The 55,155-nt window shown below is 73.8% G+C and carries 52 protein-coding genes, 3 tRNA genes, 1 rRNA gene, 1 other RNA gene and 1 pseudogene (1 of these 58 running past the window's edge); 25 read left to right on the top strand and 33 right to left on the bottom strand.

The annotated features are described in order from the left end of the window. Together RQM47_RS03070 and RQM47_RS03065 are read left to right on the top strand one after the other, a co-directional pair. Positions 1–1,785: the 3' portion of a PAS domain S-box protein gene (locus RQM47_RS03070; protein WP_314007311.1), read on the top strand. Its footprint begins 816 nt before the window's first position; the window shows 1,785 of its 2,601 coding nt (coding positions 817–2,601); its start codon lies off the left edge, out of view; the stop codon is at positions 1,783–1,785. A gap of 138 nt (positions 1,786–1,923) precedes the next feature. Then, entirely contained in the window at positions 1,924–3,006 is a 1,083-nt protein-coding gene (locus tag RQM47_RS03065; RefSeq protein ID WP_311662987.1) for an NAD(P)/FAD-dependent oxidoreductase, read from the top strand. Between the two features lie 53 nt (positions 3,007–3,059). Here the strand turns inward: RQM47_RS03065 and RQM47_RS03060 are convergent, their stop codons facing one another. Further along, positions 3,060–4,292, bottom strand: a complete 1,233-nt coding sequence (locus RQM47_RS03060) for an erythromycin esterase family protein (RefSeq protein ID WP_311662988.1) — start codon at positions 4,290–4,292, stop codon at positions 3,060–3,062. A 274-nt stretch (positions 4,293–4,566) separates the two neighbouring features. Then, positions 4,567–4,854 carry a hypothetical protein gene (locus RQM47_RS03055; RefSeq protein WP_311662989.1) on the bottom strand — a complete coding sequence of 96 codons (288 nt, stop codon included), beginning with the start codon at positions 4,852–4,854 and terminating at the stop codon, positions 4,567–4,569. Between the two features lie 99 nt (positions 4,855–4,953). Between RQM47_RS03055 and pdxH the strand changes: the two genes are divergently transcribed. After that, positions 4,954–5,622 (top strand): pyridoxamine 5'-phosphate oxidase, encoded by a 669-nt coding sequence (gene pdxH, locus RQM47_RS03050; protein WP_311662990.1) that lies wholly within the window; start codon positions 4,954–4,956, stop codon positions 5,620–5,622. A 102-nt stretch (positions 5,623–5,724) separates the two neighbouring features. Here the strand turns inward: pdxH and RQM47_RS03045 are convergent, their stop codons facing one another. From RQM47_RS03045 to RQM47_RS03025, 5 genes are all read right to left on the bottom strand, one after another. Then, positions 5,725–6,003, bottom strand: a complete 279-nt coding sequence (locus RQM47_RS03045; protein WP_311662991.1) for a hypothetical protein — start codon at positions 6,001–6,003, stop codon at positions 5,725–5,727. A gap of 152 nt (positions 6,004–6,155) precedes the next feature. Further along, positions 6,156–7,553 (bottom strand): inner membrane CreD family protein, encoded by a 1,398-nt coding sequence (locus RQM47_RS03040; protein WP_311662992.1) that lies wholly within the window; start codon positions 7,551–7,553, stop codon positions 6,156–6,158. Positions 7,554–7,666: 113 nt separating this feature from the next. Next, positions 7,667–8,443 carry a polyprenyl diphosphate synthase gene (gene uppS / locus RQM47_RS03035; protein ID WP_311662993.1) on the bottom strand — a complete coding sequence of 259 codons (777 nt, stop codon included), beginning with the start codon at positions 8,441–8,443 and terminating at the stop codon, positions 7,667–7,669. A 289-nt stretch (positions 8,444–8,732) separates the two neighbouring features. Beyond that, positions 8,733–9,071 carry a transcriptional regulator gene (locus RQM47_RS03030; RefSeq protein ID WP_311662994.1) on the bottom strand — a complete coding sequence of 113 codons (339 nt, stop codon included), beginning with the start codon at positions 9,069–9,071 and terminating at the stop codon, positions 8,733–8,735. After that, positions 9,064–9,720 (bottom strand): hypothetical protein, encoded by a 657-nt coding sequence (locus RQM47_RS03025; protein WP_311662995.1) that lies wholly within the window; start codon positions 9,718–9,720, stop codon positions 9,064–9,066. The genes RQM47_RS03030 and RQM47_RS03025 overlap by 8 nt, the downstream gene beginning before the upstream one ends. Before the next feature lie 331 nt (positions 9,721–10,051). Here RQM47_RS03025 and RQM47_RS03020 point away from each other — a divergent pair, with 331 nt between their 5' ends. Then, the gene (locus RQM47_RS03020) at positions 10,052–10,984 is read left to right on the top strand and encodes an MBL fold metallo-hydrolase (RefSeq protein ID WP_311662996.1); all 933 of its coding nucleotides are present in this window, start codon (positions 10,052–10,054) and stop codon (positions 10,982–10,984) included. Positions 10,985–11,166: 182 nt separating this feature from the next. Here the strand turns inward: RQM47_RS03020 and RQM47_RS03015 are convergent, their stop codons facing one another. The 6 genes from RQM47_RS03015 to RQM47_RS02990 form a co-directional block, all read right to left on the bottom strand. After that, complete coding sequence (locus RQM47_RS03015) at positions 11,167–11,460, bottom strand: hypothetical protein (RefSeq protein ID WP_311662997.1); 294 nt, start codon at positions 11,458–11,460, stop codon at positions 11,167–11,169. A gap of 86 nt (positions 11,461–11,546) precedes the next feature. After that, entirely contained in the window at positions 11,547–13,082 is a 1,536-nt protein-coding gene (locus tag RQM47_RS03010; RefSeq protein WP_314007308.1) for a DASH family cryptochrome, read from the bottom strand. 130 nt (positions 13,083–13,212) lie between these two features. Further along, positions 13,213–16,170, bottom strand: a complete 2,958-nt coding sequence (locus tag RQM47_RS03005; RefSeq protein WP_314007305.1) for a M36 family metallopeptidase — start codon at positions 16,168–16,170, stop codon at positions 13,213–13,215. 80 nt (positions 16,171–16,250) lie between these two features. Next, on the bottom strand, positions 16,251–16,523 hold the full coding sequence (locus tag RQM47_RS03000; RefSeq protein ID WP_311663000.1) for a hypothetical protein: 273 nt from the start codon (positions 16,521–16,523) through the stop codon (positions 16,251–16,253). A gap of 337 nt (positions 16,524–16,860) precedes the next feature. Then, the gene (recG, locus tag RQM47_RS02995) at positions 16,861–18,996 is read right to left on the bottom strand and encodes an ATP-dependent DNA helicase RecG (RefSeq protein WP_314007304.1); all 2,136 of its coding nucleotides are present in this window, start codon (positions 18,994–18,996) and stop codon (positions 16,861–16,863) included. Between the two features lie 173 nt (positions 18,997–19,169). Further along, a complete protein-coding gene (locus RQM47_RS02990) occupies positions 19,170–19,619 on the bottom strand; it encodes a hypothetical protein (protein ID WP_311663002.1) in 450 nt (149 codons plus the stop codon). 228 nt (positions 19,620–19,847) lie between these two features. Between RQM47_RS02990 and RQM47_RS02985 the strand changes: the two genes are divergently transcribed. Next, complete coding sequence (locus RQM47_RS02985) at positions 19,848–20,273, top strand: hypothetical protein (RefSeq protein WP_311663003.1); 426 nt, start codon at positions 19,848–19,850, stop codon at positions 20,271–20,273. 84 nt (positions 20,274–20,357) lie between these two features. Here the strand turns inward: RQM47_RS02985 and RQM47_RS02980 are convergent, their stop codons facing one another. The 3 genes from RQM47_RS02980 to RQM47_RS02970 form a co-directional block, all read right to left on the bottom strand. Beyond that, entirely contained in the window at positions 20,358–20,648 is a 291-nt protein-coding gene (locus RQM47_RS02980) for a helix-turn-helix transcriptional regulator (RefSeq protein WP_311663004.1), read from the bottom strand. Positions 20,649–20,685: 37 nt separating this feature from the next. Continuing rightward, positions 20,686–21,048 carry a type II toxin-antitoxin system RelE/ParE family toxin gene (locus RQM47_RS02975; protein WP_311663005.1) on the bottom strand — a complete coding sequence of 121 codons (363 nt, stop codon included), beginning with the start codon at positions 21,046–21,048 and terminating at the stop codon, positions 20,686–20,688. A gap of 207 nt (positions 21,049–21,255) precedes the next feature. Then, a tRNA-Ile gene (locus RQM47_RS02970) sits at positions 21,256–21,329 on the bottom strand. 235 nt (positions 21,330–21,564) lie between these two features. Between RQM47_RS02970 and RQM47_RS02965 the strand changes: the two genes are divergently transcribed. Together RQM47_RS02965 and RQM47_RS02960 are read left to right on the top strand one after the other, a co-directional pair. Continuing rightward, positions 21,565–22,050: an Lrp/AsnC family transcriptional regulator gene (locus RQM47_RS02965; protein WP_311663006.1), complete on the top strand. Its 486-nt coding sequence runs from the start codon at positions 21,565–21,567 to the stop codon at positions 22,048–22,050. A gap of 76 nt (positions 22,051–22,126) precedes the next feature. After that, on the top strand, positions 22,127–24,298 hold the full coding sequence (locus RQM47_RS02960) for a glutamine synthetase III (RefSeq protein WP_314007301.1): 2,172 nt from the start codon (positions 22,127–22,129) through the stop codon (positions 24,296–24,298). A 209-nt stretch (positions 24,299–24,507) separates the two neighbouring features. Here the strand turns inward: RQM47_RS02960 and RQM47_RS02955 are convergent, their stop codons facing one another. Continuing rightward, positions 24,508–25,356: a formate/nitrite transporter family protein gene (locus RQM47_RS02955; RefSeq protein WP_311663008.1), complete on the bottom strand. Its 849-nt coding sequence runs from the start codon at positions 25,354–25,356 to the stop codon at positions 24,508–24,510. A gap of 373 nt (positions 25,357–25,729) precedes the next feature. Beyond that, complete coding sequence (locus tag RQM47_RS02950; protein ID WP_311663009.1) at positions 25,730–27,178, bottom strand: L-serine ammonia-lyase; 1,449 nt, start codon at positions 27,176–27,178, stop codon at positions 25,730–25,732. A gap of 170 nt (positions 27,179–27,348) precedes the next feature. On the opposite strand from RQM47_RS02950, the gene RQM47_RS02945 reads away from it, so the two are divergent. From RQM47_RS02945 to RQM47_RS02940, 3 genes are all read left to right on the top strand, one after another. After that, positions 27,349–27,567 carry an addiction module protein gene (locus RQM47_RS02945; RefSeq protein WP_311663010.1) on the top strand — a complete coding sequence of 73 codons (219 nt, stop codon included), beginning with the start codon at positions 27,349–27,351 and terminating at the stop codon, positions 27,565–27,567. 86 nt (positions 27,568–27,653) lie between these two features. Continuing rightward, on the top strand, positions 27,654–27,863 hold the full coding sequence (locus RQM47_RS17400) for a type II toxin-antitoxin system RelE/ParE family toxin (protein WP_409945953.1): 210 nt from the start codon (positions 27,654–27,656) through the stop codon (positions 27,861–27,863). A gap of 214 nt (positions 27,864–28,077) precedes the next feature. After that, positions 28,078–28,773 (top strand): CPBP family intramembrane glutamic endopeptidase, encoded by a 696-nt coding sequence (locus tag RQM47_RS02940; RefSeq protein ID WP_314007298.1) that lies wholly within the window; start codon positions 28,078–28,080, stop codon positions 28,771–28,773. Between the two features lie 123 nt (positions 28,774–28,896). On the opposite strand, the gene RQM47_RS02935 is transcribed toward RQM47_RS02940, so the two are convergent. The 6 genes from RQM47_RS02935 to RQM47_RS02910 form a co-directional block, all read right to left on the bottom strand. After that, positions 28,897–29,604, bottom strand: a complete 708-nt coding sequence (locus tag RQM47_RS02935) for a lycopene cyclase domain-containing protein (protein WP_311663054.1) — start codon at positions 29,602–29,604, stop codon at positions 28,897–28,899. Positions 29,605–29,787: 183 nt separating this feature from the next. Further along, a complete protein-coding gene (locus tag RQM47_RS02930; RefSeq protein ID WP_311663012.1) occupies positions 29,788–31,377 on the bottom strand; it encodes a sodium:solute symporter in 1,590 nt (529 codons plus the stop codon). Positions 31,378–31,646: 269 nt separating this feature from the next. Continuing rightward, positions 31,647–31,841: a hypothetical protein gene (locus RQM47_RS02925; RefSeq protein WP_311663013.1), complete on the bottom strand. Its 195-nt coding sequence runs from the start codon at positions 31,839–31,841 to the stop codon at positions 31,647–31,649. Between the two features lie 27 nt (positions 31,842–31,868). After that, complete coding sequence (locus tag RQM47_RS02920) at positions 31,869–33,401, bottom strand: hypothetical protein (RefSeq protein WP_311663014.1); 1,533 nt, start codon at positions 33,399–33,401, stop codon at positions 31,869–31,871. 242 nt (positions 33,402–33,643) lie between these two features. Continuing rightward, complete coding sequence (gene folE, locus RQM47_RS02915; protein ID WP_311663015.1) at positions 33,644–34,339, bottom strand: GTP cyclohydrolase I FolE; 696 nt, start codon at positions 34,337–34,339, stop codon at positions 33,644–33,646. After that, positions 34,329–34,736 (bottom strand): 6-carboxytetrahydropterin synthase, encoded by a 408-nt coding sequence (locus RQM47_RS02910; protein ID WP_311663016.1) that lies wholly within the window; start codon positions 34,734–34,736, stop codon positions 34,329–34,331. Before RQM47_RS02910 ends, folE begins: the two co-directional genes overlap by 11 nt. Positions 34,737–34,966: 230 nt before the next feature. Between RQM47_RS02910 and RQM47_RS02905 the strand changes: the two genes are divergently transcribed. From RQM47_RS02905 to coaE, 4 genes are all read left to right on the top strand, one after another. After that, positions 34,967–35,317, top strand: a complete 351-nt coding sequence (locus RQM47_RS02905; protein ID WP_311663017.1) for a histidine triad nucleotide-binding protein — start codon at positions 34,967–34,969, stop codon at positions 35,315–35,317. A gap of 92 nt (positions 35,318–35,409) precedes the next feature. After that, on the top strand, positions 35,410–36,219 hold the full coding sequence (locus RQM47_RS02900; protein WP_311663018.1) for an ABC transporter ATP-binding protein: 810 nt from the start codon (positions 35,410–35,412) through the stop codon (positions 36,217–36,219). After that, positions 36,216–36,605 (top strand): four helix bundle protein, encoded by a 390-nt coding sequence (locus RQM47_RS02895; protein WP_311663019.1) that lies wholly within the window; start codon positions 36,216–36,218, stop codon positions 36,603–36,605. Before RQM47_RS02900 ends, RQM47_RS02895 begins: the two co-directional genes overlap by 4 nt. 48 nt (positions 36,606–36,653) lie before the next feature. Then, positions 36,654–37,247 (top strand): dephospho-CoA kinase, encoded by a 594-nt coding sequence (gene coaE, locus RQM47_RS02890; protein ID WP_311663020.1) that lies wholly within the window; start codon positions 36,654–36,656, stop codon positions 37,245–37,247. A gap of 116 nt (positions 37,248–37,363) precedes the next feature. Here coaE and RQM47_RS02885 read toward each other — a convergent pair whose 3' ends face one another. Beyond that, entirely contained in the window at positions 37,364–38,056 is a 693-nt protein-coding gene (locus RQM47_RS02885) for a hypothetical protein (RefSeq protein WP_311663021.1), read from the bottom strand. A gap of 243 nt (positions 38,057–38,299) precedes the next feature. On the opposite strand from RQM47_RS02885, the gene RQM47_RS02880 reads away from it, so the two are divergent. Continuing rightward, positions 38,300–39,244, top strand: coding sequence for a zinc-binding dehydrogenase (locus tag RQM47_RS02880; protein WP_311663022.1), 945 nt, complete (start codon positions 38,300–38,302; stop codon positions 39,242–39,244). A 131-nt stretch (positions 39,245–39,375) separates the two neighbouring features. Here the strand turns inward: RQM47_RS02880 and RQM47_RS02875 are convergent, their stop codons facing one another. From RQM47_RS02875 to ffs, 3 genes are all read right to left on the bottom strand, one after another. Beyond that, positions 39,376–40,647, bottom strand: a complete 1,272-nt coding sequence (locus RQM47_RS02875) for a bifunctional 3,4-dihydroxy-2-butanone-4-phosphate synthase/GTP cyclohydrolase II (protein WP_311663023.1) — start codon at positions 40,645–40,647, stop codon at positions 39,376–39,378. Positions 40,648–40,877: 230 nt separating this feature from the next. Next, complete coding sequence (gene yajC / locus RQM47_RS02870; RefSeq protein WP_311663024.1) at positions 40,878–41,174, bottom strand: preprotein translocase subunit YajC; 297 nt, start codon at positions 41,172–41,174, stop codon at positions 40,878–40,880. Positions 41,175–41,213: 39 nt separating this feature from the next. Continuing rightward, positions 41,214–41,313: signal recognition particle sRNA small type (ffs, locus tag RQM47_RS02865), an RNA gene on the bottom strand. Positions 41,314–41,462: 149 nt separating this feature from the next. On the opposite strand from ffs, the gene RQM47_RS02860 reads away from it, so the two are divergent. Then, a complete protein-coding gene (locus tag RQM47_RS02860) occupies positions 41,463–42,608 on the top strand; it encodes a serine hydrolase domain-containing protein (RefSeq protein WP_311663025.1) in 1,146 nt (381 codons plus the stop codon). 106 nt (positions 42,609–42,714) lie between these two features. Here the strand turns inward: RQM47_RS02860 and RQM47_RS17395 are convergent. Further along, positions 42,715–42,777: pseudogene (locus tag RQM47_RS17395) on the bottom strand (hypothetical protein); the annotation flags it as partial. Between the two features lie 316 nt (positions 42,778–43,093). Between RQM47_RS17395 and RQM47_RS02850 the strand changes: the two are divergent. After that, entirely contained in the window at positions 43,094–44,914 is a 1,821-nt protein-coding gene (locus tag RQM47_RS02850; protein WP_314007295.1) for a hypothetical protein, read from the top strand. A gap of 109 nt (positions 44,915–45,023) precedes the next feature. On the opposite strand, the gene RQM47_RS02845 is transcribed toward RQM47_RS02850, so the two are convergent. After that, on the bottom strand, positions 45,024–46,364 hold the full coding sequence (locus tag RQM47_RS02845) for a PQQ-dependent sugar dehydrogenase (protein ID WP_311663027.1): 1,341 nt from the start codon (positions 46,362–46,364) through the stop codon (positions 45,024–45,026). A gap of 153 nt (positions 46,365–46,517) precedes the next feature. Between RQM47_RS02845 and RQM47_RS02840 the strand changes: the two genes are divergently transcribed. Then, positions 46,518–46,811, top strand: coding sequence for a DUF721 domain-containing protein (locus tag RQM47_RS02840; protein ID WP_311663028.1), 294 nt, complete (start codon positions 46,518–46,520; stop codon positions 46,809–46,811). A gap of 74 nt (positions 46,812–46,885) precedes the next feature. Here RQM47_RS02840 and RQM47_RS02835 read toward each other — a convergent pair whose 3' ends face one another. Next, positions 46,886–47,239, bottom strand: a complete 354-nt coding sequence (locus RQM47_RS02835) for a hypothetical protein (RefSeq protein WP_311663029.1) — start codon at positions 47,237–47,239, stop codon at positions 46,886–46,888. 163 nt (positions 47,240–47,402) lie between these two features. Beyond that, positions 47,403–48,191 (bottom strand): DnaJ C-terminal domain-containing protein, encoded by a 789-nt coding sequence (locus RQM47_RS02830; RefSeq protein ID WP_311663030.1) that lies wholly within the window; start codon positions 48,189–48,191, stop codon positions 47,403–47,405. Positions 48,192–48,277: 86 nt separating this feature from the next. Between RQM47_RS02830 and accC the strand changes: the two genes are divergently transcribed. Genes accC through pyrR form a run of 4 tightly spaced genes read left to right on the top strand, consistent with a single transcriptional unit; the run spans position 48,278 to position 51,655 of the window. Beyond that, the gene (gene accC / locus RQM47_RS02825) at positions 48,278–49,786 is read left to right on the top strand and encodes an acetyl-CoA carboxylase biotin carboxylase subunit (RefSeq protein WP_311663031.1); all 1,509 of its coding nucleotides are present in this window, start codon (positions 48,278–48,280) and stop codon (positions 49,784–49,786) included. Positions 49,787–49,795: 9 nt separating this feature from the next. Further along, positions 49,796–50,269, top strand: coding sequence for a transcriptional repressor (locus RQM47_RS02820; protein ID WP_311663032.1), 474 nt, complete (start codon positions 49,796–49,798; stop codon positions 50,267–50,269). Positions 50,270–50,303: 34 nt separating this feature from the next. Beyond that, positions 50,304–51,146, top strand: coding sequence for a PhzF family phenazine biosynthesis protein (locus tag RQM47_RS02815; protein ID WP_311663033.1), 843 nt, complete (start codon positions 50,304–50,306; stop codon positions 51,144–51,146). Then, a complete protein-coding gene (gene pyrR / locus RQM47_RS02810; RefSeq protein WP_311663034.1) occupies positions 51,146–51,655 on the top strand; it encodes a bifunctional pyr operon transcriptional regulator/uracil phosphoribosyltransferase PyrR in 510 nt (169 codons plus the stop codon). The genes RQM47_RS02815 and pyrR overlap by 1 nt, the downstream gene beginning before the upstream one ends. 136 nt (positions 51,656–51,791) lie before the next feature. Here the strand turns inward: pyrR and RQM47_RS02805 are convergent, their stop codons facing one another. After that, positions 51,792–52,535 (bottom strand): PASTA domain-containing protein, encoded by a 744-nt coding sequence (locus tag RQM47_RS02805; protein WP_314007293.1) that lies wholly within the window; start codon positions 52,533–52,535, stop codon positions 51,792–51,794. Positions 52,536–53,202: 667 nt separating this feature from the next. Here RQM47_RS02805 and RQM47_RS02800 point away from each other — a divergent pair. The 3 genes from RQM47_RS02800 to RQM47_RS02790 all read left to right on the top strand — a co-directional run bounded on the left by RQM47_RS02800 (position 53,203) and on the right by RQM47_RS02790 (position 55,060). Further along, positions 53,203–54,734, top strand: a 16S ribosomal RNA gene (locus RQM47_RS02800). 148 nt (positions 54,735–54,882) lie between these two features. Next, positions 54,883–54,956 (top strand) — tRNA-Ile (locus tag RQM47_RS02795). Positions 54,957–54,987: 31 nt separating this feature from the next. Further along, a tRNA-Ala gene (locus RQM47_RS02790) sits at positions 54,988–55,060 on the top strand. The last annotated feature ends 95 nt before the right edge of the window (positions 55,061–55,155 follow it).

Here is a 55,155-nt window from a genome sequence, read left to right as displayed (position 1 = left end):
GACCTCGAGCGGTTCGGCGCGCTCGTCCGCCGCGACGGCGAGGTCCGCCGGTTCGAGGCCCGGTGGCGCGCGCCCGACGGCGGCACGCGCCACGTCCGCATCAGCGGGCGGGCCGCGGTCGACGCCGACGGCGCCCCGCTCTACCACGAGGGCACGGTCGAGGACATTACGGCCGAGCGCGAGGCGCGCGAGGCCCTGTTCCAAAGCGAGGCCCGGTTCCGGGCGCTCGTCCAGCGCTCGACCGACGTCGTCGTCGTCGTCGACCGGGCGGGGCGGCTGACCTACGTGAGCCCGTCCGTCACCGGCCTCCTCGGGCGCTCGCCCGAGTCGCTCGTCGGGACCGACATGATCGGGGTCGTCCACCCCGACGACCGCGACGAGGCGGCGGCGGCCGTCGAGGCCGCGGCCGTCGTCCACGGCGCCCGCGCCGAGATCCGCGTGTGCCACGCCGAGGGCCACTTCGTGTTCGTCGAGGCCGCCGGGACCCCGCTCTACGACGACCCCAGCGTGCGCGGCCTCGTCCTCAACCTCCGCGACGTGACCGAGCGGAAGCGGGCGCAGGCCGTGCTCGTGCAGGCCAAGCGCCAAGCCGAGGAGGTGGCGCTGCTCAAGAGCACCTTCCTGGCCAACATGAGCCACGAGATCCGCACGCCGCTCACGGCCATCCTCGGGTTCTCCGACGTGCTCGCCGAGGAGATCGACGACCCCCACCTGGGCGAGTTCGCCGACCTGATCGCGCGGAGCGGCCGGCGCCTCATGGACACGCTGAACTCGGTGCTCGACCTGGCCCGGCTCGAGGCCGGCCGCGGCGACCTCGAAGCCTGCCCCGTCGACGTGACGGCCCTGGCCGAGGAGACGGCCGAGATGCTCCGCCCGACGGCGGTCGACAAGGGGCTGGCGCTGGAGGCCGTCGTCGAGCGGCGCCCGCTCGTGTCCGTGCTCGACGAGGCCGCCCTCGCTCGCGTGCTCCACAACCTCGTCGCCAACGCCATCAAGTTCACGCCCGAGGGCTCGGTCACGGTCGCCGCCCGGTCCGAGGGCCGCTCGGTCGTCGTCGAGGTCCGCGACACGGGCATCGGGATCGAGGAGGCGTTCCTGCCCAGCGTGTTCGGCGAGTTCGAGCAGGAGTCGAGCGGGACCGAGCGGACGCATGACGGGGCCGGCCTGGGGCTGGCCATCTCGCGCCAGCTCGTCGAGCGGATGGACGGGACGATCTCGGTGGCGAGCGAGAAGGGCGTGGGCACGACGTTCACGCTCACGTTCCCGGCGGCCGGCGCCGAGCCGGCCGGCCCGGACCGGCGCCCCCTCGTCCTGGTCGTCGACGACCAGGCCCAGGCCCGCGAGGTGGCCCGCCGCGCGCTCGGCGACCGGTTCCGCGTGGCGCTCGCCGAGAGCGGCGCCGAGGCCATGGAGGCGGTCGCCGAGGAGCGGCCCGTGGCCGTCGTGCTCGACATCCACCTGGGCCGGTCGATCTCGGGCGAGGACGTGATGCGGACGCTCCGCCAAACGCCGGCGTTCGCGGGCCTTCCCATGGTGGCCGTGACGGCGTACGCGCTCCCGGGCGACCGCGCGCGGTTCCTGGCGGCGGGCTTCGACGCCTACGTCAAGAAGCCGTACGACCGGGGCGTGCTCGTCGAGGCCGTCCTGCAGGCCATCTTCGACCGCCGCGAGCCCGAGGGCGCCCGCCCCGCCCCGCCCGCCGCGTTGGCCGGCGCCGACCACCGGTTCGTCGCGCGGAAGGCCGCCCCGCCCGTGGAGGCCGGGCCGGGAAGAGAAGAGGTGTAGAGGAGACGAGGCAGAGAGGCGAACCTGCTCGACCTCTCTTCCTCGTCTCCTCCTCCCGCGGGCGGGGTGGGGAACCGCTCGCGGGCGGGGCGGCGTCCCCCCGCGCCCACCGCCCCGCCCTCCAGGGCCGCCCCGCCCGTGTCTAGATCCCTCGCCGTCGTCGGCGCCGGCCCCGCCGGGCTCGCGGCCGCCCACGCCCTCGCCGGCTCCGGCGTCGCCGTCACCGTCTTCGAGAAGAGCCGCGGCGTCTCGGGCCGCGCCGCCACGCGCTGGCGCGACGCGCCGGGGCCGGACGGCGAGCCGTTCCGGTGGCGGTTCGACCACGGCGCCCAGTACCTCAGCCCCGACGCCGACTCGCGCGCGGCCGGCCTCGTCCGCAGCCTGGGCGGGGTGGTCGACGTTGAGGGCGCCGTGTGGCCGTTCGACGACGACGGCCGGCTCCGCCCCGACCGCGCGCGGGCGGAGCCCGGCCTGCGCTGGACGTGGCCCGACGGGATGGCCGACCTCGGCCGGCGGCTCCGCGACGCGACGCCCGGCCTCGACCTCCGCAACGGAGCCCGCGTGACGCGCCTGGTCCGCGAGGGCGGGGCGTGGACGGTCGAGACCGACGACGGCCACGCGGGGACCTTCGACGCCGTCCTCCTCACCCCGCCCGCGCCGCAGACGGCCGGCCTCCTCCGCGAGAGCGACGTGGGCGGGGCGGACGGCGAGGCGCTCGCGCGCGCGCTGGGCGGGGCGGGTTACCGCTCGCAGTTCACGGTCGCCTGGGGGATCACCGCCCCGCTCGACCGGCCGGGCGCGTTCTACGCGCTCGTTAATGCGGACGAGCACGGCGGGCGGGGCGGCGGCCACGACGTGGCCTGGCTCGCGTTCGAGAGCGACAAGCCGAACCGGGCGCCCGACGGCGCCCACATCGTCCTGGCGCAGATGTCCGACGCCTGGACGCAGGCCCACTACGACGACGCGCAGGCCGACGTGGTGGCGGCCGCCGCCGAGGCCGTCGCCGACCTCGTCGGCCCGCTCCCCGGCCCGGCGTGGACCGACACGCAGCGGTGGCGCTACTCGCTCCCCGACGGCGCCGCCGACGCGGACGCGCTGGAGGCGGCCGCCGCCCACGGCCTGTTTTTCGCCGGCGACTACACGGCGGGCAAGGGACGCGTGCACCTCGCGCTGGAGGAGGGGCTGGCGGCGGCGGACCGCGTCCGCGCCTGGGCCGGCTAGCCCACCGCCCCGCCCGCACAGTTCGGCGGGGCGGGGTGGGGGGGCACCCGCCCCTACTCGGTCGCCCTCGCCGGCGTCATCTCGCGGATCACCACGAGGCCGTCGAGCACGAGCGGCCACCCCGCCCGCATCTCGGTGTAGCCCAGCGGCCGGGCCAGGAGCGGGGCGTTGAGCCAGGCGCCCGCCTCCGTCTGCGCGAGCGCGCGGAGGTCGAGGAAGGCGGCCGTCTCGAACGGGGCGGCGCAGGCGAGCGCTTCGAGGCTGCCCGGCGACGGGGGCGGAATGGCCTCGACGGGCAGGTCGAGCGGGGCGGCGCCCCAGGCTCCGCCGCAGGCCGTGAAGGCGACCGCGCGGTAGCCGTCGCCCAGCGCGGCCGAGGCGGCGTCGCCCATCGTGACCGCCTCGTCGTAGCTCCACGCCGGGTCCAGGTTGTCGACGGCCGCGAGCCGGCGGACGGCGTGCGACGACGCGGCCCACACCACGAGCGGGGTGGCGGAGCCGCGTGCGAGGTACGCGACATTCTCGCCCATCTGGCGGTCGCGGGGCGTCGAGCGCTGCACCCAGAACTGCGCCGCAGCCGCCAGGAAGCCGCCGAGAACGAGGCCCTCCTCCTCGGCGCCCGCCCCGCTCAGCGCGGCGCGGTAGTCGGCGACGGCGCCCTCGATCTCGTCCCGGAGCGAGTCGGAGACGGCGGGGCGCTGGAACCGCGAGTAGGCGCCGAGCACGCGCCGGACCTCGGGCCACCGGCCGTCGAGGGCGCCCGCGTTGGCGAGCGCCCGCTCGACTTGGTCCCAAGCCGCCGCCCCGCCCGTTTGCGGCGTCACGTCGAGGCCGACGACACGCAGCGGGCGGGGCGAGCCAGCGGTCGAGGCGGCGTAGGCCAGCCCCGCCCGCGCCTCCCGCGCCGTCGTCCACACGTAAGGCGCGACCGAGTCGATCCGCGCGAGCGCGTCGGCGGGAGACGTGAGCGGGAGCGCCTCCGTGAGGCCGGACGCTTCGAGTGCGAGCGTCTCCGCCCCGCCCCGCTCGTGGAGCAGCCGCGTGAGCGCGCTGCGGACGAGGAAGGCCGCGCCGTCGCCGTGCGTGGGCTCGCTCAGGGCGACGACGCGGGCGCCGGCGACGGCGTCGAGGAACGGGCCGCCGGCCGCGCTCGCCGGGTCGGCCAGGAGCCCGTCGAGCGGCGCGACGTGAGGTGCGAGCCAGACGGCCCGGGCGCTGTCGGCGGGCGCGGGCTGCGCCGCGAGCGGGAGCGCGACGAGGAGGGCGGCGAGCGGGGCGAGGCGCATGGGCGGGGCGGGCTCAGGGGCTACCGGGCGGACGGTCCGGCGCCGGTCGAGACACCCGACGGCCGGCCGCGTTGCCGCCCCGCCCCCGCTCCCTCACGGGGCGGACCAGTCAGAGACTGTTTGGTAGAGGTTCTCCCTCCCCCACCGGGGGAGGGCCGGGGTGGGGGACAGACATCGGAGCGGCCGTCGAGGGCGGGGCGGCCGCCTCGGGTCCCCCCTCCCAGCCTCCCCCCGCTGGGGGGAGGAGCCTCGAAACCGGCTACCAAACAGTCTCTCAGGGGGCGGGGCGAAGGATGTCCGCGACGGCCCGGTGCTTGACGGCCTCCCCGAACAGGCACAGCCCGGCGTTGACGACGCACAGCGCGGCCGTCCCGTAGAGCACGAACGGCTCGCCCCGCCCCTTCCGAAGCGTGGCCTCGCCGACCAGCGAGAGCCCGAACCCGACCGACGCGAGCCCGAGCGGGGCGAACCGCCGCCACGTCTTGAGGTGCGGCTCGGCCGAGCGCGCGGGCAGCGCGGGCGCCGCGGGGCGGGGGACGGCGGAGAGCGGCGGGTCGGGCATCGGATCGGGAGGCAGGAGGCGTGGGCGGGGCGGACCCAAACGGGCGGGCCGGCGTGTCCTACGCGAACCCCCACCCCGCCCTTTGGGTCCGCCCGTTCCATGTCCGCCTCCACCCCGCCCGATCACGTCGCCGGCCTCCGCGAGAGCTACGAGCGCGGCGCGCTCGACGCCGCCGACCTCCCCGCCACCCCGCTCGCGCTCTTCGAGCGGTGGTTCGCCGACGCCCAGGCCGCCGACGTCCCCGAGCCCAACGCGATGACGCTGGCGACCGTCGGCGCGGACGGCGCGCCCTCGGCCCGAGTCGTGCTCCTGAAGGGCGTCGACGAGCGCGGGTTCGCGTTCTACACCAACTATGAGAGCCGGAAGGGCCGCGAGCTGGACGCCTCGGGCCGCGCCGCGCTCGTGTTCTGGTGGCCGGCGCTCGAGCGGCAGGTCCGCGTCGAGGGCCGCGTCGAGCGCGTGGCCGACGACGAGGTCGAGGCCTACTACGCGAGCCGCCCGCGCGGGAGCCGCCTCGGCGCCTGGGCGAGCCCGCAGAGCCGGGTCATCCCCGACCGCTCCGTCCTCGACCAGCGCCTCGCCGACGCCCAGGCCGCGCACCCCGACGACCCTCCCCGCCCGCCGTTCTGGGGCGGCTACCGCGTGGTCCCCGAGGCCGTCGAGTTCTGGCAGGGCCGCCCGAGCCGGCTCCACGACCGCCACGTCTACCGCCGCGAGCCCGGCTCCACGGGCGGGGCGGGGTGGCGCACCGAGCGGCTGGCGCCGTGAGGCCGGTGGGTCCGTAGGATCAGTCGATCAGTGAGGCAGGAGCGCCCTCCCCGCCCCCGCCTCGGCAGGAAGGCCCCGCCCCGCCCCTCAGACGCCGCGGACCTACGGATCCGCCGTGGACTCACCGCCCTCGCGGTTGGCTGCGCCGTCCGCTTCACGGTTGTCCGCCACGCCGCGGACGTTCGTGACCAGCAGGAACACCTGGAGCGCGACGAGCGCCCAGGCCGCGGCGCTCCAGCCCCACGCGACCCAGAGCGCGTTCGAGACCAGGAACAGGCCGAACCCCCACAGCCGCTTGTGCCGGTCGTCGGCGGCCACCAGCCACCCCGCCACGACGGTGACGGCGAACGCGGGCCACTGCAACAGGTCGAGCCAGTCCATCGGGCGGGGTGGGGGGAGGCCGGCCTAAACCGGCCGCCCCGCCCGCTGATCCTCCCCGAGCGGCCGGGCAGGGCGAGTCCGGGCGTTCCCGATGCCCGGGCGAGGCAGAGCCGCCCGCCCCGCCCGCAGAGCGAGGGCGGGGCGGCCGAGCCCTACGCGGGCTCCGGCGCGGGGCGGACGCGGCGGGCCGCCCCGCCCGGGCCGGCGCTGGCTACGCCGTCTCCTGCGGAGGTCTCGGGCTTCGCGAGGACGGCCTCCCAGTCCAGCCGGCCCGTCGCCTGCATCGTCACGAAGAGGGTGGCGACCGACAGCAGCGTGATGGCGAGCCCGGTGAAGCCCTCCAGGAAAAACGTGGCCGCGAACGCGACGAGGTACACGGCCTGCGCCCCGCCCACCTCGACGAGCGCGAACCGGAGGCCCGCCACCAGCCGCACGTACGACACCACGAGCGCGAGGCTCACGGCCGACGCCACGACCATGGCCGCGCCGACCGAGACCACGTCCACGAGGTAGGCCAGCAGGAGGTGGAACGCGAAGCACGCCGCGCCCAGAAAAAAGTAGTGCATCGGGTGGAGCCGGACGCCGCGGAGCAGCGAGAGCACGAACACGGCGAAAAAGAACAGGAACAGGCTCACCGGCGCGAAGAACGTCACGCGGCTCACCCACGGCCCCGGGTTGAGCCGCTGCGGGAGCGCCACGCCCAGGTCGGCCGAGGCCACGAGCGTCCCGTAGTCCCACACGAGCCGCCACCCGCCGCCGTCGCGGGCCTTCGCGGTCGGCGCGAGCGTGCCGGCGGGGAAGTCGATGCCGTCGGCGTCGGTCGTCACCACGAGGCGGACGTCGCGGGCCGTCGCCACCCCGCCCGCGGCGGCCGGGCGGGGCGGGGCGGGCTCGCCGTAGCGGTCGGTCTCGTTCGACACGACCGCCCCGCCCGAGCTCAACGCGTAGCGCCACGTCTCGACGCCCTGCGACCCGTACCGGACGCGAAACACGGCGCTCTCGCCGGGCTCCAGCTCGACCTCGTGCCCGAGCGCCCCGCCCGCCGCGTCCACCTCGACCGCCCCGCCGTCCACGTCGAGGGCGAGGTCAGTGACGACGGGCGAGCGGTCGGGGAGCGGGAACGCGAACGCGAACCGCCCCGCCTCGTCGCCGTCGTTCTGGACCCGGTACGAGCCGTCAAAGCGGACGGCGTAGGTCGGCACCCACAGCAGGCCGCGCTGGCGCTGCTCCAGGTCGAGGTCCGCCGTCACGTCGCTGGACTGGAGCGGGGCGGCCGTCCGCACGGTCCGCGTGACGCGTTCGGTCACGGTCCGCGTCGAGCCGTCGGGCTCGCCGGTCGGCTCGGTCCGCGTCTCCACCCCGGTCACGTCGTCGAGGCGCGCGAACGAGGGCGCGCGCTGGACCTGCGGGCCGCCCCACATCTCGCCCACGTCGCTCCGCACCGCGGAGTCGGACGCCTGCGTGCGGTGGACGACGGTGCTGCCCAAAAACACCCAGGCGAGGGAGCAGCAGAGGAAGATGAAGGCGATGGCGAGGAGTCGTTTGATCATGGTCGGGGAGGGATGGAGGGGTGCGGGATGGGGGGATGAGCAGAGGGTCCGTGACACCGCGGGGGCGCTGGCCGCCCCGCCCGTACAGGGCCAGAGGGCGGGGCGGGGTGGCGTCAGGCGGCGAGGCCGCCGAAGCGGCGGTCGCGGCCCGCGAAGTCGGCGAGCGCGGCGCGGAGCGTGGCGGCCGTCACGTCGGGCCAGAGCGCGTCGAGGAACAGGAGCTCGGCGTAGGCGCTCTCCCACAAGAGGAAGTCGCTCAGCCGCCGCTCGCCGCCCGTCCGCACGAGGAGGTCGACGGGCGGGGCGGGCGCGCCGTCCGGGTGGAGCGCCGCCGCGAGCGCGGCCTCGAACCGCCGGCCGGCGTCGGGAACCGCCCCGCCCTCGGCTTTGGCGACCGCCCCGCCCTCGGCGCCGGGCGGGGCGGCGAGCGCGTGCGCCGCGCGGCAGATGGCCTCGCGCGCCGAGTAGTCGACGGCGACGCGCAGCAGGAGGCGCCGCCCCGCCCGCGTCTCCCACTCCGCCCGGCACGCCGCCGCGCGGAGCGCGCCCGGCAGCCGGTCCCGCCGCCCGACGAGCTGCAGGCGGACGCCCGCGCGCTTCAGCCGCGGCGCCTCGGCACGGAGGTGGGCCGAGAGCAGCGCCATCAGCGACGAGACCTCGGGGGCGGGGCGGCGCCAGTTGTCCGACGAAAAAGCGTAGACCGTCAGCACGCCGACGCCCAGGCCGGGCGCGGCCTCGACCACGCGGCGGAGCGCCTCGGCGCCCGCGCGGTGGCCGGCGGCCCGCGGGCGCCCGCGGCGCTCGGCCCAGCGGCCGTTCCCGTCCATCACGCACGCGACGTGGAGGCCGGGCGGGGTGGCGGTACTTTGTGTTTCAAAGTGAGCAGGCATAGCAAGCAAGGGGATGTGGGCACTGTAGCGGCGTTGCACGCAACGCCGGGGCGGGAGCAGCGGGGTGAGAGCGGGAGGCGGGGCCGTCTGCCGAGGCGGGTCCGCCCGTCTCTCTCGTCCAGAGGAACGCATGGATGCTCGGGCCACAGCGCCTCGGCCCACGTCCACCCTGCTCTCGCCGCAGCGGCGGGGCGGGGCGGGGCGCTCGCGGTAGGCGCGGGTGGGTTGGTGCGGAGGTCGGCAGGTGTCACGCTTTGGATTGCAAAGTAGAGGGGCAAGAAAAAAAGCGTCACGACGGCCGCGCGGCCTGGATGACCGCCTCCATCTGGTCGAGGTAGTCCGTCAGCGCCCGCCGCCCCGCGGTCGTCAGCGAGAACTCGGTGAGCGGGGCGCCGGCCGTCGTCTTGGAGACGGCGACGTAGCCGGCCTCCTCCAGCTTCCGCGCGTGGACCGAGAGGTTGCCGTCCGTAAGGTCGAGCCCCGTTTTCAGGTCAGTGAACGAGGTCGCGCCGCCGGCCGCGAGCGCGCTCAGGATCCCCAGCCGCACGCGCTGGTGCACGAGCGGGTCGAGGTCGGGGACCGCCGGGGCGGGGCGGGCCGCGCGGCGGGAGAGGGACCGTTTAGCCACCGTGGTTCCGGGCGATGAGGACGCCGAAGACGACGTGGAGCCCGCCGAACCCGGCCGCCATGAACGCGTCGCCCCAGGCGGGCGGGGCCAGGAGCGCGAGCGCGCCGAGCAGCATGAACAGCGACCCCATGAGCGGGACGGGCCGGATCGAGAACGCGCCGGCCGCGAGCACGCCGGCCCCGTAGGTCAGGAGCCACACTCCGGGGAGCAGGTGGCGGCTGACCGTCGCGAGCGGGGCCTCCCGCGCGTACGTCCCCGGGGCGAGGTCGTACCCGTAGACCGCCAGCGTGAGCGCGACGCCGACGAGGAGGGCGGGGAGGAGGCCGAGCAGGAACTTCCGGCCCTGCCCGCTGAGGAGCGCCGCCCCGCCCCGCCGCGCCTTCAGCACGGTGGCCCAGGCGCCGATGAGGAGGCCGACGAGCGCCTCGGCCGTCCACACCGTCAGCCAGTCGGCGACGGTCGGCTGCCGCGCGGCGACGGCGGCGGCCACGAAGGCGGTTGCGCCCATCGCCACGCCGCCCCAGCCGGGGACGGCCGTGAAGGTCCCGGTCCGCTCCATCGTCTCGCGGATAAACCGGAGGTGCGAGGCCGCCGACGCCTCGGGGGCGACGGCCGGCTCGCGGCGGCGGAGGGCGGGGCGGTCGGTCATGGCGGCGGGCTTTGAAACCCAAAGTAGAGCGTCCGCTTTGCGTTGTCAAGCGGGCGGGGCGGCGGGATAGGCGCCCGCCCCGCCCGTGCCGGACCGCCCCGCCCGCGCCCGAGGCGCCGCTGCCGTGTCCGTCGAGGGCGGGGCGGCCAGCGTCCCCGAGGGCATTTCTGTGGCCGGCGGTCTCGCCCTGCCCGTGGTGCCCGAGCCGGTCGCCCCGCCCACCGTGCGAGGGCGGGGCGTCTGCCTTCCGCCCCGCCCCAGGCGCGGTTCGGGGGAGCGGCCGGAACGGGCGGGCGGGGCGGCCGGTTGGCCTGGCCCCTCCGCGCCCGCCATGCCTGACCGCCTCCTCCCCGTCGCCGACAGCCTCGTCTCGCTCCGCACCGGGATCGTCAACGTCCTGTTCGTCGGCCCGCCCGGCGCGGGCGACCGCGGGTGGGTGCTCGTCGACACCGGCCTTCCGGGCTCGGCCGACGCGATCCGCGAGGCGGCGGCGCGGCGGTTCGGGGCCAGCGCACGGCCGTCGGGGATCGTCCTCACGCACGGCCACTTCGACCACGTGGGCGCCGTGGAGGCGCTGGCCGAGGCGTGGGACGCGCCGGTCTACGCGCACCCGCTCGAGCTCCCGTACCTCACTGGCCGCTCGGCCTACCCGCCCCCCGACCCGACCGTCGGCGGCGGCGCGCTCGCGGCGCTCTCGTTCCTCTACCCCAAGCGGCCGATCGACCTGGGCGACCGCGCGCGGGCACTGCCCGAGGGCGGGGCGGTGCCGGACATGCCCGGGTGGCGGTGGATCTGGACCCCGGGCCACGCGCCGGGCCACGTCTCGCTCTGGCGCGAGGCCGACCGGACGCTCGTGGCCGGCGACGCGTTCGTGACCACGAAGCAGGAGTCGCTGATCTCCGTCGCGTTGCAGCGGCCGACGGTCCAGGGGCCGCCGGCGTACTTCACGCCGGACTGGACGGCCGCGCGGCACTCGGTGAGGGAGCTGGCGGCGCTGGAGCCCGAAGCGGCCGGGACCGGCCACGGCCCGCCGCTCCGTGGCGCCGAACTCCGGCGCGGTCTGGCCCGCCTCGCGGCCGAGTTCGAGCGCCGGGCCGTCCCCGCGCACGGCCGCTACGTCGGCTCGCCGGCGGTGACGGACGCGGGCGGCGTCGTGTCGGTGCCGCCGCCGGACCCCCGCGAGCGGATCGCGGTCGGCGTCGTGGCCGCGAGCGCGGGGTCCGTCGCGCTCCGCGCCCTCGCGCGGCGGGCGCTCCGGCGGTAGGCCGCCCCGCCCGGCGGCGTGGAGTCAGCCGCCCCGCCCACGGTCCGCCGCCCCGCCCACGGTCCGCCGCCCCGCCCGGGGCGGGAGACGAGGAAGAGAGGAGGGCGCGTCTGCTCCGCTCTCAGCCAGCGGCGCGGGCTCTCCCGCCCCGCCCTCGTCGGGCGGGGCGGGAGCGGGGCGGTCTACTCGTCCTCCTCGACGATCCGGCGCAAGAGCGGGTCCTGCACGTCGAGGCCGCCGTCGCCGGCCGTCTCGTCGAGCTCCTCCTCGATCTGCTCAATGAGCGCCTCGGCCTCGGTCTCCGTGGCCCGCTCCAGCACCACGAGCGAGGCGAACCCGTCGGTCGCCCCGCCCCCGCCCATCGGCGTGGCCTGCGCCACGCGCCACCCCGCCCGGAGGTGCTCGTCGAGGCGGTCGAGCGAGGCGGTCGGGGCGCCGGTCGGGCCGGCGATGACGACGAGGGCTTTCTGAGGCATGGGCGGGGCGGTGGGGCGTCCCGTGAGAGTCGCCGCCCCGCCCGCCGGTTCCACCCGCGACCGAGCGGGGCGGCGGGCGGGGCGGTTCAGCGTCGGCCGCGGCGCGTGCCCCGGCGGCCCTTCGCCCCGCCCCGCCCGGACCCCGGCCGCTGGCCGGCCTGGGCGTCGGCGTGGAGCCGGCCCGTGACGCGGTCGTAGTCGACGATCGGGGCGGGGTAGTCGTGCCCCAGGCGGACGCCGTACCGCTCCTGCTCGGGCTCCGTCATCCGGTACGGCTCGCGGGCCTTGGCCGGCGGGAGGCCAGCGAGCTCCGGGAGCCAGTGCGTGATGAACGCGCTCTCGGGGTCGTACTTCTTCGCCTGGAGCTCGACGTCGAAGTAGCGGTCGCGCGGGTCGCTCCCGACGCCGGCCACGTAGGCCCAGTTGCCCCAGTTGCTCGTCGGGTCGTAGTCCACGAGCAGGCTCTCGAAGTAGGCCGCGCCGGCGCGCCAGTCGAGGCCGAGGTGCTTGGCGAAAAAGCTCGCCGCGTTCTGGCGGCCCCGGTTCGACATGAACCCCGTCGCGTTCAGCTCGCGCATCGACGCGTCGACGAGCGGGAGCCCGGTCCGGCCGTCGCACCACACCTGGTAGTGGGCGCGGTCGAGCCGCGTCGAGACGCCGCGCTCGCCCTTCGGGCCGGACGGCCAGAACAGGCGGTCGCCGTGCTTGGCGCCGTAGACGCGGAAAAAGTCCCGCCACAGCAGCTCGAACGTGAGCCAGTAGGTGCTCTTGTTCTTCTCGCGCGTCGCCTCGTAGCGCGCGACCTCGGCCTGCACGCGGCGCGGGCTGAGGCACCCGTTCGAGAGCCACGGCGAGAGCTTCGACGAGTCGTTCGGGTCGAGCATCCCGTTCCGCGTCTCCTCGTACGTGCGCAGCCGGTCGAGCCCCCACACGTAGTCGTCCAGCCGGGCCAGCCCTTCGGTCTCGCCGCCGCGGACGGCGAACCCACGCCGCGTGTCGGGCTCGCGCGGCTCCAGGCCGAGCGCGGCGACGGAGTCTGGGATCTCGCCCGGCTCGACGCCGTCGGGCGGGGCGGGGAGGGCGTCCGGCGCGGGCACGGGCGCCGGGTACCGCTCGCGCGCCGGGGCCTTCTCGACCGCCTTGCGGAACGGCGAGAACACGTCGGGCGCCTCGGCGACCGGGAACGGCAGCGTGTCCAGGTCGACCAGCGTGTGCCCCCACCGCCCCTCGCGGACGTCCACCCCGCCCGGCATCGCGTCGCGGACGGCCGCCTCGACGTCGGCCTCCTCCTGCATCGGCTCGTCGTGGAGGTGGAGCGTGGCCGCCCCACTCTGGGCCGCGAGGGCGGGGAGGACGTCTTCGGGCCGCCCGAGGCGGACGACGAGGTCGCCGCCCCGCCCGCGCATCGACCGGCGGAGGTCGCGGAGCGCGTCGAGCACGAACTGCGCCCGGTACGCCCCGGTCTTGGGGACGCCCAGCGCCGTCGGCTCGTAGTGCCGCGGGTCGAGGCAGTAGACGGCGAGCAGCCGGCCGCCCGGCCCGGCGGCCGCGGCGGCGTCTCGTAAGGCGGCGTGGTCGTCGAGGCGGAGGTCGGACCTCAGCCAGAGGAGGGCGGTGGGCATGGGGCGGGCTCGGGGCGGGGCGTCTGTGAACCGCCCCGCCCCGCCCTCGCGGTCCGCGCCCGGCCGATCTCAGGACTCGCCCCGGGTGGAACGGCCGGGCGGGGCGGGTGGAATGCTTCGGGCGGGGCGGCTAGCGGACGACCGTGAGCGTCCGCGACTCCCCGAACGCCTCGCCCTCGACGCGGAGCACGTAGACGCCCGACGCCAACCCGCCCACGTCGACCGCGAACGACCGGCGCGTGTCGGCGTCGAGCTGCGCCGCGAACGCCCGGAGGCGCCGGCCCAGCCGGTCGTACAGGGCCACCTCGACCCGCTGCGTCGCGGGCACCGCCAGCGTGAACCGGGCCTCCGTCCGGGCCGGGTTCGGGCCGACCGCCGAGAGGTCGTGCGTCCCCTCGACGCCGCCGTCGGTCGCCACGCGGACGGACAGGCGGAGCCGCGTGGCTGCGTCGACCTCGACGGGGACCGTCGCCGTGAGGCGGCCCGTGTCGAGCGGGGAGGGCCGGAGCGTGACGCGGAGCACGACCTCGCCGCCGGCCGGGAGCACGCCGGCCACGGGCTCGACCGTCACCCACGGCGGGAGCTCCTCAATGACGACGGCGAACTGGTCGTCGGTCTCGCGCGCGCTCCGCAGCACCACCTCGACCGTCTCCGACGCGCCCGGGCGGACCGTCGCCACGGCGGCCGTCTGCGACAGCGCGACGGCGCCCGCCCCGCTCGGCGTCACGAACCCGGCCCGGCCGTCGTTCGGGTTCTCCGGCGAGCCCTGGCGGGCGTCGAGGCCCAGGCCGCGCCGGGCGAAGGCGTTCCAGAGAAGGTCGGCGTGGGCGCCGCCGTAGAGCGCCTCGTCGGCGGCCAGGATGGCGTCGCGGCCGTCGACGAAACCGGGCGTGCAGGGCGTGAGCTTGAGCCCGGTCGTGACCAGGTTGAGGGCCACCTGGTTGCCCGCCCCGCCCGAGGCGTCGGCGATGTCCTCGCTGAACCCGAGCGTGTCGATGAGGTCCCACGTCATCTCCCACAGCGCCGAGGCCCACACGAACCCGACGCCGTGGGGGACCGAGAGGCCGCGGGCGCCGGCCGGCTCGAACGCGGCGCCCGAGACCACGTCGGCGTATGTGTAGTCGTTGACGGCAAAGTCGGTCGAGTACGGGGCGGGGCGGAGGCCCGGGCCGTCGGGGACCTCGAACCGGAGGTAGGTCCCGACCCCGCGCGGCTGGCGGCCCGTGTCGCCGGACCGCTGCGTGAGCATGAGCGCGTAGAAGTCGCTCCACCCCTCGCCCATCTGCTCGCCCGGGCGCGAGGCGGCCGGGTCGTCCGGGTCCGTGGCCCCGTTCGAGAGGCACCCCACGTCGGACGGCCCGCCGACGAGCCGGTTCGAGATGCCGTGGGCGTACTCGTGGACCACGACGCCGGCGTCGAAGCTGCTCAGCCGGTCGGCGAGCTGGGCCACGTCGACCGCGACCGGCGCGGGGCTGCCGGCCAGCGCCAGCCCGGTGCTCCGCCCCACGAACACGCTCGGAACGACGACGCCGTCGCCGGTGCCGCTCATCACGATGAGGACGTCGCCCCCGCCGTCGGCGCCCGTCCGGTTGTAGACCACGACGCCGACGGCGCCGGCGGCCTGCGCCTCCAGCACCTTTTCGACGAACGTGCATCCGCCCCGCTCGACGAGCGCCACGCGGCCGGTCAGGTCTCCCGTGACCTGGCCGGGGCACCCGCTCGTCTCCCCGCCCGGCCCGCGCGTCGGGACGAGCGGGCCGGAAAATCCGACCGGCGGCCCGAACCCGGCGGCGAGCGACGGGAACGGTCCGGCGAGCGCGGCCGGCGCGGTCACCCGGAGCTGGGCGCCGCCCCGCCACTCGAACATCTGCATCCGCGGCGGCCGCCCCTCGGGCGGGGTGCCGAAGTTGGCGTTGTTCGACCCCGACCCGTCGCGGGCCTCGGCCCGGACGGCGTCGTCGCCCTGCCCGGCCCCGGTCACGTTCGTGACCTGGAAGTTGCCCGCGGCCTCGTCGAACCCGTAGCGGTAGGCCACGTCGTGGGCCACGTTGTTCCAGTAGAACAGGTTCGTCACGGCGGCCGGCCCGTTCTGCCGGACCGGGGCGTCGGGACTGAACGGGAAGTCGAACGTGAGCGACGGCCCGCCGTCCGGCGCTGACCCGGGATCGGGCGCGTCGTCGTCATCGGCGTCGAGGTAGGCGTAAACGTTGTTGCCGCGCGTGACGGTGTAGGTCTGATCCCCGTCGTCGTGCCACCCGAGCGGGGAGGCCGCCGGGTCGGCGGGGTCGGCGACGAGCGCGAACCCGTCCGTGTCCGGGCTCTCGAACGGGAACGGGACCACGCGGTAGGCGCCGGCCCGGGCCGCCCCGCCCCGCCCGGCGTCGAGGAACACGGGCGGGGCGGAGGCCGCGGGCGGGGCGGGTGTGGGCGCCGCCGGCCACGCGTCGTGGACGACGAGGTCGTCGTCGGCGAGCACGGCGCCCGTGAGCGCGTCGACGCGGACGCGCCGGAGCACGGCCGCCCCGCCCACCCCGCGCACGACGACCTCCCACGCGAGGCGGAGCGCGCCGTCGGCCGCCTCGTGGTAGCCCAGCCGCGGCTCGCCGGCCTCGACGGCGCGGGTCCGGGCCGCCGCCTCGGCCGCCGCTCGGGCGTCAACGGCCGGGTCGTCGGTGAGGGCAGGCGGCCCGGGCGGGGCGGACCGGGCCAGCGCCCGCCGCGCGACGCCCTCGGCGACGGCGACGGCGGCCGCCCCGCTCAGCGCTGGCGTCGACGGCCCCGCCCGCTCGGCGAGGTCGCGCTCGAACGGGGGCGGGGCGGAGTGCGTGCGCCCGCCGCGCGACACGGCCGCCGTCGCCGCCGTCCCGAACACCTCGACGCCGGCGTGGCGCTGGACGAGCGTCACGAACGTGAGCCCGGTCCGAGCGTCCTCGTGCACGTGCGTCGGGTGGAGGTCGGCCAGGTCGTCGGTCGCGGCCCGCGCTCCGGCCTCCCGAAAGTGGCCACGCGCGGCGGCGACGGCCGGCGACTCCTGCGCGAGCGCGAGGGCCGGCCCGAGGACGAGGGCGGCGAGGAGGACGAGGCGCACGGCGGCAGGGGCAGGCGGGCCTTACGATACGTTTACAGGCGGCGTATGCGTGTGGAAGCGCGCTCCTTCCGGGTCCCCTCCTACAGCCCCGCGGGCCGGCGGCAGTACGCCCGCACGCCGCGCTCGACGTGAAGGGCGTAGAGGTAGAGCACGTCGTCGCGGAGCGGCGACGGGAGCGCGTCGGGCCGCCCGAGCACGTCGCGGACGTAGGGCTCGCCCACGCGGAGCGCCCGCGAGGTCGCCGCGACCGCCCCGCCCGTGACGCGGGCGTGCCCCGCCGGGTCGCGGTGCTCGATGACGGCGAGCGTGTCGAGCGCGGCGCGGACGGTGCGGCGGGGGGCGGGGAGCGTCATGGCCTGGAGGGCGGGGTGTGCCGCCGGCCGTGCCAACCGCCCCGCCCGCCTCGCGCCGCGTCGCTTTCGGCGGGCGGGGCGGGACGGGAACGTGACGCGGGGGCGGACCAAAGGGGGCGAGCGCTTCCCGTCTCGCCTTCCACGTCGCGACGTGGAGTGCCATTCAGCGCCTCGATTGCAAGGTGGCGGCTCCCGCTTGTAGTGGGTGCAACGCAGCAGAGCCCGGCACCGAGCCCCCCACCCCGCCCCCACCAGACGAGCGGACCCGGCGGGCGGGGCGGCGTACGGGCTGCCGGACGGGTACGGCCACCCCGCCCCCACGGCGCGGGCGGGGCGGTCAGCCCACGCGCGCGAACCCGAGGCTCTTCGGGGCCGTCCGCCCAAAGTGCTCGCGCGTCGCCTCCAGGCCCGGCGCGTCGAGGGCGGGCGTCGCCTCGGCGATCGCGAAGGCCGCCGCGCGCGCCTCGGTTAGGATCTCGGCGTCCTTCACCACGTCGGCGATCTTGAGGTCGGGGAGGCCCGACTGGCGCGTCCCGAAAAAGTCGCCGGCGCCGCGCAGGCGGAGGTCTGTTTCGGAGATCTCGAACCCGTCCGTCGTCGCCTCCATCGCTTCGAGCCGCTCGGTCGACTCCGCCGAGCGCTTGTACGACGCCATGAGGAAGCAGTACGACTGGTCGCCGCCCCGCCCGACGCGGCCGCGGAGCTGGTGGAGCTGGGCGAGCCCGAACCGCTCGGCGTGCTCGATGACCATGACGGTCGCGTTGGGCACGTCGACGCCCACCTCGATGACCGTCGTGGCGACGAGGACGTCGGCCTCCCCGCCCTTGAAGCGGTCCATCGCCTCCTCCTTCTCGTAGGACAGCATCCGGCCGTGGACGAGCTCGACGCGGTACGGGCGGAGCGCCTCCGACAGCTCGGCCGCTCCGTTCTCGGCGTCCTTCACGTCGGCCAGCGTCTCGGACTCGGACTCCTCGACGAGCGGGTAGACCACGTACGCTTGGCGGCCCTCGCGGAGCTGGCGCTTGACGAAGTCGAGCATCTCCTCGCGCCGCTTTTCGCTGTACACCTTGGTCTCGATGGGCTTCCGCCCCGCCGGCATCTCGTCGATCGCGGACACGTCGAGGTCGCCGTAGACGGTCATGGCCAGCGAGCGCGGGATGGGCGTCGCCGTCATCATGAGGACGTGCGGGCGCTGGCCCTTTTTGAACATCTTCGCCCGCTGGACGACCCCGAAGCGGTGCTGCTCGTCGACGACGGCGAGTCCGAGGTTCTGGAACTCCACCTTGTCCTCGATGATCGCGTGCGTGCCGACGACGGCGTGGGCCTCGCCGGACGCGATCTCGGCCAGGATCTCGTCGCGGAGCGCCTTGCGCTGGCCGCCGATGAGGAGCCGCGTCTCCAGCCCGAGCGGCTCCAGAAAGCTGCGGACGTTGGCGTAGTGCTGCTCGGTGAGGATTTCGGTCGGCGCCATGAACGCCGCCTGGTGGCCGGCGTCGACGGCCATGAGCATGGCGGCCACGCCGACGACCGTCTTGCCGCTCCCCACGTCGCCCTGGACGAGCCGGTTCATCTGGTGCCCGCTTGCCGTGTCGGCCGCGACCGTCTCCAGCACGCGCCGCTGGGCGCCCGTGAGCTCGAACGGGAGCACCTCGTCGAGGAATCGCTGCGTGTAGCCGCCCACCCCGCCCAGGCGCACGCCGGCCTGCTTCTCCTGGCGGCCCTTGGTGAGCGCGAGCAGGAGCTGGAGGAAAAAGAACTCCTCGAACTTGAGCCGCCGCACGGCCCGCCCGCGCTCGGCCACGTCGCGCGGGAAGTGGACGGCGCGGAGCGCCACGTTGCCGTCGATGAGGTCGTGCTGCGCGCGGACCGACTCGGGCAGCACCTCGGGGATCGCGAGCCCGTGCTCCTTGATCATCCGGTAGATCAGGCGCCGGAAGCCGCGGCTGTTCAGGCCCACTTTTTCGAGCGCCGCCCCGCCCGGGTAGAGCGGGACGATGCGGCCGGTCTGGAGCGCGGCCGTCGCGTCGTCGAGCCGGTCGGTGTCCGGGTGGGCCATCGAGAAGGAGGACCCGTACTTGTCGGCCTTCCCGTGGAAGGCGTAGGTCTCGCCCTTCTGGTAGAGCCGCTGGAGGTAATTGGCCCCGCGGAACCAGACGCACTTGAGCGTGCCGCCCGAGTCGTCCGTCACGCGGAGCTCCAGCCGGCTCCGGCCGCCCCGCCCGGGGATCATGCCCTTGGCCGCCACCTCGCCGACGACCGTGTACTCGCCGGGCTCGGCGATCTGGCGGATCGGCGTGACCGTCGTGCGGTCGAGGTAGCGGCGCGGGTAGTACCGCAGGAGGTCGCGGTAGGTCTTGACGCCGGCCTTGCGGAGCGGCTCGGCCCGGCGCTCGCCGACGCCGGGGAACTGCTCGATGTGGGTGTCGAGGACGGAGGCGGGCGGGGCGGAGATCGGGGCGGGCGCGGCGCTCACAGGACCGGAGGGGGCGGGGCGGAGCCCGCAAGCTAGGGGCGCGCGCTGACGCCGGGCCTGTCACGGGGGCCGCCCCGCCCCCGCCGCCCCGCCCGGCCGCCCACACCCTAAACGGACGGCGGGCCGGGAGCCCGCGCCCCCGGCCCGCCGTGGACCGTCTGCTCGGCGGGCCGCTACATGCCCATCAGCATGGTGCCGGCCTGCGAGAGGGCCTGACCGAGCTGCTCAAGGCTCACGTCGCCGTCGGCCGCGGCCGACGTCTGCTCGCCGAGCGTGGACAGGGTCTGACCGATGGCCAAGCCGTCCAGCACCGGGTCCTGGAGCTGGGAGCGGAGCGTTTGGAGGTTGGCGACGATCGGGGCCGCCGACGGCACGCCGTCGAGCCGAGCGATCCACCCGTCGATGTTCGAGACGGCGGTGGCCGGCGCGAGGTTGGTGAGGCCGCCCGCGCTCTGGGCAGCGTCGAGCGTGCCCTCGGCCGTCACGGCGCCGGCCGGGTCGGCCGGCATCGGGGCGGTATCGGCTGGCATGGCGCCGGCGTCGGGCTCCGTCATGACGTCGGTCTCGGCCGGCGCGCAGGCGGCGACGGCGAGAGCGAGGGCGAAAAGGGGGAGGCGAGACATGGGGGAGGGGGAAGGAGGCGCTCCCGCTGGCCGCCCGGTAAGGGCAGGTGAGAGCGCACGAGTCGGGCGTGAGCCACGGGCGCATGACCGTTCAGTTCCCCGCTTGTTCCTACGGACTTTGTCGCCCGGCCTCTCAGGAACGGCCCCGCCCCGCCTCGGCCACACCCGTGGGCGGGGTGGGAGCCTGAGGGGCCGGCGCACGTTCCTGTCCCTCGCCCCGCCCCCACCGTGCGCTCGAACCGCCCGCCCCGCCCCACGCCCGACGACGTCCGCGTCGCCGTCGACCGAGCGCTCGCGCGGGCGTCGCTGAGTGGCGTCGACGCGTGGGAGTCGCCGCGCGACATGGCGGTGCAGCTCGCGCTCCGCGAGGGGCTCTCGGCCGAGGAGGCACTCGGCCGGTGCGGCGTCGACGTGCCGCCGCCGACGCGGTCGCCGGTCGCGTTCGGACGCGTCCCCTACGGGTCGCCGTTCCGCCTGGGCGGCGTCCGCTACCGGAAGGTGACGGCCAAGGCCGCGCGGCGCCTGGCCACGGGCGCGCCCAACGCCGAGCCCCTCGACGGCGGCGAGGCCGTGTGGCTGGCGCCCGACCGCCCCGTCGAGCACGTCCCCGTTACGACCGTGCCGGCGGGCGGGGCGGACGAGCGGGGCGACTGAGCGCGGGCGGGGCGGCCGAGCGGGGCGGGGCGGCCCCGGCGCCGACGACGAACGCCGTGTGTGGGGGGCGCGGTCATCTGCCGTTCACGCCGCAGCAGGGCGGCCCGTGTCGACACGGACCTCGACGCCGGCTCGGTGACACAGCTTGATGAGGAGGTCGGCCGTGAACTTCGAGAGCCGGCCGTTCGTGATCTCGGAGACGCGCGGCTGGCTCACGCCGAGGGCGGCGGCGGCCTCGCTCTGCGTGTCGAACTCGGCGGTGTAAGACGCGAGCGCCGAGAGGAGCCGGGACTTGACCGCGAGGAGAGAGGCCTCCTCGTCGTCGAAGCCGAGGTCAGCGAATACGTTGCCGGAGGACGGGGTGGGGCCGGTCATGTCAGGTTCGGGCTGGTGGCCTGGGGTCAAGCGGGGCTCAGTCGAGGCCCTCAGCCCGCCGCCACTCGACGATCTCGCGGTACCGGGCGGCGGCGTGGTCCTTCTGGTGCTGGGGGAGGTCGACTCCCCTCGTCGCCTTCTTGTGGACTACGTAGAAGCAGTACACGGCCTCGCGAAAGCGGGCGACGTAGAACGTCCGGTAGGTTTCGCCGTCGTGGTTCGTGCGAATGGCGTAGACGCCCCGCCCCACGCTCGGCATCGGCTTCGCGCTCCCGGACTTCCCACCCCGCTCGGCCTCGTCGAGCGCAAAGCCGACATCCTGCTTGACCTCAGAGGGGCAAGCTCGGAGGACGTCTCGGGCGTCGGCCCAGAACTCGAGCTTTTTCCGAGGGGAGGCCATCAGACGGGGGCGGAACGGCTCGGATACGTAATTACGCATAAGCCGTTCCACCTCCTTCTCGTTAATGTGTCTCACGCGCGTCGGCCTTGATCCGTCTCACGTCTCAGCCGGGCATTTCTGCTGAGACGCCTCCGGCGGCGGGGCGAGGCAGGGCGGCTAAGCTTGGGCGGGGTGCGGGCTCCACGCTCGACCTCCCCGCCCCCATCGTGGGCCCGGCAGGACTTGAACCTGCAACCGTCCGGTTATGAGCCGGCTGCACTAACCGATTGTGCTACGAGCCCGCGCCGCAAGCTAGCGCCGGCCGCCCCGCCCGGACTCCACCCCGCCCGCGGCGGCCGAGCGGGGCGGGGCGGGCGAGCCCCACGCGCCGGGCGGAGCGGGCGCAGGCACCGCCCCGCCCCGATTCAAAACACAGAGGTTCGCGGTGACTCCTGCGTTACTTCTTGAGGCAGTGCGCCCCGAAAGCCTGCGGCACGAGTAGGTTCGCCGTCGCATTGGCTTTCCCACCCCGCCCGCATGGAGAAGATCGACGACATCGACGCCCAGATCCTCCACCTCCTCCAGGTCGACGGCCGCGCCAAGCGGACCGACATCGCCGAGGCCGTCGGCCTCTCCATCCCGTCCGTCTCGGACAGGATGCGGAAGCTGACCGAGCGCGGCGTCCTCGTCGGGACGCACGCCGCGCTCGACGCGAAGCGGCTGGGCTACGACGTGGCCGCCTTCGTCTTTATCCAGTCGACCGGCAGCGAGCACTACGCCGCGTTCGTCGAGGGCGTCACGGCGATGGGCGAGGTCCAGGAGCTCCACTCCGTCACCGGCGACGGCTCCCACGTGCTCAAGGTCCGCGTCCGCAACACGACCGCGCTCGAGCGGCTGCTCGCCCGCATCCAGGCGCTCCCCGGCGTCCGCGGCACGCGGACGAGCCTGGTCCTCTCGACCCACAAGGAGAGCACCTACCTCCCCGCCGAGCCGATGGCGCTCGTGCCCACGCGCGACGAGTAGCGGGCGGGGTGGCCAGACCGCCCCGCCCCGCCCGTCGCCCCCCACGCCCCGCCCGCTTTCCACGCCCACCCCGCCCATGACCCCGACCCTCCCCCCCCCGAACGGCGCCCTGCGCGTGCCCGCCCGCAACGTGCTCCGCGACGTCGAGAAGGCGTTCGGGCAGAACACGTTCGGGCTGGCCGAGATGAAGTCGCGCCTGCCCAAGTCCGTCTACAAGCGGCTGACCGCCACCGTCGAGCGGGGCGAGCCGTTCGACGAGACCGTCGCCGACGCCGTGGCCCTCGCCATGAAGGAGTGGGCCGTCGAGCGCGGGGCCACGCACTACACGCACTGGTTCCAGCCACTCACCGGGCGGACCGCCGAAAAGCACGACAGCTTTATCACGCCGAACGCCGGGGGCGGGGCGGTCATCGAGTTCTCGGGCAAGAGCCTCGTCCAGGGCGAGCCCGACGCGTCCAGCTTCCCCGGCGGCGGCCTCCGCGCCACATTCGAGGCCCGCGGCTACACGGCCTACGACCCGACCAGCCCGGCCTTCCTCGTCGAGCACAACGGGAGCGCCACGCTCTGCATCCCGACGGCGTTCGCGTCGTGGACCGGCGAGGCCCTCGACCACAAGATCCCGCTCCTGCGAAGCCTGGAGGCCCTCAACCGGCAGGCCACGCGCGCGCTCGCGCTCCTCGGCGAGGACGTCGGCCGCGTGACGGCGACGTGCGGGTCGGAGCAGGAGTACTTCCTCGTCGACGGCGCCCTGTTCGAGGACCGCCCCGACCTCCTCGTCGCCGGGCGCACGCTCGTCGGCGCCGCCCCGCCCCGCGGGCAGGAGTTCGACGACCACTACTTCGGGTCGATCCCCGAGCGCGTCATGGCCTACATGAACGCGGTCGAGGCCGAGCTCTACGCGCTCGGCGTGCCCGTCGCCACGCGACACAACGAGGTGGCCCCGGGCCAGTACGAGTTCGCGCCCGTCTTCGAGGACGCCAACGTGGCCGCCGACCACCAGCAGGTCATGATGATGACGCTGCAGCGCGTGGCCAAGCGCTACGGGCTCGCGTGCCTGCTCCACGAGAAGCCGTTCGCCGGCGTCAACGGGTCGGGCAAGCACGTGAACTGGTCGATGTCGACCGACACGGGCCTCAACCTGCTCGACCCCGGCGACACCCCGCACTCGAACCTCCTGTTCCTGTTTTTCTGCACGGCCGTCGTCCAGGCGGTCCACCTGCACCAGGACCTCCTGCGGGCCTCGATCGCGACGGCGGCCAACGACCACCGGCTGGGCGCCAACGAGGCGCCGCCGGCCATCCTCTCGATCTTCCTCGGCGACCAGCTCTCGGACGTCTACGAGCAGATCACGACCGAGGGCAAGGCGACGGCGTCGAAGTCGTCGGGCTTCCTCGGGCTGGGATCGCCGGTCCTCCCGACGCTCCCGCGCCACGCCGGCGACCGCAACCGGACCTCGCCGTTCGCCTTCACGGGCAACAAGTTCGAGTTCCGGGCCGTGGGCTCGTCGCAGAGCGTGAGCTTCCCGCTCACGGTCCTCAACACGATCGCGGCCGAGGCCATCGACGACCTGGCGACGAAGCTGGAGGGCAAGCTGGGCAAGAAGCGGTCGAAGAAGGCGGTCGAGGAGGCCGTCCAGGAGGTCATCACTGAGTCCATCCGCGAGCACACGGCGATCGTGTTCAACGGCGACGGCTACTCGGACGCCTGGCACCGCGAGGCTGTCGAGGAGCGCGGGCTCCTCAACCTGGCGACGACGCCCGAGGCGCTCGCCACGCTCACCGACGACAAGAACGTGGCCGCCTTCGAGCGCTACGACGTGCTCACGCGCGCCGAGCTCGAGAGCCGCCGGGACATCCTCCTCGAGCAGTACGCGCTCACGCTCAACGTCGAGGCGGCCACGACTGAGTCGATGGCGAAGACGCTCGTGCTCCCGGCCGCGCTCCGCTACCTCATGGAGATCGGCGAGGCCGCCGAGGCCGTCGAGGACCTGGGCCTGGACCCGTCGGGTGCCAAGGAGACGGCGGGCGGGGTGGTCGAGCACGTCAACGCGCTCCGCACGGCGCTCGGAGCGCTCGCTGCGGCCCGCGCCGCCGCCCACGAGGCCGACGACGAGGCGGCGGCGATGACGTCCGAGGTGGTCCCGGCGATGGCCACGGTCCGCGCGGCGTGCGACGCGCTGGAAAAGGAGGTGCCGGCCGACCTCTGGCCGCTCCCGACCTACCGCGACCTGCTGTTCACGGGGAAGTAGGGGCGGGGGGACTAGCGACTGGGGAATGAGGGGCATCCCGCCCCGCCCCGCCCTGGCCCCCCGTTTCCGCAAGCGGCACCGCCCCGCCCGAGACGCTTGGGCGGGGCGGTGGTGCGAACGGCCTGCGCCCCGCCCCGCCCGCAGCGAAGGAGCGGGCGGGGCGGTCGCGTTCTGCCAGTCCCCGATCCCAAGTCCCCAGTCCCTCCGCTTCAGTCCTCGCCGTCGGCCGCGGCCTGGGCGTAGTTGAGGACCGCCACGAGCCCCACCCCGCCCACGATGTTGCCCGCGAGGGCGGGGACGAGGAACGCCGGAATGGCTCCCCACCCGGCCTCGCCGGCGAGCACGGCGTAGACGGCTTCGGAGGTCCCGGTGATCGAGTGGGCAAAGCCGCCCAGACCGATCGCGTAGGCCACGACGACGATGAGGACGACCCGCGAGCGCTCGGCCGACGGAAGCATCCACACCAGGAGCGCCAGGAGCCACCCGGCGTAGATGCCGCCGCCGAACGTGGTCCCCGGGCCAGTCTCGACGACGTGGCGGCCGACGCGGGCGAACTCGGCCATCTGGGCGTCGGTGAACACGCCGCTGTCGATCCACAGGAGGTACGCGAACACGGCCGCCCCGACGAGGTTGGCCCCGAGCACGATGCCCCACAGGCGGAGCATGCCGCCAAAGGCCGCCCACGTCTTCTGCCGCAGGACGGAGACGACCGGCGTCAGCGTGTTCTCGGTAAACAGCTGCTGCCGCCCGATGATGACGACGAGGAACCCGAGGGCGTAGCCGAGCGACGTGACGAGCGGGGTCCAGGAGGCCTCGGGGAGCGCGGCGCCCAGGAGCGACCGCCCGACGAACGAGAACCCGATCGAGAGGCCGGCGGCGAGGCCGGACCAGAACAGGGCGCCCGACGACCGCGACAGCTCGTCGCGCGCCTCGCGCAGGACGGCCTCGTAGAGGATCGTGGCGGGCGGGGAGGCCCGCCGGTCGGCCTCGGAGACATCGTGGTCGTCGAGGTCGAGGCCGGAGAGCGGAGCGCGGTCGCGGGCGGGGAGGTCGGGCATGGACCGGCCAACGGACGCCGGCGCGGGGCGATCCCCCGAGATGGAGGCCGGCCGCCCCGCCCGGATTCTCCTGAGCAGGGCGGCTCGGGCGGGGCGGCCGGTTCGGGGTGCTCGGGCGGGGCAGGAAGCCGGCGCCACCCCGCCCCCGCGTTCTGCCCTTGCCTCGTCCCTCGTCCCGCGAGCGCAGCGAGCCCCCTCAGAAACTGTTTGGTGGAGGTTCCCCCTCCCCACCGGGGGAGGGCCGGACCCAAAGGGCGTGGAGGGGGATGAGTGTCAAGGCGGCCGTCGAGGGCGGGGCGGCCACTCCACATCCCCCCTCCCGACCTCCCCCCGCTGGGGGGAGGAGAGTCAAAGTTGGCTACCAAACAGTCTCTCAGCACTCCGTAAAGCGGACCGACACGTTCGTCGCCAGGCCGCCCTGGCTCGTCTCCTTGTAGCGGTCCGACATGTCCTCGGCCGTCTGCCGGAGCGTGCGGATGACGGCGTCGAGCGAGACGCGGGCGTCCTCGGGCGTCCCGGCGAGCGCGAGGTGCGCCGCGTTGATGGCCTTGACGGCGCCCATCGTGTTCCGCTCGATGCACGGGATCTGGACGAGCCCGCCAATCGGGTCGCACGTCATGCCCAGGTGGTGCTCCATGGCGATCTCGGCGGCCTGGAACGCCTGTTCGGGCGTCCCGCCCTCGGCCTCGCACAGCGCGGCGGCGGCCATCGAGCTGGAGACGCCGACCTCGGCCTGGCACCCGCCCATCGCCGCCGAGATCGTAGCCCCCTTCTTGAAGAACGTCCCCACCTCGCCGGCCACGAGCAGGAAGTCGACGATCTGGTCGTCGGTCACCTCCTCGTCCGAAAAGCAGACGTGGTACATCAGCACGGCCGGGATGACGCCGGCGGCCCCGTTCGTCGGCGCCGTGACGACGCGGCCCAGGTTCGCGTTCTCCTCGTTGACGGCGAGTGCGAACGCGCTCACGAGCTGGAGCACCTGGGGGAACCGGAACGTCTGTGCGCGGATGGCCGCGATCCACTCGCGCGAGGTCTCGGCCTCGTGGGCGTCGCCGAGCAGGCGCCGCGCGAGCGGGGCGGCCCGCCGCGCCACGCCCAGCCCGCCCGGGAGCACGCCGTCGGTGTGGCACCCGCGGAAGACGCCCTCGCGCATCACGTCCCACAGCGCGAGCACGCGCGCGCGGACCTCGGCCGGCGTCCGCCACGCCTCCTCGTTCCGCTGGACCACGTCGGCGATCCGGCACGCCCCGCTCCGGCAGTGCGCGAGCAGCTCGGCCGGCACCTGGGCGGGGTGGGGCAGCCGCACGAGGCCGGCCGCCTGGCGCTCGGCCTCGCCCTCGGCGACCACGAACCCGCCGCCGACCGAGTAGTACGTCGACGCCCGCTCGCCCGCCCCGCTCCCCGCGGGGTCCGCCCCGCCCCCGACGGCCACGCACGTCATGCCGTTGGCGTGGCCCGGCAGCCGCTCCGACGGGTGGTAGAGGATGTCCGCGGCCGGGTCGAACGCGACGGCCGCCCCGCCCAGCACGACGCGCTTGTCGCGGGCGAGCGCGGCGACGTACGCCGGGATCCGGTCGACGGCGATCGTCACCGGGTCGTGCCCGAGGAGCGCGAGGGCGATCGCCTGGTCGGTGCAGTGGCCGCGCCCGGTGAGCGCGAGCGACCCGTAGAGGTGGACCTGCACGCGCTCCACTCCGCCCAGGAGGCCGGCGTCGTCGAGCTCGCCCAGCCACCGCTGGACGGCCCGCCACGGGCCGAGCGTGTGCGAGCTGGACGGCCCGACGCCGATCTTGAGCATGTCGAACACGCTGAGGGCTTCCACGAGGAGGGGGCGGGGTGGTGGGACGGGAAAGGTCGCTACGGGCGGGGCGGCGGTGTCCCTGGTCGGGACCTGGGGCGGGGCGGCGACCGATGCCTGGCCGTGCGACACGGAGCAGCCAGAGAGTTCGTTCTACAGCACCGTACTTTGCGTTGACGCAGACCCGCTGAGCTATGAGCCTCCAAGAGATCGAGTCGCAGGCCCTCCTCCTCCCGCCGGGCGAGCGCGCGCTTCTCGCGCAGCATCTCATCTCGAGCTTAGACGAAGAAGACGAGATCGAGCGTGTGTGGGCCGACGAGGCGGCACGGCGCTGGGATGCCCTCGTGTCGGGAGAGGTTAAAGGCATCCCCGTCGCTGACGCGCTCGCCGACGCCCGTCACGCCGTCTCGTGACAGACGTCCAGCTTCATCCCGACGCCCGAGCGGAGTTGCTCGCAGCAGCAACTTATTACGAAGAGCGGTCGGACGGCCTTTGAGGGCTGTTCATCGACGAAGCTCAGCGGGTCTTCAGCCTCATCGCGGAGTCGCCCGATCTCGGCTCTCCGGTGCCGAGGAGCAACCCGTACCGCCGGTGGTCGCTCCGCCGGTTCCCGCACCACGTGATTTACCGGACAGACGGGGGCACGCTGTTCGTACTCGCCGTTGCGCACGACCGTCGCCGTCCTGGCTATTGGTCAAAGCGGTCGTAGGCGGGGCGGCGGCGCCCCGTCCGCGGTCGATGTGCGGGGCGGGGTGGTTCCGCGCTGAGGGCAGCCACCCTCTGTACACGAGCTGGTGGCCGCTGGCGCTCTGGTTTTTCCAGAGCGGGGCGGCGGCTAACTTTCTGTTTATGCAACACGTAAGCCTCGGTGTCCTCGCCACCCTTTGGAGAACCTAGTCGAGTCCGCGCTCCCCGCCCTCTTCGTGCTCCCGGTCCTCGCTGTCGCTCTGGCGGCGTCAGGGTCGAGGCGCACCGGATCGGCCGCATTGCTGTTCCTCCTCCTCCTCACGCTCGACGGCTTCCTCGTTAGCGCGCCCGTCGTCTACGATGTCGCCCAGGTCCCGGGGGCCAACTGGAACTGGACGGGGAAAGCGCTCAGCCTCGCCTGGGCGCTCGCGTTCATCGGGTTTGGTCCGCTCTCCCGGCGTGATGTTGGCCTCACTGTTCGCCAGCGTCCCAACTCCCTCCGCCCTGCTGTCCTCGTCACAGTCGGGCTCGTCCTGCTCGGGGTCACCATCGGCGCCGTGTTCGGTGGGGGAGGTCCGCTCCGTGTCGAGACGTTGGCGTATCAGCTCACGATGCCGGGATTAGCCGAAGAGCTTGCGTTCCGCGGCGTGTTTCTTGCCCTCCTGCACCGGGCTATACCAGCAGAAGCGGGGGCTGCTGTTTCCTGGTGGCCGGCGGTGGTCACGACGCTTGCGTTCGCCTTCACGCACAGCCCGAGTCTTGAGGGCGGCCGAATCGCATTCGCGTTCCTCCCGTTCCTCCTACCCCTGGTGGCTGGGGCTGCGTTCGCGTGGCTCCGGGAAAAGACAGGAAGCCTCCTCTGGCCAACAATCGCTCATAACGGGCTCAACGCGGCTATTTTCGTCAGCGGGTCGGTAGCGGGAGCGGCGTGATCCGCTAGGAGCTGGCCGCGATCCCGTCCGGACGGGGCGGGCGCTTGAGCGGGGCGGGCTCGCCCCCCGAAGACAACCCACCGCCCCGCCCTCACAGAGCCGCCACCCCGCCCCCGGCCGCCGTCACGTAGCGACGCGGCGCGCCCCCTCCGGCCGCTCCAGCATCACCAGCCCCTGCGCCACCAGCAGCGTCGTGACGACGAAGAACAGGGCCTCCTCGACCGGGAGGCCCGCGATCTCCCACCCGGTCCGCGTGGCGTCGGTGATGTCCCAGATGCCCTGGCCGATGGCGAAGCGGTCGGCGACCCAGAGGTAGAGCGAGAGCGGGACGACGGTCACGGCCACGAGCCGGCGCCGTGCCCAGACGAGCTCGCCCCCGACCGCCCACATCAGCGCGAGCACCGGGCACGCCCAGGCCAGGATGAGCCCGAGGTAGAGCCAGTGCCCGCCGGCCACGAGCGCCGCGGCGCCGGCCGCCGAGAGCGCCCCGAACACGGCCACGCCCAGCCACCGCGCGCCCCGCTCAGCCGGCGGCGGCACGGGCCACCGCGCCTGGAACAGCCGGAGCCACAGCCCCGCCAGGACCGTCTGGATCACGAAGAACGCGTACTCCTCGACCGGCACCCAGCCGATCGTCGCGAGCACGCGCCCCGGCGGGTACGTCCACACCTCGTGGGCGACGAGGTAGTTGTCCCACGGCGTCGTGTAGACGAACGCGATGCCGACGAGGAGGGCCAGCGGCCCCCACCGCGCCCGCGTCCGCCCCTGGAGGAGCGCGAGGACCACGAGCGGGGGAACGGTAAAGGCGAGGTGGAACTCGAGGTACGTCAGCGGAGCGCGGGGCGGGGCGGGGCAGGACGGCGAGCCCGGAGGGCGGGGCGGTCACGACCGGCGCCCGCCCGCGTTCCCGCCCTCTGGGTCCGCCCCGCCTGGCGCCACCCCGCCCGCGGTGCCCACGCCACCCCGCCCCGCCCGCGGTGCCCACGCCACCCCGCCCCGCCCGGGCGGGGCGGGCTACCAGAACATCCCGACGATCACCGCCGTCAGCGCAACGAGCACGGCCGACTGCACGCGGTAGTTCTTCCAGAACGGGACGCCCTTCAGGTCCTCGGTCTCGGCCCGGAAAAAGGCCGGCGTCCACATGAGCCCCTCCGTCTTTTCGAGCGGGGGCGGGGCGGTCTGGAGGCTCACGACCGCCATGACCGTCATCGAGATCAGGAGCAGGATGGGCGCGAGGTAGAGGAAGTTGAAGACGAGGACCTCCTGGACGCTCAGGACCAGGAAGACCACCGACGCTAGGTGCCCGGCGACGAGCCCCGCGAGCGCGCCGTCGGCGTTGGCGCGCTTCCAGAACACGCCGAGCACGAAGAGGGCGATCGCCGGCGGCGCCACGTACGCCAGCGTCGACTGGATGTAATCCCAGAGCGTGCCGGCGTTGACGATGATCGGGCTCCAGACGATGGCGACCACCATGCACACGCCGGTCACGATCCGCCCGGTCCGGGCCAGCGCCTGCGGCGACGTGTTCGGCCGGTACTTCTTGATAAAGTCCATCGTGATAAGGGTCGAGGCCGCGTTCAGCGTCGAGTCGACAGACGACATGATGGCGGCCACCATCGCCGTCAGCACGAGGGCGCGGAACCCGCCGGGGAGCAGGTCGAACAGGAGCGTCGGGAAGATCTGGTCCGGGTTGGCGACGGCGCCCTCGGGGTAGAGCACGCGCCCGAACGTGCCCGGCATCACCATGAGGAACAGGATGGGCAGCTTGAGGAGCCCGCCGAACAGCGCGCCCCAGCGCCCGTGGTCGAGGTTCTTGGCGCCCAGCACGCGCTGGACCATAAACTGGTTGGTCGTCCAGAAGTAGAACCCGAGCAGGAACACGCCGGTGATGAGCCCGAGCCACGGCATGTCGGGGCTGGAGAGCGGCTGGATGAGCGACAGCTTCTCGTCCGGCGTCACGGCCTTGACGGCTTCCCAGCCGCCCGACTTCTGCCACGCCATGAACGAGACGGCCGCCGCCCCGACCAGGAGCAGCGTGCCCTGGATGGCGTCGGTGTAGACGACAGCCTTGAGCCCGCCGGCGATCGTGTAGGCCCCGGCGATGAGGGCCAGGATCGTCATCGAGATCCACAGCGGGACGTCCGGGTAGAGCAGCTGGACCACGAGCGCCCCGGCGTAGAGCGCCGCCGCCGTGTCGACGATGACCGAGAGGAAGATGGAGATGACCGAGAAGTAGGTCCGGCTGCGGCCGTCGAACCGCTTCTCGAGGAACTCGGGCATCGTGTAGATCCCGCTCGAGAGGTAGAACGGGAGGAAGAACAGCACGAACACCACGAGCACGAGGGCCGCCATCCACTCGTAGTTGTACACCGAGAGCCCGATCCCGCCGTACGCCGCCGACGCCATCCCGATCATCGACGACGACGACAGGTTCGACGCCACGAGGCTGATCCCGATGAGCCCCCACGTGAGCGACCGCCCCGCCAGGAAGTAGTCCTCCCCGTCGTCGGTCCGGCGCGAGAAGTACAGGCCGATCCCGAAGATGACGGCGCCGTAGAGGAGGACGACCGTGATGTCGAGGGTCGTCAGCGTAAAGTCGGGCATGGAGCGGGGCGGGGCGGAAGACGCGTGAAGGTAGCGCATCCTGTGGAAACGCTTCCATGCCTCCGGCTCCACCCCGCCCTGCCGCTCCTCCGCGTGTCCCGGACCGCCAAGCCCGCCGCCTGGCCATGTAGGACGGAGCCGCCTTCACCCAGCCGCATGACTCCGCCGTCGCCCGTGGCGCCGACCCGGCGGTTGCCCGCGGAAAGGACTCCCGGTCGAGCCCCACCCCGCCCCGCCGCAGGGCTCAGTCCATTCTCGGCGCCCCGCCCCTACCGGCGGAGGCGGGCGTTCTCCTTCGTCAGCCGGTCGACCTCGCGGATCGAGCCCGTGAGGTGGGCGCGCAGGTTCTCGTGCTCCTCGCGGAGCGCGTCGAGTTCGCGCTGGAGCCGGTCGATCTCGTCCTTCACCTCGCGGAGGCGGGACGTCGAGACGCGGATCGTGTCCTCTCCTGAGGGGTCGGTCATGCGGGGCGGGGCGGTCGCGGCCGGAAGCTACGGCGCGTTGTCGATGGGCTGCGGCCGGTAGCGGCCGCCGTCGGCCGGCGGCGGGGGCGGGGCGGGGGCCTGCCCGGGAAGCCGCGGGATGTCGGCGCCGGTCACAGGCCGCTCGGTCTCGAGCGTGAGCCGGTAGAGGCCGCCGCCGCCCTGGCCGCCCACGACCACGCGGTAGGCGCCGCCGGACGGGAGCGTAAACCGGATGCGCGCGCGGTCGCCGTCGGGCGCCGCCGGCACGCGCGTCCCGTCGGGGCCGACGAGCACGAGCGTGGGCACGAACCCCTCGGCCCGGACCTCCAGGCGGACCCGGTCGCCGGGCTGCCCGCGGAAGCGGTACGGCCGTGTGGCGCCGACGGCGAGCGTGTCGGAGACCGGCGCCCCAGTCGTGGGCAGCGGCTCGGCCGGCGGCCCGGCCTCCTCGTCCGGCTCCTCGACCTCGGGGGACACGGCGAGCTGGGCCGAGTACGCCCCGCGCTGGCCGGCCGTCCGCGAGCTCACGACGGCCGTGTAGGTCCCGGTTGCTTCGGGCGTGAACGTGTACGTCACGCTCCCGCCGGCGCGGCCGGTCTCGCCGCGGACCGCCCCGCCCGGGCCGGTAATCTCGACGGTCGGCGCGAAGGCCGACGAGCGGACGGTGACGGTGTGCTCGCGGCCCTCGGCGCCTGAGAAGCGGTAGCGGTCGCGGAAGAAGCCGTCGGCGCGCTCGCTGAACTCGCCGAGCGTGGCCGAGACCGACGCGCTGGCCTCGATCGGCCGGACCGGCGCCTCCTGGCGGATGCGGAGGACGTAGTCGCCCGTGTCCTCGGGCCGCCGCGACGTCACGAACAGGCGGTAGAGGCCCGGCCCGCGGAGGTCGCGCACGGCGACGGTCCGCTCGCCCGTGTCCTCGTTGTCGGCGACGGTCTCGGCCGCCACGCGCTCACCCTCGGGCGTCTCGACGGTGAGGTCCGGGAGGAAGTCGCCCGACTGGAGCGTGAACGCGAGGACGAGCCCCGACGAGTCGGCGGCGAACGAGTAGAGGTCCTGGTAGCGCCCGTTCTCGGTGCGGAAGTCCTCGTCGGTCAGCGCGCCCTCGGCCTCGCCGGCCTCGACGATGACGGCCTCCGGCCCCGTCGGCTCGGCCGGCGCGTCGGGGACGGCCTCGACGGGGGCGGGGTCGTCGGTGGAGCGCCCGGTCAGGACCAACCCGCCCACGACGAGCACGACGGCCCCGAGCGCGAGGAGCGCGGGCAGCAGCCACCGCCGCCCGCCCCGCTCGGCGTCCGGGCGGTGCGCCAGGGTAGGGCGCCCGCCGGCGGCCCCGTCGCCGGCGGCGAGCGCGCGCTCGGGGTCCCACGGCGCGGCCGTGTCGTGGCCGTTGGGGCACCCGCCGACGGCCTCCCAGGTCTCGCGCAGCGAGACGGTCCCACACGTCGCGCAGAGCACGACGGCGTTCGTCGGGCGGAACGGGACGCGCGTGAGCGGGTCGGCCTGGCCGGCCCGGAGGAAGCGGGCGTCGGCGGCGGAGTCGAGGCGGTGGAACGCGGGCACGGCGGACCGGGAGGGCGGGGCGGGCGCGGAAGGTAGCGCGGGCGGGGCGGGGGGCTGTTCACGCGCGGCCTGGCCGCCCCGCCCCCGGTGCGGGCGAAGACGGGCGGGGTGGAGTGGGGTGCCGCCCCGCCCGATGCCGCCCCGCCCGGGCGGCGTTGCCCGACGGCGTTGCATGCAACGCCGCTACGACGGCCGCCCCGCCCACGGCGCGGGCGGGGTGGTGCATTCTGCCCGCTGCCCGCTCAGCCCGTGGCGAGGCGCATGAACTCGGCGCGCGTGTCCGTGTTGGTCAGGAAGACGCCGCTCATGGCGCTCGTGGTCGTCATCGAGTTCTGCTTTTCGGCCCCGCGCATCATCATGCACAGGTGCTGGGCCTCGATGACGACGGCCACGCCCTCGGGCTCGAGCACGCGCTGGACGGCGTCGCGGACCTGGAGCGTGAGCCGCTCCTGGACCTGGAGCCGCCGCGCGAACACGTCGACCACCCGGGGGATCTTGCTCAGCCCCACGATCCGCCCGTTCGGGATGTAGCCCACGTGGGCCTTGCCGAAGAACGGGAGCGCGTGGTGCTCGCAGAGGCTGTAGACCTCGATGTCCTTGACGAGCACCATCTCGGAGTAGTCCTCGTCGAAGAGCGCGCTGCGGAGGATTTCGTCGGGGTCGAGGCCGTAGCCGTGCGTCAGGAACTGCCACGACTTCGCCATGCGCTCGGGCGTCTTGAGCAGGCCCTGGCGCTCGGCGTCCTCGCCGGCGAGTTCGATCTGGCGCCGCGCGAGGCCCGCGAGCTCAGCCGCCGTGTCGGCGTGGTAGACGTCCTTGCGCTCGTAGAGGAGCGGGCTCGCGTCGCGGACGGCGAGGTCGCTCGCCCCGCCCGGCCGCCCCGCCCCGTTCGGGCTCTGCGGGTCGGGGGTCTGCTCGTTGGTTTCGTTACTCGCCACGGTACACGACGGAGTTGTTGGGGGTCTCGCGGAGGGCGACCTCGTAGAGGCCGGGCACGTGGGGCGCCAGCTGCTCCCACACGGCCACGGCCAGCGTCTCGGTCGAGGTCTTCTTGCCCTCCAGGAAGGGGACGTCGAGGTTGAGGTTCTTGTGGTCGAGCGGCTCGACGACGCGGTCCTGGATGGTCCGCTTGAGGTCGGCGAGGTCGACCACGAACCCCGTGTCGGCGTCGGGCTCGCCGGCGACCGTCACGTCGAGCTCGTAGTTGTGGCCGTGCCAGTTCGGGCTGTTGCACTTCCCGAACGTCTCCCGATTCCAGTCGTCGGACTTGTTCGGGTTGTGGAGGCGGTGGGCCGCGTTGAAGTGGGCCTTGCGGGTGACATAGACCGTCGGCATGGGGGGCGGGGTGGCGCTGCGGGCGGGGCGGGGTACCCCGGGCGGGCCGGCGTGTTTCGGGGATGGGGTGGGCGGGTGCGACAGAGCGCCGGGGCGCAAGCATGCCGGGGCAGGCTCGGTCTATCGGGCGCCGCCCCACCCCGCTCGCAGCCCGATGGGCGGGGCGGGCACCCTACGCTCCTACGCTCCGCCCGCTTAGCTTGCCCGCCACCCCGCCCGATACGCCTTCCGTGGCCGACTCCACCGAGAAAACCCTCTTCCAGAAGATCGCCGACGGCGAGGTCCCGGCCGACGTCGTCTACCAGGACGACCGGGCCGTCGCCTTCCGCGACATCCACCCGGTCGCGCCCACGCACGTCCTGATCGTGCCCCGGACGCCGATCCCGCGCGCCGACGCCGTCGGCGAGGCCGACGAGGCGCTCGTGGGCCACCTGTTCACCGTCGCCCGCCGCGTGGCCGAGGCCGAGGGGCTCTCCGACTACCGCCTCGTGGTCAACAACGGGGCCGGGGCGGGGCAGACCGTGTTCCACCTCCACGTGCACCTCCTCGGCGGCCGCGACCTCCAGTGGCCGCCGGGGTAGCGGAGGGATAGAGGGATACGGCATGGAGGAATGGGCAGACCCGCCACCCCGCCCCTTCATCCCTCTCCCATCCCTCGATCCCTTCATCCCTCATGATCTCTGTCCAGGACGTCCGCGTCGCGCTCGACGGCACGCCCATCCTGCACGGCGTCTCGTTCGACGTCGCGTCGGGGTCCGTCGCGGGCTACGTCGGGCCGAACGGGGCGGGCAAGACGACGACCATCCGGCTCCTGACTGGCGCGCTCACGCCCGACGCCGGCCGCGTCGTCGTGGGCGGGGTGGACGTCGTGGCCGATCCGGTCGAGGCCAAGCGCCGGTTCGGGTACGTCCCCGAGCACGGCCACCTCTACGAGAGCTTCACGCCGACCGAGTACCTCGCCTTCGTTGGCCGAATGCACCGGCTCGACGAGGCGGCCATCCGCGTGCGGACGGCGGCGCACCTCCGGTTCTGGGGCTTGAGCGAGGCGGCCGACCAGTCGATGACGGGGTTCTCGAAGGGGATGAAGCAGAAGGTTCTGGTCTCGGCCGCGCTCGTCCACGACCCGCCGGTCCTGCTCCTCGACGAGCCGCTGGGCGGCCTCGACGCCCACGCCGTGCTCCAGACGCGCGCGCTGCTCCGCACGCTCGCCGCCCGCGGGCGGACCGTGTTCTACTCGTCGCACCTGCTCGACGCCGTCGAGAAAGTCGCCGACCTCGTGGTCGTGCTCCGCGACGGCCGCGTGATCCAGACGGGCTCGCCCGAGGAGATCACGACGCTCGGCGGCGGCGGCTCGCTCGAAGACGCCTTCGGCAAACTGACCGCCTCGGCCGACGCCTACGACGAGGCCGAGGTCCTGGTCGCGGAGGCGTTTGGGGAGGGCGGGGCGGAGCTGCGAGGTCAGGGCCTCGGAAGGGAAAAGTGAGAAGGGAAAAGGCAGAAGGGGAGGTCCGGTCTGAGCCGCGCGACATCGTCGAGCGGACGGAAGACTTTGCGGTCCGGGCGGTCGGCGTGTTCCGCTACTTGCAAGACCGACCAGACCGGGCGGGGTGGGTCGTTGGGAAGCAGTTTCTCCGCGCGGCCACGTCCGTGGGCGCGAACGTGGAAGAGGCCCAGGACGCGTCGAGCCGGAAGGACTTTGCGCACCGCTACAGCATCGCGTTGCGGGAGGCGAGGGAGTCCCGCTACTGGCTCCGCATCATGCGCAAGACGGAGATGGCCCCGCCCGACCGCCTCGACCCGTTGATCCAGGAGGCCAGCGAGCTCTACGCCATTCTGAGCACCATCGTCAAGAAAGCGAGGGCGGCCTGACCACCCCGCCCCTTCTCACTTTTCCCTTTCTCCTTTTCCCTTCAGACGATGCATTCCCTCGGCGTCACCGGCGGCATCGGTAGCGGCAAGTCGGCGTTCGTCGCCCGGCTGGCGGGGCACGACGGGGTCCGCGTGGTCTACGCCGACGACCTCGCCAAGCGGCTCATGGGCGAGGACGCCGCCGTGCGCGCGGCGCTCGTCGCGCGGTTCGGGGCCGAGACGTACGACGGGGCGGGGCGGCTCGACCGGGCGCACCTCGCCGCCCGCGTGTTCGGCGACGCCGGCGAGCTGGCCGCGCTCAACGCCATCGTCCACCCCGCCGTGCGGCGGGCGCTCGGGGAGGCGCTGGAGGCCGCCCGCGCCGAGGGCGTGCGCCTGCTCGTGTACGAGGCGGCCCTGATCTTCGAGACCGGCGGCGACGAGATCCTGGACGCCGTCGTCGTCGTGGACGCCCCGGTCGAGACGCGCGTCGCCCGCGTGCAGGCCCGGGACGGAGCGACGCGCGACGCCGTCCTCGCCCGGATGCGCCACCAGATCGACCCCGCCGAGGCGCGCCGGCGGGCCGACCTCGTGGTCGTCAATGACGGCGACCTCGACGCGCTCTACGCCGAGGCCGACGCGCTCGCCCGGCAGTACGCGTAGCCGCCCCGCCCCGCCCTTCTGCGAGCGGGGCGGGTACGGACGCCCGCAGCCGTTCAGGAGGACGACGAGCAGAAGGGGCGGGGTGGAGCCACCCCGCCCGGCGGCGACGGCCGGCGCTACTCCTCGACGACGAACGGGATCGAGATCTCGCCGAACGTCTCGCCCGTCCGCGCGTCCACGAGGTCGGCGCGGAACCGGACGCGCGGGGCGCTCGGCGGCACGCGCTCGAAGTAGAGGAACCCGGACACCCGGCCGCCCGGGTCGATCACGCCCTCCGGCAGCGCCTCGCGGACCATCTCCTCGGTCGGGAGCGCGATCTCGCGGTAGGCCGTGTAGTAGCGGTTGTAGTAGAGCGGGTCGTACCCGAACGAGCCCGCGTACGGCGTGAGCGTCGGGTACACCGAGGCGTAGTACGGGGCGACCGTGAACCCGCTGTAGGCGAACCCCGGGGCCGTCACCGGAGCGTAGGCGTCGACGAGGACCGGATCGGCCACGTCGCCCTCGATGCCGTACGGCGGGAGCGCCGCGTAGCGCCCGCCCTGCGGGCTGACGAGCGTGAAGTCGTCGTAGCGGAGCCGGACGGGGAGCCGGCTCCCGTTCTCGATCGTGACGCGGAGGGGCGTGACCTCGGTTTTGACGCGGGCGAGGCCGTCCCACGCCCCGGTCTCCGCCGTCATGCGGACGCCGTCGACGACCTCGACGGCCGTCTCGGGGGCGACGGTCTCGGCGGCCGGGGCCGGCTCGAGTTGGGTGCCGGTCGCCGCGCAGCCGGTGGCGAGAAGGGCAGAGAGGAGGAGCAGCGGTCGCATGGGCGGGGTGGGAAAGAGTCCCCGTCCCACCGGCCGCCCCGCCCCCCGTTCCAGCGCCAAAGACGGTCCTGGAAGTCCGCAGGCGCCGCTCGCGGACTCCCCCAGGACGCGGCCCGGGCCACCGCCCAGACGAGCGTCGGGCGGGGTGGAGATCGCGTCCATCCCGCCCCGCCCCCGAACGCGGGCGCGGGCTCCCCGTTGGCCTCCTTCTGCTCACTTCCGCCCCGCCCTTTGGGTCCGCCTATGCGCGCCGTCGTCCTCGACCAGTTCGGCTCTGCCGACCACCTCCACCTCCGCGACGACGTGGACAAGCCGTCGCCCCGCCGCGGCGAGGTCCTCGTGCACGTCCACGCGACGTCGGTCAACCCGCTCGACACCAAGGTCCGCAAGCAGGGCGGGAGGTACGGGGTCGAGCCGCCGGCCATCCTCGGGTACGACGTGTCGGGCGTGGTCGAGGCCGTCGGCGAGGACGTGGACAGCCTGGTCGAGGGCGACGCCGTGTTCTACACGGCGGCGATCAACGCGCACGGGGCCTACGCCGAGTACCACGTGGCCGAGGCCGGCGACGTCGTCGTGAAGCCGGACAACGTCGAGCACGAGGAGGCCGCGGCGATCCCGCTCGCGGCGTGCACGGCGTACCAGGCGCTCGTCGACCGCGCCCGCGTCCAGGTCGGCGAGACGGTCCTGATCCACGGCGGCGGCGGCGTGGGGCACTTTGCCGTCCAGATCGCCGAGGCCGCCGGCGCGCGCGTCGTGGTCGTCGGCAACGGGGCCATGGAGGACACGCTCCTCGATCTCGGCGCCGACGTGTTCGTCGACTACAAGCGGGGCGGGGCGGTCTCGGCCGTCCTCGACCTCACCGACGGGCTCGGCGCCGACGTCGTCTTCGACACCGTCGGCGGCACGACGCTCGTCGACAGCATCGACGCGCTCGCCCCGCTCGGGCGCATGGTCTCGATCGTGGGCGACGCGACGGGCGACTTTGGGAAGGCCTACCAGAAGAACGCGGCCTTCTTCCCCATGATGATGAAGCGCGACGGGGGCATGATGGACCTCGTCGCCGGCCTCGTCGAGCGCGGCCTCGTCGCCCCGCTCGTGGCCGACGTGCTCCCGCTCGCCGACGCCGCCGAGGCGCACCGCCGGGTCGAGGCCGGCGGCGTCCACGGCAAGCTCGTGCTCACGCCGTAAGGGCGGGGCGGCAATCAGGGGCGTCCACCAGCACCGCCCCGCCCGCGCCGTGAAGGCGGGCGCTCTACGGGCGGGGCGGCGCTCTCACCGGCCCGTCTCCACCCCGCCCGCGCTGGGCGGGGCGGACGGCCTCAGCCGCCGAGGACCGACGACAGCGCGCCGTGGTCGTCGAGCCCGTTGAGGACGTGGCCCATGCGGTCCCGCTTCGTCCGCAGGTAGGCCTCGTTGTGGACGCCGGGCATCACCTCGACCGGGACGCGCTCGACGATCTCGAGCCCGTAGCCCTCCAGCCCGACCCGCTTGGTCGGGTTGTTCGTCATCAGGCGGAGCCGGCGGACGCCGAGGTCGCGGAGAACCTGGCACCCGATCCCGTAGTCGCGGTGGTCGGGCTGGAAGCCCAGCGCCTCGTTGGCCTCGACCGTGTCGAGCCCCTCCTCCTGGAGCTTGTAGGCCCGGAGCTTGTTGAGCAGCCCGATGCCGCGGCCCTCCTGCTTCATGTAGAGGACGACGCCCCGCCCCTCGCGCTCGACCTGGGCCATCGCGTGCGCGAGCTGGTCGCCGCAGTCGCACCGCGCCGAGCCGAAGATGTCGCCCGTCACGCACTGGCTGTGCACGCGCACGAGGACCGGGTCGTCCTCGGTCCACTCGCCCTTGATCAGCGCCAGGTGGACGTCGCCCGTCAGGACCTCCTCGTAGGCCGCGAGCCGGAAGTCGCCGTAGGCCGTCGGCATGGAGACCTCTACGGCCTTGCTCACGAGCGTGTCGCGGCGCATCCGGTACGCGATGAGGTCGCGGATGGTGATGAGCTTGAGCCCGTGCTCGTCGGCGAACGCGCGGAGGTCGGGCGTCCGCGACATGGTGCCGTCGGCGTGCATGATCTCGATGAGCACGCCGGCGGGGCGGAGCCCGGCCAGCCGCGCGAGGTCGACGGCCGCCTCGGTGTGGCCGGCCCGGCGGAGCACGCCGCCGGCCTGCGCCCGGAGCGGGAACACGTGGCCGGGCCGCGCGAAGTCGGTCGGGGCCGCCTCGGAGTCCGCGAGCGCGCGGATGGTCTTGGCCCGGTCGGCCGTCGAGATGCCGGTCGTCGTGCCGTGGCGGTAATCGACGGACACCGTGAACGGCGTCTCGTGGAGCGACGTGTTGACCGGCTCCATCATGGGCAGGTCGAGGGCCGCGGCGCGCTCGCCGGTGATGGCCACGCACATCAGCCCGCGCGCCTCACGGGCCATAAAGTTGACCGAGTCCGGCGTGACGAGTTCGGCGGCGCCGATGAGGTCGCCCTCGTTTTCGCGGTCCTCGTCGTCGACCACGACGACGAGCTTCCCGTTCTGGACGTCTTCGAGGGCCTCCTCGACGGCGTCGAAGCGGACGGAGTCGGGGGCGGGGCGCGTGTCGTCGGCCATGCGGAGCGGACCCGGGCAGCGGGCGGTGGTGCCCCCGGACAACGGGGCGGGGCGGCGCCGTGTGCCCATCCCCGACGAAAGTTCGCCGCCCCGCCCGCGGCGCGCGTCCTGTGGGGCCGCTTGGGAGGCCACCCCGCCCGCCGTTTGAGGAGGCACGAGGTCCGGCAGACCTCCTGAGCTGCGTCCTCGAGTACCTCGTACCCGGTACCCCGTACCTCCCGAAGCCCGATCTAGGCCGCGTCCGGCACCACCTTGTAGGCGATCTTCGCCTTGTCGAACCGGAGCTTCGTCCCGCCGTCGACCTCGGCCAGCACGGTCGCGTCGTCGACCTGGCGGATCGTGCCGTGGATGCCGCCGACGGTCACGACCCGGTCGCCCTTGGTGAGGCTCTCGATAAGCGCCCGGTGCGCCTTGGCCTGCTTCGTCTGCGGCCGGATCATCGTGAAGTACATCACGACGAAGAGGAGGCCGAGGAGCAGGAGCGGGTTGCCGAAGAGGCCGCCGGTGGCCTGGGCGAGGGGGAGCATGGCCGGACGGGTCGCGCGGGCGGGGCGGGGGAAACAGAGTGAGGGCACGCGATCCGTATCGCGCCGCTGCGACTTCCTACCGTTGCTGCCGTCAGGCCCTGGCGGGGTTCGGAAGGAGCTGGCCGTACGGGACGTGCCCTCACTCTGCCGGCGGCGCCCGCGCGTCTAGACGACGGGAGCGGGGCGGCCGGCAGCGCTAAGGTACCGCCCCGCCCGCGGCGGGTTGCGAAACGGCGGGGAAGTCGGAGCGGGCGGGCGGTAGACTTGCGCCGGCACCCGCCCCGCCCCATGCGCCGCCTGACCCTGTTCCTCCTCGTCCTCCTTGCCCACCCCGCCCTCGCTCAACCCGCGGGCGGGGCGGCGGGCGGGGCGGTGCCGCTGGACTCGCTCGACGCCCTGGTCGAAGCGTTCGCCGCCGAGGCCGACCTGCCCTCGGTCGTCGTGGCCGTCGTGCGCGACGGGCGGCGGCAGGTGGCCACGGCCGGCGCCGTCGGCGGCGCGGCGCCGACCGCGCGCACGCCGTACGAGGTCGGCTCGGTCACGAAGGTCGTCACGGCGCTCGTGCTGGCCGAGATGGCGCAGCGCGGCGAGGTCGCGCTCGCGACGCCCGTCGGCGACCTCCTCCCGGACTCGGTGCGCGTCCCCGCGGGCGGGGCGGCGCCGGTCACGCTCGCCGACCTCGCCACGCACACGTCGGGGCTGCCGCGCCTGCCGCCGACGCTCCTCCTCACGGCCGACCCCGGCGACCCGTACGCGGCGTACGGCACGGGCGACCTCTACGCGTTCCTCGACCTGTACGAGCTGCCGCGCGCGCCGGGCGCCGCCTACGAGTACTCGAACCTGGGCGGCGGCCTCCTCGGGCTGGCCCTCACGCGGCGCGCGGGCGGGGCGGACCTGGAGGCCGAGTCGGGCGGGGCGGCGTATGGGGCGCTCGCGCGGGAGCGCGTGCTGGGGCCGCTGGGTATGGACGAGACGGTCGTCGCGGTCCCCGAGGCGCGCGGTCTGGCGCCGGCCGTCGGCCCGTCGGGCGAGCCGGTCCCGCACTGGACCTGGACCGACGCCACGGTCGGCGCGGGCGGCCTGCGCTCGACGGCGGCCGACCTCCTCACGCTCGCCGAGGCCACGATCGCCCCGCCCCCGGACCTCCCCGCCCCGCTCGCGGCGGCGCTCGTGGAGGCGGCCCGTCCGCTCCGCCCGGTGCAGGGCGCGATGCGGATCGGGCTGGGATGGCACGTTCTCCCCGTCGGCCGGCCGGGCGACGGCGTCGTGTGGCACGACGGCGGCGTCGGCGGCGGGTCCAGCTTCGTGGGCTTGGACCGCGAGGCCGGCGTCGGCGTGGTGGTGCTCGCCAACAAGGGCGGGGCGGGCCAGACGGTGACGGCGTTCGGGTTCGGGCTCCTCCGGCGCCTCCTCGGCGCGGCGGGCGACGAATAAGGCGGCGGATCAGCGTCTTGACGCTCGGCTCGTCCGAGAAGACACCGTGGCCGGCAGTGAGCGCGCGGCCGTAGTGACCGTTCTGTTCGCCGCGTCGGCGCTTGGTCCGCTCGCAGTGCTGGGGCTGGAGCTGAGCGGCCGTCTCCTCCTCCGTGATCTGCTCCAGCACGCCCTCGATGGCGTCGCGGAGGCGGTCGTGGGGAGAGGCGGTGGCCTCGTTAGGTGAGGCCGCTGAGAGGCCTCGTCGGTCGGGACGGCTGGAGCCACCAGATTCGCTACGCGACCCGTCGCGGGCGGGGCGGGAGCCCGCTCGACGGTCATTCGGCGGTGCGAGGCGTGATCGGCCCACGCCGCCGGAACGGATGCCCCGCCAAGGCCACCCCGCCTGCGGCGCACCCACGAGCCGCCCCGCCCCGGTGGGCGGGGCGGCGGGCGGCCCGAACGCAGCGATCTTGGCGGCGCCCGCCCCGCCCCCACGACCGCCCGTGCTCACTCCGTCGGCCTTCCGCCTCCTCGCGCTCCTCCTGCTCGCCGCCCCGCCCGCGCTCGCGCAGGCACCGGCCGCCCCGCCCGACACCGCCGGGGGCGGGGCGGACTCCGCGCGCGTCCGCACGGACGTGCCCGCGGCGCCGCAGACGCCGGCGCAGCAGGCGCTCGCCCGCGTCCGCGCGGCCGTCGCGGACTCGTCGGCGTTCGCGCCGGTCGGTCCGCACGCGCCGCTCCCTGCCGCCCTCGCCGGCGTGGTGTGGGCCGCCCCGCCCGACGCGGCGGCGGCCGTCGACGACCTCCTCGCGATCCGCCGGGCCGGCGCGCGGAGCGTGCGGACGGGACTCGTGGAGGACCCCATCGTGCTGGAGGCGGCGACGCTCCTCGGGCTCTCGCTGTGGCAGGACCTGCCCGTCGAGAATCTCCCCGCCCCGTTTCTCGTGGCCCGGACGCGCGAGGTCGCCGGCGTGCTGGCCGAGGCGCTCGACCGCGCCCGGCCCTACGCGGCGGCCCGCCACTTTGGGCTCGCGCAGGGGAGCGACACGAGCGACCGGCGCGCGCGCGCCTACTTCGAGGCGCTCACGGCGCTTGTGCGCGAGCGCGGGGCGCCGGGGACACAGACCTACTACACGAGCCGGTTCATCGGCGACGACCGGGCGGGGCGAACGGTCGACGTGGTCCTCCTCGACGCCCGCGACCGCGACCCCGTCGCGGCGCTCCGCGCGTGGCGGGCGCGGCACGAGACGCCCGTCGGGCTGGCGTCGGTCGGGGCCGGCGTGCGGCCGGGGCGGGGCGGCGGGTGGCGGACGCCGGGGAGCGAGGCGGCTCAGGGCCGCGCGCTCGAGACGGCCTTCAACGAGCTCGGCGCGGTCCAGCCGGCGCCGGCCGTCGCGTTCGTGTACCGCTGGCGCGACGCGACCGACGCGCTCCCCCAGGACCCCAGCGCCGAGGTGGCCGGGACGCGGTTCGGCCTCCTCGCCGAGAGCGGCGAGCCCCGCCCCGCCCTCGACGTCGCGAGCGGGTTCTGGTCGGGCAGCCAGCGCGTGTTCGCCTTCGACGCCGGTGCGCCTGTGAGCCGCGTGCCCGGCGTGTCGCCGGTGCTCCTGCTCGGATGGGGGCTGGTCCTCGGGCTGGGCGTGCTGTACGCGACGGTCCCCCGCATGGGCGCCCTCGTCCCGCGCTACTTCGGCCGCCGCGACCTCTACCGGGACGCCGTCAAGCGCGGGTTCGACCTCTCGGTGTCCGAGACCTCGGGCCTCGCGGCGCTGCTCGCGTTCTCGGCCGGCGTGGTCGGCGCCTCCACGCTGCGCGCGCTGGGGCGCACGGACACGCTCTCGGCCGCGACGGCGGGGTGGCCGGCGGGCGCGCAAGACCGGCTGATCGCGCTGATCGGCCAGCCCCTCGTGCTCGTGCTCCTGCTGGCGCTGGGGTACGGGGCGTGGCTCCTGCTCAACGTCGTCTGGCTCAACGTGCTGGCCGGGCGCCGCCGCATCCGCCCCGGTCAGGCGCTCTCGCTGGCCGTGTGGTGCCGGTGGGCGTGGCTCCCGCTGATGGTCGTCGCCCTCGTGCTCGCGAGCGTCGACGCCGGGCTGGCGACGGTCCTGGCCCCGACACTCCTCGTCGTCGCCGTCTTGATCGAGGTCGTCGCGGGGTACCGGATGGCGTGGGATCTGCAGTCGATCAAAGCCGTGCCTCCCACGCGGGCCGTCCTCTTCGGGTTCGGGCTCCCGTTCGTGCTCGCCCTCGGCGGCCTCGTGTGGGTCGCCCTCGTCTCCCGCGACGAGGCCGCCTTCCTCTGGCACCTCGCGACGAGGGCGTAGCAGACCGCCCCGCCCACCGTGCCCCGCCCATCGTTGAGGAGCGGGCGGGGCGGCGGACGGTTCCCTCGGCCACCCCGCCCATGAGCCTGGGGGCGGGGCGGAGGGCTCGTTATCCGGTGTAGCTCACGCGGTAGATCCGGCCGTTGGCCTCCTCCGTCACCAGGAGCGAGCCGTCGGGGAGGACGAGGACGCCCACGGGGCGGCCCCACGTCGTCGGGCCGGCGGGGTCGATCAGGAAGCCGGTCAGGAAGTCCTCGTAGGTGCCGGTGGGGCGGCCGTCCTCGAACGGGACGAACACGACCTTGTAGCCCGTGCCCTGGCTCTTATTCCACGAGCCCCGGAAGGCGACGAACGCCCCGCCCTGGTAGCGCGCGGGGAATGAGGCCGCCCCGCCTGCGGTCGTCGCGCCGGTCGGGTAGAAGGCGAGGCCGAGCGCGGCCGAGTGCGACTCGAACAGGACGTCCGGCGCGACGGTCTGCGCGGCGAGGTCCGGCCGCTCGCTCTGGCCGTCGTCGGTGCGGCGCGGGTCGAGGTTGTCCGGCGTGAAGTAGGCGTAGGGCCAGCCGTAGAACCGGGGCTCGCCGTCGGCGCCCGCGCCGATCGACGTGAGGTAGTCCGGGACGAGGCCGTCGCCCAGGCGGTCGCGCTCGTTGACCGTCACGTAGGGCACGCCCGTGGCGGGGTGGAAGTCGAGGCCGACCGGGTTGCGGAGCCCGAACGACACCGTTTCCCGCCCCGCCCCGCCCGGCGTGATGCGGAAGACCGAGGCGCGCGGAAGCTCCTCGGGGTCCACGTTCGACTCGGACCCGACGGTCACGTAGAGGCTGTCGCCGTCGGGGCTCGCGACCACGTTGCGCGTCCAGTGCTGGTTGTAGCCCCCGCCCGGGAGGTCGGCGATGACCGTGCCCTCGCCCTCCAGCCGCCCCGCCCCCGGCGCGTACGGGTAGCGGCGGACCTCGCTCGTGTTGCCGACAAAAAAGGCGCCGTCCGCGAAGGCCATGCCCATCGGCAGGTCGAGCGCGTTCGCGTCCGCGGTCGCGAACGTCTCGCGGTCCTCGGCCACGCCGTCGCCGTCGGCGTCCTGGAGGCGGAGGATCGTGTTCTCGCGGCTCGCGGCGAGGAGCACGCTGCCGTCGGGCGCCAGCGCGAGCCACCGCGGGCTCTCCAGGTCGTCGGCCCACACCTGCACGGCGAAGCCGGCCGGCACGCGGAGAAAGGCGTCGTCCGGCACGTCGACCACGTCCGGCCCCTTCCGCACCGACTCCGACGCGAACGGCTCGGGCAGCTCGTCGACCGTGATCCGGATGGGCGCCGGCGCGAGCGTCTCGGTGCGGACGGCCTGCGGGAGGTCCGTCGAGTCGGCCGCCGCGTAGTCGTCGGCGGGCGGGGCGGGGGCGCTCGGGGCCGACGAGCAGGCGGCGAGCAGGGCGGCGAGGAGGACGGGGCGCATGGGCAGATCGGAGGGCGGGGTGGGACGACGTACAGGTCGGTACAGGGTACTCGGTACGAGGTACGCGCGCGTCGAGCCCAGATTAGGCCGTACCTCGTACCCGGTACCGACCCGGAGGGGGCTCTAGTTTGCAACGCCCCGCCCCTCCGTTCTGTGCCCTCGTCCAACGACCCGCAACCGCTCGGGGCCGTCCTCGCCGACCTCGTCGACCGCTACGGCTACCGCGAGCGGTTCGACGCCGCCCGCGCCGTCGAGGCGTGGCCCGTCGTGGCCGGGCCGTCCATCGCCGGCGTCACCGAGCAGGTGTGGATGCGGCACGGCGCGCTCCACGTCAAGGTCCGCTCGGCCGCGTGGCGGCACCAGCTCCAGTTCCAGCGCGCGGCCTGGCGCGAGCGGATGAACGACCATCTCGGCCGCGAGGTCGTTGACGAGGTCCAGTTCCGCTGACGCGGGCGGGGTGGGAGCCTCGGGGTCTCCGCCGCCGGCCGCCCCGCCCGAGCCGCCCCGCCCTCCGGTCGCCTTTAGATCCGGGCGCCCCACCTCCCGTAGTCGGTCCCCGACCAGACGGTCAGGAGGACGACGCCCATCGCGAGGAAAAACCAGAACGCGGCGCCGTTGAACAGGAACGCCGCCGCCGCTACGAGCGCCCCGCCCACGGCCAGCTCGACCGTCCCGTGCGTCGAGAACCGCACCACGCGCACGAGGCCCATCGGGAACGCCGTCGCCAGCGTCAGCGCGAGGTGGACGACGGCGAGCAGGTACGACAGCCCGGCTGCCAGCCCGGTGAGCCCGAACGCGAGCGGGCCGAGCGCGAACACGGCGACCGCGATGTAATCGAGCAGCCCGTGCGTGCGGGGCGAGATCGGCTTGCGCATGGGCGGACCCAAAGGGCGGGGTGGGGCAGGCAAGATCGCGCGCCCGCCCCGCCTGGAGGCAGACCGCCCCGCCCAAACACAGGGCGGGGCGGACATCGGCGTAGGGACACCATGCATGGTGTCCGTACAGGATGGCGGGGCGGGGTGGAGGCCGCCCCCCCCCTTACAGCAGGCCGATCTCGCGGGCCGTCCGCTCGAGCGCCTCGCGCTGCGCGTCCGTGAGCGACCGCGGCACCGTCACCTGGACTTCGACGAACAGGTCGCCCGTGCGCCGCCGCGTCGCCACGCCCTGGCCGCGCAGGCGAAGCCGCTCGCCGGGCTGCGTGCCGGGCGGGATGTGGACCTTGATCGTCTGCCCGTAGGCGTTCGTGATCGACCGGGTCGTGCCCACGATCGCCTCCAGGGCCGAGACCGTCTCGACGCGGTGGAGGTTTTCGCCCTCGCGCCGGAACCGCTCGCTGGGGTCGACGCGGAACGTGACGTAGAGGTCGCCCCGCCCGCCGTCGCTCGCCGGCCGGCCCTGCCCGCGGACGCGCACCTTGAGCCCGGGCCGCACCCCGACCGGGATCCCCAGCCGGACCGGCTCGCCGCCGGGCACGCGGACTTCGGTCGTGCCCCCGCGGAGCGCCTGGTCGAACGTGAGCCGGACCTGCGCCTCCACGTCAGCGCGCGCGCCGCTCGGAGAGGCGCCGGGCTGGAACAGGGGGGACCCGAGGGCGAGGCGGGCGAACGGGTCCAGGCGCTCGCGGTCGTAGGCCTGCCGCTGGGCCGGATCGGAGAGGACGGAGTACGCTTCCTGAAGGCCCTTAAACCGCTCCTCGGCCGTGCCGTCCCCGCGGTTCTGGTCGGGGTGGTACTGCCGGGCCAGGCGCCGGTACGCGACTTTTACGGCCTCCGCACTCGCGCCTTCGGCGAGCCCGAGGAGGAGGTAGTAGTCGGTATCTTGAGGCATCGGACGGGCGCGACGGCCGGGGTGGGGGAGCCGGGCGCGGGAGGACCTCGTACAGATTGTATGCCAGCCGTTCCAGGACCGCCGTTATGACACCCCGCCGTCTCCAGAAGGTTCTCGTCGCCAACCGAGGCGAGATCGCTGTCCGCGTCATGCGCACGTGCCGCGAGCGCGGGATCGCGACCGTCGCCGTCTACAGCGAGGCCGACCGCGACGCGCTCCACGTCCGCCTCGCGGACGAGGCCGTCGAGATCGGGCCGCCGCCGTCGTCCGAGTCGTACCTCGTGGGCGGGGCGGTCCTGGACGCGGCCCGCCAGACGGGCGCCGACGCCGTCCACCCGGGCTACGGGTTCCTGAGCGAGAACGCCGCCTTTGCCCAGGCGTGCGGGGAGGCCGGGCTCGTCTGGATCGGCCCGCCGCCCGAGGCCATCCGCCTCATGGGCGACAAGACCGAGGCGCGCAAGCTGATGCAGGCGGCCGGCGTCCCGATGGCGCCCGGCACGCCCGACGCCATCGCCGAGGCGGCCGAGGCCGAGCGCGTGGCCGGCGAGATCGGCTACCCCGTCCTCGTCAAGGCCGCGGCCGGCGGCGGCGGCAAGGGGATGCGCGTCGTCGAGCGCCCCGAGGACTTCCGCGCCGGCTTCGAGCGCGCCACGAGCGAGGCCGAGAGCGCGTTCGGCGACGGCCGCGTCTACGTCGAGAAGTACCTCGTCGGGCCGCGCCACGTCGAGATCCAGGTCCTGGCGGATGCCCACGGCAACGTGGTCCACCTGTTCGAGCGCGAGTGCTCGATCCAGCGGCGCCACCAGAAGGTGATCGAGGAGGCCCCGAGCGCCGTGCTCACGCCGGACCTGCGCGCGGCGATGGGCGAGGCCGCCGTGCAGGCCGCCCGCGCCTGCGACTACGTCGGCGCCGGGACGGTCGAGTTCCTGCTCGACGGCGGCGCGTTCTACTTCCTCGAGATGAACACGCGGCTCCAGGTCGAGCACCCGGTGACGGAGATGATCACGGGCCTCGACCTCGTCGCCGAGCAAATCCGCATCGCCGAGGGCGAGCCGCTGGGCTACGGCCAGGACGACGTGCGGATCTGGGGCCACGCCGTCGAGTGCCGCGTCTACGCCGAGGACGTGCCGGCCGGGTTCCTCCCCGCCCCCGGCCCGCTCCTCCGGCACCGCCCCGCCGCCGGTCCGGGCGTGCGCGTCGACGCCGGCGTCGAGGAGGGCGACGAGGTGCCGGTGTACTACGACCCCATGGTGTCGAAGCTGGTCGCGTGGGGCCGCACGCGCGACGAGGCCATTGCGCGGATGGACCGGGCGCTCGGCGAGTACGACGTGGCCGGCGTCCGCACGACGATCCCGTTCTGCCGCTACGTCATGGGCCACCCCGCCTTCCGCTCGGGCGACTTCGACACGGGCTTCGTGGCCGAGCACTTCGACGCGTCCGCGCTCGCCCCGTCGCCCGACGCCGAGCGGACGGCGCTCCTCGCCGCCGGCCTCGAAGCGCTGGGGCGGGGCGGGGCGCCCACCAACGCCGCGGGCGACGGCGCCCGATCCCCCACCGCGCCCGCCGTGAGCCGGTGGGCGCGCCGCCGGAGGTAACTTGCCCCCATGTCCCTGACGACCACCCAACTCGGAGAAGTCCGCGCTCAGTTCCTCGCGTTCCTGAAGGAGCGCGGGCAGCGCCGCACGCCCGAGCGCCTCGCCGTGCTCGACGCGCTCTACGCGACGAACGACCACGTGGACGCCGACACGCTCTTTGCCCGCCTCAAAGAGGGCGGGGCGACGGTCAGCCGGGCGACCGTCTACAACACGCTCGACCTGCTCATCGAGAGCGACCTCGCGGTGCGCCACCAGTTCGGCCAGCAGCAGGCGAAGTACGAGCGGGCCTACGCCTACTGGCAGCACGACCACCTGATCTGCGAGGACTGCGGCGAGATCCTCGAGTTCTGCGACCCGCGCCTCCAGGAGATCCAGGAGTCCGTGGCCGAGATCTACGGGTTCGACGTGGCCCGCCACGCGCTGACGGTCTACGGCCACTGCCGCCGCGAGGCGTGCCCGAACCGCACGGCCGAGGCCGCCTGAGCGGGGCGGCCCCCGACCTACGCCCACCCCGCCCGTGACCGTCACCACGATCGACGCCTTTGCGGACCGGCCGTTCAGCGGCAACCCGGCCGCCGTGTGCGTCCTCGACCGCCCCGCGCGGGACGGTTGGATGCAGGCGCTGGCGGCCGAGATGAACCTGTCCGAGACCGCGTTCGTGACGCCGGGCGGGGCGGGCGAGCCGTTCGGCCTCCGCTGGTTTACGCCGACCGTCGAGGTCGACCTGTGCGGCCACGCCACGCTCGCCGCCGCCCACCTCTTGTATGAGAGCGGCCGACTGGGGGCGGACGACGAGGCCCGCTTCGACACGCGGAGCGGCCGCCTGAGCGTCCGGCAGGTGCGGGCGGGACGTAAGCCGCCGGGACGCAAACCGTCGGGGCGGTACGCGATGGACTTTCCCGCCACCCCGCCCGAGGCGGCCGACCTCCCCGGCGGCTTTGCCGAGGCGTTCGGCGTCGAGCCGGTGTGGGCGGGGCGGAGCCGGTTCGACTGGTTCGCCGTGCTAGAGAGCGAGGCGGCCGTCCGCGCTCTCGACCCAACGGCGGCCGACGTCGAGGCGCTCGGCCTGCGCGGCGTGATCGCGACGGCCCGCGCCGCGAGCGACGGCGTCGACGTGGTCTCGCGCTTTTTCGCCCCCAACGCCGGCGTCGTCGAGGACCCGGTGACGGGCTCGGCCCACTGCGCCATCGGTCCCTACTGGGCCGACGCACTCGGCACCGACGCGCTCGCGTGCTACCAAGCCTCGGCCCGGGGCGGGGCGGTCGACGTCCGCGTCCGCGGCGACCGCGTCGAGCTGGAGGGCGGGGCGGTGACGGTCTACCGCGCCGAACTTGCCCCGTCCGCCCACCCCGCCCCGTAGTGGCCCGCACCGTCCTCCTCGCGCCCGAGCGCGTCCGCCGCACCGTCACGCGACTGGCCTACGAGGTCATCGAGCGCAACCGCGGCGTCGAGGGCCTCGTCGTGTTCGGGCTGAAAGAGCGGGGCCTCGCGCTCGCCCGCCACCTCGCGGACGCGCTCGGCCAGGCGACCGGCACCGACGTGGAGGTCCACCCCCTCGACATCTCGGCCTCCCGCGACGACCGCCCCGACGCCGCCCCGCCCGCGCTCCCCGACGGCGCCCCGAGCGCCGAAGGCCGCGACGTGCTCCTCGTCGACGACGTCCTGTTCACCGGCCGCACGGCCCGCGCCGCCCTCGACGCCGTCCTTCAGTACGGGCGCCCCCGGACGATCCGGCTCGTGGTCCTCATCGACCGCGGCCACCGCGAGGTCCCCGTCCACCCCGACTTCGTCGGCCGCGTCGTCCCGACCAAGCACGCCGAGCGCGTCGTGGTCGACCCCGCGCGTCCGGCCGTCTACCTCGAAGACTGAGGGCGAGGCGGCGCAAGGCGGGCCGCCGTTCCACCCCGCCCCGGGCGCTCCGCGTATCAAGGCATCGTCCGCACGGGCGGGGCGGCGAGCGACCACCCCGCCCGCCTTCGACGACGCTGGAGCGGGGCGGTCTACTCTACTCCGTATAGATGCGGACCTCCTCGCCCGGGTGGAGCCGCTCGCCCCGCTCGGGCTCCTGGCGGACCACCTCCCCGCCCTCGGCGCGCGGCGAGTCCACGAAGAGCCCCACCGACCGGAGGCGGTCCCGCGCCTCGGTCGCCGAAACGCCGACGACGTTGGGCACCGTCACCTCGCGCGAGTTGTCGACGCCCGGGCTGATCCAGAGCGTCAGCCGCGTCCCGATCGGCACCTGCCGCTCCTCACCTGGCTCCTGCCGCGTGACGGTGTTCTCGTACGGCGTCCGCGTTGTGTCCATCTCGACGCGCCCGACCGCGAGCCCGGCCTCCTCGATCTCCGTCCGCGCCGTGCCTTCCGAGAGCGACACCACACGGGGAACCGGGACGAGCTCCTTGGGGCTCACGTTGACGTAGTAGTAGATGCGGCGGCCGGGCTTCACCTGCGTCCCCGCCACCGGGCTCTGCTCGACGACAATGTCCGGGGCCACATTCGGGTTGTACGGCTGCTCGTCGTACGTGCCCTCGAGCCCCGAGAGCAGAAGCGAGCGCTCGGCCTCGGCCGGCTCCATCTCGCGGACATCGGGAACGGCGACGGTCGCGTCGTGCCGTGTCCAGATCGGCATGATGGCGTAGTTGAAGAGGAGGACGAACACGGCGAGCCCGACGGCAATCGCGGCGAGGCCGATCCAAAAGACCCGGTCGGTTACGATCGACCGGGGACTGTCCGAACGAGAGCGAGACATGGGCGGGGCGGGGCGGTCCAGGGGGGATGTCGGGTGTCCTTAGGAAGATACCGGCCGAGGGGCTCAGGGCAGGCTCACAGCTCCCTCACTCCCTCTCCACCAGACGTTGATAGGAGGAAGGAGAAAGGCCGGTTATCATAGGCGCACGCCGACGGGGAAACGGTCGCACTCGCGACTCCACCGCCGGCCCTGTTCTCTGCTCAATGACGGTCCAGACGATGAGGCCAAGCGCACGGCAAAGGGTTTGTGAACCCGGCCGAGCGACTTGACTCAGCCCCTCGTCTCTCCGTACCCTGGTCATCCCCGCAGCGAACGCTGCGAGGCGGGCTTCGCAACCGGCAGTGGTCGGGTCCTCGGATCAACTGAGAAGAGAACGCGAAGCACTTGACATCGGCTACGGACTCCGTAGTTTGGCAGGACGCGCCGAAGGCGAGGCCGGTTTCACCGGCTCACCTGGAAGCCCTGTACTTTGAAAGATTGGAAGCATAGCGAGCCCTCGTCGGCCGCCATCGTCTCGGCTTCGGCCGGGTCGTAGCGGACAGACGAGACAAGTCAACCCGGACCTCTTTGAGGTCCAAAACAAGCTCAACAGCAGGCTGTGACCGAGAGGTCATGGCAACTCGATCCCTGATTCGGTCTTCGGACCGTGCAGGAGATCATTCTCTCTACTACGGAGAGTTTGATCCTGGCTCAGGACGAACGCTGGCGGCGGGCTTAACACATGCAAGTCGAACGAGAAGCCGGGGCTTGCCCCGGTGAACAGTGGCGCACGGGTGAGTAACACGTAGGCAATCTGCCCTCAGGTGGGGAATAACCTCGGGAAACCGAGGCTAATACCACATAACGTCGAAGGACCGCATGGTCCATCGATCAAAGGCTTCGGCCGCCTGGGGATGAGCCTGCGTCGGATTAGCTAGTTGGTGGGGTAACGGCCCACCAAGGCAACGATCCGTAGCGGGTCTGAGAGGATGATCCGCCACACTGGCACTGAGACACGGGCCAGACTCCTACGGGAGGCAGCAGTGAGGAATATTGCGCAATGGAGGAAACTCTGACGCAGCCACGCCGCGTGCAGGAAGACACCCCTCAGGGGCGTAAACTGCTTTTGTACGAGAAGAACACCCGCCTTCGAGCGGGTCTGACGGTATCGTACGAATAAGGACCGGCTAACTCCGTGCCAGCAGCCGCGGTAATACGGAGGGTCCAAGCGTTGTCCGGAATCACTGGGTGTAAAGGGTGCGCAGGCGGGCGTGTAAGTCAGGGGTGAAAGCCACCGGCCCAACCGGTGAATTGCCCTTGATACTGCACGTCTTGAGTCCCGGAGAGGCTATCAGAATTCGTGGTGTAGCGGTGAAATGCGTAAATATCACGAGGAATACCAGAAGCGTAGGCGGATAGCTGGACGGGTACTGACGCTCAGGCACGAAAGCGTGGGGAGCGAACAGGATTAGATACCCTGGTAGTCCACGCCGTAAACGATGGATGCTCGATGTTGCACCGCTTCAGGTGCAGTGTCCAAGCTAACGCGTTAAGCATCCCACCTGGGGAGTACGATCGCAAGGTTGAAACTCAAAGGAATTGACGGGGGCCCGCACAAGCGGTGGAGCATGTGGATTAATTCGATGCAACGCGAAGAACCTTACCCAGGCTCGAACGCTACCGGACAGGTCCTGAAAGGGACCCTTCTTCGGACTGGTAGCGAGGTGCTGCATGGCTGTCGTCAGTTCGTGTCGTGAGATGTTGGGTTAAGTCCCGCAACGAACGCAACCCCTATCGTTAGTTACCAGCGGGTCAAGCCGGGGACTCTAACGAGACTGCCTGCGCAAGCAGTGAGGAAGGTGGGGACGACGTCAAGTCATCATGGCCCTTACGCCTGGGGCTTCACACGTGCTACAATGGCCGGTACAATGGGCAGCCACCCCGCGAGGGGGCGCGAATCCACAAAGCCGGTCTCAGTTCGGATCGGAGTCTGCAACCCGACTCCGTGAAGCTGGAATCGCTAGTAATCGCGTATCAGCAATGACGCGGTGAATACGTTCCCGGGCCTTGTACACACCGCCCGTCAAGCCATGGAAGTCGAGGGCGCCCGAAGTCCGTGACCCAACCTTAGGGAGGGAGCGGCCGAAGGTGAACTCGGTAACTGGGGCTAAGTCGTAACAAGGTAGCCGTACCGGAAGGTGCGGCTGGATTACCTCTCACAGAGCTCGACGCTCCTCTGGCCGCGCGGCAACGCCGCAGCGTCCGACGAAGGCTCGCTATGCTTCCCTCTTTCACTCCAGTTCTTTTTGGATACTGTAGGTCTGCTCCCACCGGGGCGACCGCCATCGAATGCGCCCATCGCGCACTCGGGGCTGTAGCTCAGGTGGTTAGAGCACACGCCTGATAAGCGTGAGGTCGGAGGTTCAACTCCTCCCAGCCCCACGGAGACGCGGGAGCGTCCCATAGCTTATCAGGGGCCATAGCTCAGTTGGTAGAGCGCCTGCTTTGCAAGCAGGATGTCGGGGGTTCGACTCCCTCTGGCTCCACTCCCTGTCGTCTGACCAGTTTCTGGTCGCGAGGGCGGCAGACCGGCACCGGCTTGAGAAAGCTGCCGGACCGTACTTTGACATATTGATAGCCG

Origin of the sequence: Rubrivirga sp. S365 (assembly GCF_032248475.1) — a bacterium.
Taxonomy (GTDB): domain Bacteria; phylum Bacteroidota; class Rhodothermia; order Rhodothermales; family Rubricoccaceae; genus Rubrivirga; species Rubrivirga litoralis.
The sequence above is the reverse complement of the archived record's forward strand: the minus strand, read 5'-3'. Positions and strand labels throughout refer to the sequence as shown.

Bases quoted from the DNA above. Each gene is read 5' to 3' on its own strand.
- RQM47_RS02980 (WP_311663004.1), bottom strand. From the start codon at position 20,648: ATGACCGGCCCCACCCCGTCCTCCGGCAACGTATTCGCTGACCTCGGC.
- RQM47_RS02805 (WP_314007293.1), bottom strand. From the start codon at position 52,535: ATGTCTCGCTCTCGTTCGGACAGTCCCCGGTCGATCGTAACCGACCGG.
- RQM47_RS02860 (WP_311663025.1), top strand. From the start codon at position 41,463: ATGCGCCGCCTGACCCTGTTCCTCCTCGTCCTCCTTGCCCACCCCGCC.
- accC (WP_311663031.1), top strand. From the start codon at position 48,278: ATGACACCCCGCCGTCTCCAGAAGGTTCTCGTCGCCAACCGAGGCGAG.
- RQM47_RS02925 (WP_311663013.1), bottom strand. From the start codon at position 31,841: ATGACCGACCCCTCAGGAGAGGACACGATCCGCGTCTCGACGTCCCGC.
- RQM47_RS02955 (WP_311663008.1), bottom strand. From the start codon at position 25,356: ATGCCCGACCTCCCCGCCCGCGACCGCGCTCCGCTCTCCGGCCTCGAC.
- pdxH (WP_311662990.1), top strand. From the start codon at position 4,954: ATGTCCGCCTCCACCCCGCCCGATCACGTCGCCGGCCTCCGCGAGAGC.
- RQM47_RS02820 (WP_311663032.1), top strand. From the start codon at position 49,796: ATGTCCCTGACGACCACCCAACTCGGAGAAGTCCGCGCTCAGTTCCTC.
- uppS (WP_311662993.1), bottom strand. From the start codon at position 8,443: ATGCCTGCTCACTTTGAAACACAAAGTACCGCCACCCCGCCCGGCCTC.
- RQM47_RS02990 (WP_311663002.1), bottom strand. From the start codon at position 19,619: ATGTCTCGCCTCCCCCTTTTCGCCCTCGCTCTCGCCGTCGCCGCCTGC.
- RQM47_RS03060 (WP_311662988.1), bottom strand. From the start codon at position 4,292: ATGCGCCTCGCCCCGCTCGCCGCCCTCCTCGTCGCGCTCCCGCTCGCG.
- RQM47_RS03000 (WP_311663000.1), bottom strand. From the start codon at position 16,523: ATGACGCTCCCCGCCCCCCGCCGCACCGTCCGCGCCGCGCTCGACACG.
- RQM47_RS02830 (WP_311663030.1), bottom strand. From the start codon at position 48,191: ATGCCTCAAGATACCGACTACTACCTCCTCCTCGGGCTCGCCGAAGGC.
- coaE (WP_311663020.1), top strand. From the start codon at position 36,654: ATGCATTCCCTCGGCGTCACCGGCGGCATCGGTAGCGGCAAGTCGGCG.
- RQM47_RS02845 (WP_311663027.1), bottom strand. From the start codon at position 46,364: ATGCGCCCCGTCCTCCTCGCCGCCCTGCTCGCCGCCTGCTCGTCGGCC.
- RQM47_RS03045 (WP_311662991.1), bottom strand. From the start codon at position 6,003: ATGGACTGGCTCGACCTGTTGCAGTGGCCCGCGTTCGCCGTCACCGTC.
- RQM47_RS02885 (WP_311663021.1), bottom strand. From the start codon at position 38,056: ATGCGACCGCTGCTCCTCCTCTCTGCCCTTCTCGCCACCGGCTGCGCG.
- RQM47_RS02835 (WP_311663029.1), bottom strand. From the start codon at position 47,239: ATGCGCAAGCCGATCTCGCCCCGCACGCACGGGCTGCTCGATTACATC.
- RQM47_RS03055 (WP_311662989.1), bottom strand. From the start codon at position 4,854: ATGCCCGACCCGCCGCTCTCCGCCGTCCCCCGCCCCGCGGCGCCCGCG.
- RQM47_RS03010 (WP_314007308.1), bottom strand. From the start codon at position 13,082: ATGCCCACCGCCCTCCTCTGGCTGAGGTCCGACCTCCGCCTCGACGAC.
- RQM47_RS02875 (WP_311663023.1), bottom strand. From the start codon at position 40,647: ATGGCCGACGACACGCGCCCCGCCCCCGACTCCGTCCGCTTCGACGCC.
- RQM47_RS02960 (WP_314007301.1), top strand. From the start codon at position 22,127: ATGACCCCGACCCTCCCCCCCCCGAACGGCGCCCTGCGCGTGCCCGCC.
- RQM47_RS02900 (WP_311663018.1), top strand. From the start codon at position 35,410: ATGATCTCTGTCCAGGACGTCCGCGTCGCGCTCGACGGCACGCCCATC.
- RQM47_RS03025 (WP_311662995.1), bottom strand. From the start codon at position 9,720: ATGACCGACCGCCCCGCCCTCCGCCGCCGCGAGCCGGCCGTCGCCCCC.
- RQM47_RS02880 (WP_311663022.1), top strand. From the start codon at position 38,300: ATGCGCGCCGTCGTCCTCGACCAGTTCGGCTCTGCCGACCACCTCCAC.
- yajC (WP_311663024.1), bottom strand. From the start codon at position 41,174: ATGCTCCCCCTCGCCCAGGCCACCGGCGGCCTCTTCGGCAACCCGCTC.
- RQM47_RS02975 (WP_311663005.1), bottom strand. From the start codon at position 21,048: ATGGCCTCCCCTCGGAAAAAGCTCGAGTTCTGGGCCGACGCCCGAGAC.
- RQM47_RS02910 (WP_311663016.1), bottom strand. From the start codon at position 34,736: ATGCCGACGGTCTATGTCACCCGCAAGGCCCACTTCAACGCGGCCCAC.
- RQM47_RS02945 (WP_311663010.1), top strand. From the start codon at position 27,349: ATGAGCCTCCAAGAGATCGAGTCGCAGGCCCTCCTCCTCCCGCCGGGC.
- RQM47_RS02930 (WP_311663012.1), bottom strand. From the start codon at position 31,377: ATGCCCGACTTTACGCTGACGACCCTCGACATCACGGTCGTCCTCCTC.
- RQM47_RS02965 (WP_311663006.1), top strand. From the start codon at position 21,565: ATGGAGAAGATCGACGACATCGACGCCCAGATCCTCCACCTCCTCCAG.
- RQM47_RS03020 (WP_311662996.1), top strand. From the start codon at position 10,052: ATGCCTGACCGCCTCCTCCCCGTCGCCGACAGCCTCGTCTCGCTCCGC.
- RQM47_RS03040 (WP_311662992.1), bottom strand. From the start codon at position 7,553: ATGATCAAACGACTCCTCGCCATCGCCTTCATCTTCCTCTGCTGCTCC.
- RQM47_RS03015 (WP_311662997.1), bottom strand. From the start codon at position 11,460: ATGCCTCAGAAAGCCCTCGTCGTCATCGCCGGCCCGACCGGCGCCCCG.